Annotated in this window: 44 protein-coding genes, 4 tRNA genes, 1 other RNA gene and 2 pseudogenes (2 of these 51 cut by a window edge); 15 read left to right on the top strand and 36 right to left on the bottom strand. The window is 37.0% G+C overall.

Going from position 1 to position 57671, the window contains the following annotated elements; all coding sequences use genetic code 11:
* Positions 1-657 carry the 5' portion of a 2OG-Fe(II) oxygenase family protein gene (locus B6A32_RS06405; RefSeq protein ID WP_085302102.1) on the bottom strand. The gene continues 36 nt to the left of window position 1, outside the view, so only the first 657 of its 693 coding nucleotides appear in the window; it begins with the start codon at positions 655-657; its stop codon lies off the left edge, out of view.
* 14 nt (positions 658-671) lie between these two features.
* Positions 672-1403: a 2OG-Fe(II) oxygenase gene (locus tag B6A32_RS06400; protein ID WP_085302101.1), complete on the bottom strand. Its 732-nt coding sequence runs from the start codon at positions 1401-1403 to the stop codon at positions 672-674.
* Between the two features lie 131 nt (positions 1404-1534).
* Between B6A32_RS06400 and B6A32_RS06395 the strand changes: the two genes are divergently transcribed.
* The gene (locus B6A32_RS06395; RefSeq protein WP_085302100.1) at positions 1535-3403 is read left to right on the top strand and encodes a tetratricopeptide repeat-containing sulfotransferase family protein; all 1869 of its coding nucleotides are present in this window, start codon (positions 1535-1537) and stop codon (positions 3401-3403) included.
* Here the strand turns inward: B6A32_RS06395 and B6A32_RS06390 are convergent.
* The 4 genes from B6A32_RS06390 to B6A32_RS06375 form a co-directional block, all read right to left on the bottom strand.
* Positions 3388-4560 carry an aspartyl/asparaginyl beta-hydroxylase domain-containing protein gene (locus B6A32_RS06390; protein ID WP_085302099.1) on the bottom strand — a complete coding sequence of 391 codons (1173 nt, stop codon included), beginning with the start codon at positions 4558-4560 and terminating at the stop codon, positions 3388-3390. The two genes, B6A32_RS06395 and B6A32_RS06390, sit on opposite strands and share 16 nt — an antisense overlap.
* Positions 4557-5468 carry a class I SAM-dependent methyltransferase gene (locus tag B6A32_RS06385; protein ID WP_085302098.1) on the bottom strand — a complete coding sequence of 304 codons (912 nt, stop codon included), beginning with the start codon at positions 5466-5468 and terminating at the stop codon, positions 4557-4559. Before B6A32_RS06385 ends, B6A32_RS06390 begins: the two co-directional genes overlap by 4 nt.
* 1 nt (position 5469) lies before the next feature.
* Positions 5470-7305 carry a tetratricopeptide repeat protein gene (locus B6A32_RS06380; RefSeq protein ID WP_085302097.1) on the bottom strand — a complete coding sequence of 612 codons (1836 nt, stop codon included), beginning with the start codon at positions 7303-7305 and terminating at the stop codon, positions 5470-5472.
* A gap of 163 nt (positions 7306-7468) precedes the next feature.
* On the bottom strand, positions 7469-10219 hold the full coding sequence (locus tag B6A32_RS06375) for a TonB-dependent receptor domain-containing protein (RefSeq protein ID WP_233131336.1): 2751 nt from the start codon (positions 10217-10219) through the stop codon (positions 7469-7471).
* 868 nt (positions 10220-11087) lie between these two features.
* On the opposite strand from B6A32_RS06375, the gene B6A32_RS06370 reads away from it, so the two are divergent.
* The 4 genes from B6A32_RS06370 (at position 11088) to B6A32_RS06355 (ending at position 14769) form a co-directional block, all read left to right on the top strand.
* Positions 11088-11867 (top strand): TSUP family transporter, encoded by a 780-nt coding sequence (locus B6A32_RS06370; protein ID WP_085302381.1) that lies wholly within the window; start codon positions 11088-11090, stop codon positions 11865-11867.
* Between the two features lie 11 nt (positions 11868-11878).
* The gene (priC, locus tag B6A32_RS06365; protein WP_085302095.1) at positions 11879-12481 is read left to right on the top strand and encodes a primosomal replication protein PriC; all 603 of its coding nucleotides are present in this window, start codon (positions 11879-11881) and stop codon (positions 12479-12481) included.
* A gap of 119 nt (positions 12482-12600) precedes the next feature.
* Entirely contained in the window at positions 12601-12861 is a 261-nt protein-coding gene (locus B6A32_RS06360; RefSeq protein WP_085302094.1) for a late competence development ComFB family protein, read from the top strand.
* Between the two features lie 78 nt (positions 12862-12939).
* Positions 12940-14769 carry an SLC13 family permease gene (locus B6A32_RS06355; RefSeq protein ID WP_085302092.1) on the top strand — a complete coding sequence of 610 codons (1830 nt, stop codon included), beginning with the start codon at positions 12940-12942 and terminating at the stop codon, positions 14767-14769.
* Between the two features lie 631 nt (positions 14770-15400).
* On the opposite strand, the gene ffs is transcribed toward B6A32_RS06355, so the two are convergent.
* The 12 genes and pseudogenes from ffs to pspA form a co-directional block, all read right to left on the bottom strand.
* An RNA gene (ffs, locus tag B6A32_RS06350) (signal recognition particle sRNA small type) lies at positions 15401-15498 on the bottom strand.
* A gap of 90 nt (positions 15499-15588) precedes the next feature.
* Entirely contained in the window at positions 15589-16182 is a 594-nt protein-coding gene (locus B6A32_RS06345) for a 1-acyl-sn-glycerol-3-phosphate acyltransferase (protein WP_101685917.1), read from the bottom strand.
* Positions 16183-16198: 16 nt separating this feature from the next.
* Positions 16199-17059, bottom strand: a complete 861-nt coding sequence (locus tag B6A32_RS06340) for a DUF3014 domain-containing protein (RefSeq protein ID WP_085302090.1) — start codon at positions 17057-17059, stop codon at positions 16199-16201.
* A gap of 74 nt (positions 17060-17133) precedes the next feature.
* Positions 17134-17775, bottom strand: a complete 642-nt coding sequence (gene maiA, locus B6A32_RS06335) for a maleylacetoacetate isomerase (protein ID WP_085302088.1) — start codon at positions 17773-17775, stop codon at positions 17134-17136.
* Between the two features lie 64 nt (positions 17776-17839).
* Positions 17840-19390, bottom strand: coding sequence for a transcriptional regulator TyrR (tyrR, locus tag B6A32_RS06330; RefSeq protein ID WP_085302086.1), 1551 nt, complete (start codon positions 19388-19390; stop codon positions 17840-17842).
* 111 nt (positions 19391-19501) lie between these two features.
* Positions 19502-19840: a 4a-hydroxytetrahydrobiopterin dehydratase gene (locus tag B6A32_RS06325; protein ID WP_085302084.1), complete on the bottom strand. Its 339-nt coding sequence runs from the start codon at positions 19838-19840 to the stop codon at positions 19502-19504.
* Positions 19841-19849: 9 nt separating this feature from the next.
* A pseudogene (gene phhA / locus B6A32_RS06320) lies at positions 19850-20659 on the bottom strand (phenylalanine 4-monooxygenase); the annotation flags it as partial.
* A gap of 197 nt (positions 20660-20856) precedes the next feature.
* Positions 20857-21870 (bottom strand): YcjF family protein, encoded by a 1014-nt coding sequence (locus tag B6A32_RS06315; RefSeq protein ID WP_085302080.1) that lies wholly within the window; start codon positions 21868-21870, stop codon positions 20857-20859.
* A complete protein-coding gene (locus B6A32_RS06310; RefSeq protein WP_085302078.1) occupies positions 21867-23297 on the bottom strand; it encodes a YcjX family GTP-binding protein in 1431 nt (476 codons plus the stop codon). The genes B6A32_RS06315 and B6A32_RS06310 overlap by 4 nt, the downstream gene beginning before the upstream one ends.
* Before the next feature lie 322 nt (positions 23298-23619).
* Positions 23620-24093: an envelope stress response membrane protein PspC gene (pspC, locus tag B6A32_RS06305; protein WP_085302076.1), complete on the bottom strand. Its 474-nt coding sequence runs from the start codon at positions 24091-24093 to the stop codon at positions 23620-23622.
* Positions 24090-24317, bottom strand: coding sequence for an envelope stress response membrane protein PspB (pspB, locus tag B6A32_RS06300; protein ID WP_085302074.1), 228 nt, complete (start codon positions 24315-24317; stop codon positions 24090-24092). The genes pspC and pspB overlap by 4 nt, the downstream gene beginning before the upstream one ends.
* Before the next feature lie 53 nt (positions 24318-24370).
* Positions 24371-25042: a phage shock protein PspA gene (gene pspA, locus B6A32_RS06295; protein ID WP_085302072.1), complete on the bottom strand. Its 672-nt coding sequence runs from the start codon at positions 25040-25042 to the stop codon at positions 24371-24373.
* A gap of 191 nt (positions 25043-25233) precedes the next feature.
* Here pspA and pspF point away from each other — a divergent pair, with 191 nt between their 5' ends.
* From pspF to B6A32_RS06265, 6 genes are read left to right on the top strand one after another with little or no spacing between them, the layout of a single operon-like run.
* Positions 25234-26337 (top strand): phage shock protein operon transcriptional activator, encoded by a 1104-nt coding sequence (pspF, locus tag B6A32_RS06290; protein ID WP_085302070.1) that lies wholly within the window; start codon positions 25234-25236, stop codon positions 26335-26337.
* Between the two features lie 9 nt (positions 26338-26346).
* A complete protein-coding gene (locus B6A32_RS06285; protein ID WP_085302068.1) occupies positions 26347-27966 on the top strand; it encodes an ABC transporter substrate-binding protein in 1620 nt (539 codons plus the stop codon).
* 1 nt (position 27967) lies between these two features.
* Positions 27968-28999: an ABC transporter permease gene (locus B6A32_RS06280; protein WP_085302066.1), complete on the top strand. Its 1032-nt coding sequence runs from the start codon at positions 27968-27970 to the stop codon at positions 28997-28999.
* Complete coding sequence (locus B6A32_RS06275; RefSeq protein WP_085302064.1) at positions 28986-29879, top strand: ABC transporter permease subunit; 894 nt, start codon at positions 28986-28988, stop codon at positions 29877-29879. Before B6A32_RS06280 ends, B6A32_RS06275 begins: the two co-directional genes overlap by 14 nt.
* Complete coding sequence (locus B6A32_RS06270; RefSeq protein WP_085302062.1) at positions 29879-30871, top strand: peptide ABC transporter ATP-binding protein; 993 nt, start codon at positions 29879-29881, stop codon at positions 30869-30871. Before B6A32_RS06275 ends, B6A32_RS06270 begins: the two co-directional genes overlap by 1 nt.
* The gene (locus tag B6A32_RS06265; RefSeq protein ID WP_085302060.1) at positions 30868-31653 is read left to right on the top strand and encodes an ATP-binding cassette domain-containing protein; all 786 of its coding nucleotides are present in this window, start codon (positions 30868-30870) and stop codon (positions 31651-31653) included. Before B6A32_RS06270 ends, B6A32_RS06265 begins: the two co-directional genes overlap by 4 nt.
* A gap of 230 nt (positions 31654-31883) precedes the next feature.
* On the opposite strand, the gene B6A32_RS06260 is transcribed toward B6A32_RS06265, so the two are convergent.
* On the bottom strand, positions 31884-33974 hold the full coding sequence (locus B6A32_RS06260) for a hypothetical protein (RefSeq protein WP_085302058.1): 2091 nt from the start codon (positions 33972-33974) through the stop codon (positions 31884-31886).
* Between the two features lie 498 nt (positions 33975-34472).
* Here B6A32_RS06260 and B6A32_RS06255 point away from each other — a divergent pair.
* Positions 34473-35795 (top strand): annotated as a pseudogene (locus B6A32_RS06255) (IS4 family transposase).
* Between the two features lie 43 nt (positions 35796-35838).
* On the opposite strand, the gene B6A32_RS06250 reads toward B6A32_RS06255, so the two are convergent.
* The 14 genes from B6A32_RS06250 to B6A32_RS06185 form a co-directional block, all read right to left on the bottom strand.
* Positions 35839-37746, bottom strand: a complete 1908-nt coding sequence (locus B6A32_RS06250) for a SurA N-terminal domain-containing protein (protein WP_085302056.1) — start codon at positions 37744-37746, stop codon at positions 35839-35841.
* A 318-nt stretch (positions 37747-38064) separates the two neighbouring features.
* Positions 38065-38574: a cytochrome c-type biogenesis protein gene (locus B6A32_RS06245; protein WP_085302054.1), complete on the bottom strand. Its 510-nt coding sequence runs from the start codon at positions 38572-38574 to the stop codon at positions 38065-38067.
* Positions 38574-39125: a DsbE family thiol:disulfide interchange protein gene (locus B6A32_RS06240; RefSeq protein ID WP_085302052.1), complete on the bottom strand. Its 552-nt coding sequence runs from the start codon at positions 39123-39125 to the stop codon at positions 38574-38576. Before B6A32_RS06240 ends, B6A32_RS06245 begins: the two co-directional genes overlap by 1 nt.
* Positions 39126-39129: 4 nt before the next feature.
* Positions 39130-41115 (bottom strand): heme lyase CcmF/NrfE family subunit, encoded by a 1986-nt coding sequence (locus B6A32_RS06235; RefSeq protein WP_085302050.1) that lies wholly within the window; start codon positions 41113-41115, stop codon positions 39130-39132.
* A 150-nt stretch (positions 41116-41265) separates the two neighbouring features.
* Positions 41266-42525, bottom strand: coding sequence for a c-type cytochrome biogenesis protein CcmI (ccmI, locus tag B6A32_RS06230; protein ID WP_085302048.1), 1260 nt, complete (start codon positions 42523-42525; stop codon positions 41266-41268).
* 549 nt (positions 42526-43074) lie between these two features.
* A complete protein-coding gene (hupB, locus tag B6A32_RS06225; RefSeq protein ID WP_085302046.1) occupies positions 43075-43350 on the bottom strand; it encodes a nucleoid-associated protein HU-beta in 276 nt (91 codons plus the stop codon).
* 286 nt (positions 43351-43636) lie between these two features.
* Positions 43637-45985, bottom strand: a complete 2349-nt coding sequence (lon, locus tag B6A32_RS06220) for an endopeptidase La (RefSeq protein ID WP_085302044.1) — start codon at positions 45983-45985, stop codon at positions 43637-43639.
* Positions 45986-46136: 151 nt separating this feature from the next.
* Positions 46137-47414: an ATP-dependent protease ATP-binding subunit ClpX gene (clpX, locus tag B6A32_RS06215; protein ID WP_085302042.1), complete on the bottom strand. Its 1278-nt coding sequence runs from the start codon at positions 47412-47414 to the stop codon at positions 46137-46139.
* A gap of 93 nt (positions 47415-47507) precedes the next feature.
* Positions 47508-48107 carry an ATP-dependent Clp endopeptidase proteolytic subunit ClpP gene (gene clpP / locus B6A32_RS06210; RefSeq protein WP_085302379.1) on the bottom strand — a complete coding sequence of 200 codons (600 nt, stop codon included), beginning with the start codon at positions 48105-48107 and terminating at the stop codon, positions 47508-47510.
* Positions 48108-48235: 128 nt separating this feature from the next.
* Entirely contained in the window at positions 48236-49543 is a 1308-nt protein-coding gene (gene tig / locus B6A32_RS06205; RefSeq protein WP_085302041.1) for a trigger factor, read from the bottom strand.
* Positions 49544-49935: 392 nt separating this feature from the next.
* Positions 49936-50012: transfer RNA gene (locus tag B6A32_RS06200), tRNA-Pro, on the bottom strand.
* Between the two features lie 39 nt (positions 50013-50051).
* Positions 50052-50127, bottom strand: a tRNA-His gene (locus tag B6A32_RS06195).
* A 7-nt stretch (positions 50128-50134) separates the two neighbouring features.
* Positions 50135-50211 (bottom strand) — tRNA-Arg (locus B6A32_RS06190).
* 178 nt (positions 50212-50389) lie between these two features.
* Positions 50390-50466: transfer RNA gene (locus B6A32_RS06185), tRNA-Pro, on the bottom strand.
* Positions 50467-50742: 276 nt separating this feature from the next.
* On the opposite strand from B6A32_RS06185, the gene folD reads away from it, so the two are divergent.
* Positions 50743-51597 carry a bifunctional methylenetetrahydrofolate dehydrogenase/methenyltetrahydrofolate cyclohydrolase FolD gene (gene folD, locus B6A32_RS06180; RefSeq protein WP_085302039.1) on the top strand — a complete coding sequence of 285 codons (855 nt, stop codon included), beginning with the start codon at positions 50743-50745 and terminating at the stop codon, positions 51595-51597.
* A gap of 177 nt (positions 51598-51774) precedes the next feature.
* Here folD and cysS read toward each other — a convergent pair whose 3' ends face one another.
* Positions 51775-53157 carry a cysteine--tRNA ligase gene (cysS, locus tag B6A32_RS06175; protein WP_085302037.1) on the bottom strand — a complete coding sequence of 461 codons (1383 nt, stop codon included), beginning with the start codon at positions 53155-53157 and terminating at the stop codon, positions 51775-51777.
* A 223-nt stretch (positions 53158-53380) separates the two neighbouring features.
* Here cysS and B6A32_RS06170 point away from each other — a divergent pair, with 223 nt between their 5' ends.
* Positions 53381-53872: a peptidylprolyl isomerase gene (locus B6A32_RS06170; RefSeq protein ID WP_085302378.1), complete on the top strand. Its 492-nt coding sequence runs from the start codon at positions 53381-53383 to the stop codon at positions 53870-53872.
* A 23-nt stretch (positions 53873-53895) separates the two neighbouring features.
* On the top strand, positions 53896-54663 hold the full coding sequence (gene lpxH, locus B6A32_RS06165) for a UDP-2,3-diacylglucosamine diphosphatase (RefSeq protein WP_085302035.1): 768 nt from the start codon (positions 53896-53898) through the stop codon (positions 54661-54663).
* A gap of 87 nt (positions 54664-54750) precedes the next feature.
* Here the strand turns inward: lpxH and B6A32_RS06160 are convergent, their stop codons facing one another.
* Positions 54751-56628, bottom strand: coding sequence for a DUF885 domain-containing protein (locus B6A32_RS06160; RefSeq protein ID WP_085302033.1), 1878 nt, complete (start codon positions 56626-56628; stop codon positions 54751-54753).
* Positions 56629-57033: 405 nt separating this feature from the next.
* Positions 57034-57671, bottom strand: partial view of a TonB-dependent receptor gene (locus B6A32_RS06155; RefSeq protein ID WP_085302030.1) — the 3' portion only. It continues 1570 nt past the right edge of the window; the window shows 638 of its 2208 coding nt (coding positions 1571-2208); its start codon lies off the right edge, out of view — the gene reads right to left on this strand; it ends in the stop codon at positions 57034-57036.

Here is a 57671-nt window from a genome sequence, read left to right as displayed (position 1 = left end):
TTTCGCAGCAAATTGTGCCACCGAAGTTACTGAATGCACTTTATCAACATCAAATAATGTTAAAGAATTAAGTGCTGGGGACCAAGATCTCATGGGCGTGCCGTCTTTTTCAAAAAACTGTAATAAACCTCCCCAATCAGGATGCCAATTTTCAGTAAAACCTAGAACATAAGCAATGCGCCTGGTTTCACCTGGAATGTTATCTAGATGGCGAGTTAGGAAATCCCCACGGCGATACCTTGTTACTTGTCCATCGGCATATTTTAAATCAGAGAAATTCGTTATTTCCCTAAGTATCTTAAGAGTATCTTCAGTGTTAAGCTGTTGTAGTAGCGTATAAACCTCTTCCAACGAAGTCTGATCTATTTTATGTCTGCCATATAAGAACCCTGCGCCGTTTGATGCCATCCGATGAATATCTTGATAAAGTTGCTTTTGAGTTGTCGCGGGTAATGCCCTTATATCGGCATCACTAACCTCTTGATTCTGGCCATTTAAATAAAAGGCATTATCAAAATTAATTTTAGTCTCTATTGATACTTTTAATGTATCTAGGCTTTGTTGCTCTAAAAAATTGAAGACTCTAACAATACCATTTTCAGAGAACTCGTTTTTTAACTCGGTTATATTTGCGATCTTGTTTATTTTTATTGTCATTTTGTACCTGTAGCTTATAAATTCTTTGGATTCTGACCACTTCTAAGCCAACCAGTAATAGATAACCTTTGTCCTGTTGCAAAAGGTGAAACATAACCCACAAGGTGGTCTACTGGCACTTTAAATATATTAATTTCATTAAACGTAGGCGAGAAGCTTTTTTCAATTTCTGATTTATTGCTTAGTATGTGCAGTGCCCCTCCCCAATCAACAGACCAGTCTTTAGTTAAATTAATAACGAACGCTGCCACTCTATTTTTACCATGAACATCATCATTATGACAATTCAAGAAATGTCCTGCTTTAAATCGAGTGATTTGCGCGTCTAAAAAATTTATTTCAGGTGCATCGAGTATTTCTCTAAAGTAATTTAAAGTAGGCTCACTATTTAAAAATTTAACAATGTCATTAAAAAAGTGCCCTGGCATTAATTTGTCATAGTAAATATCGTAAATGGGAATAGTTTCATAAAAATATTGGAATGCATTTTCCGCTTGTTTATGCACGAGTTTCGTGAGATTTTTTTTATTTTCCTCATCCCAAGCTTCAACGTCTGCACTATTTGAATCTTGATGAAGCCCTTTATTTTTAAATACTAAATTCCATTGTTTTTGATTGGATATTTTTTCATGAATAAAACGGGCAGTTTCATTTGTTAAAGCATGTTCTAACTTGACATAACCATTATTTAAATAATCCTGTCTAATTTTTGCTTTATTACCAGTTTTATTAAAAGACAATTTCATCTTTCACCTCAAGGTTTCACTGCTAAACACTTTTATTAGCGTATAATTTTGCTGTATTATCACATGCATATATTAAATAACCACTATGTGTTCGTCACACTTGTGACTTGCACCTACTAAGCATTACTTTTATGACTTTAAATGAATCGTTAAACATAGCTGAATTAGCCCATCAACAAAAAAACTATGAAGTTGCTGAACAAGCATATTTAAAAGCGATTAGTCAGTATGACAGTAATGACGCAACCTATGGTTTAGCTACATTATATACTCAGACACAACAATATGAACGTGCAATCTCTTTATTTACTAAAGCTTTAGCCAAAGAGCCAAATGCCGTTGACATTACACTGAACTTTGCCATGTGTTTAAACTCAGCAAATAAAGCTGAAGCAGCGTATGAATTAATTAATAATATTAAAGAGATGCTACCAAACGATAGACAAATTATAAATTCATTTGCACATTTAGCGCTTAAAATTAATCAGCCTAAATTATCACTAGAGATAGCAACAAAGTATCAAAATAATACTTCAGTAAAGAGTAGTCCACAAACCGATATGATTATTGCACAAGCTAACATGCAAAGTGAAAACTGGGCTGCAGCTATAGCTATATGGTTAAGGCTCAGTCATACGTTATCTAATCAACAGTCTGTAATTCAAAAAAGTTTATCTATTTGTTACGCAAAATTAAGACAGTACGATAATGCGATTAGTGCTTTTAAAAAGTTTCTTGAACATACACCCGTTATTAGCCTTAATTTATTAAAGTTCGCTGATTTATATTTACTTGCCAGAGATGTTAAGCAAGCGCGACTACAATTAAACAAAGCTATAGCGTTAAGTGATAATAGTTTGACTCGCTATGAAATTGAAATACGCATCTGTCGACTTGAAAATAAAACAGAACTTGCAATAGCTGCTGCAGACAACGCATTAGCATTAAACCCTGAAAGCTATATTGCATGGGGAGCTAAACAAGAAATAGGCGCTCAACATGAAAAAACAGTAGCCTCTCTCTCACATTTGTTAGAGAGCTCAATTGAGAATAATTACCAAAACCAGCAAAACTTATTTATTTTAGCAAAGGCCTATGAAAAGCTTGCTCAATATCCTCTTGCTTTTCGTTGTTTTACTAAAGCAAACACTTTACAAGAAGATATTATTAGTAAGAGTAATTTATCTTATGACCATGATGCTGCTAATAACCATCATAAATTTCTTTCTCAAGTAAGCTCTACTAACTACTCCAAAGATATAACGCAATTACCTCCTAGCAATATTTTCATTGTTGGCATGCCGAGATCTGGTACAACACTGATGGACCGAATTTTATCTCAGCACCCGAGTATTGAAAGTAGTGGCGAAAATGAAGCATTGGCACTATTCATAGAAAATAAGGTTAATGCTCAGAAAAATAATACAGCGATTAATTGGCAAGAGTTCTTCAGCAAAAACAAACAAGATATTCTCAGTTCATACCGCGCTAAAACAGCATTAAACGCAGATATCATTGTCGATAAAATGCCGCATAACTATCGTTATGTTGGGGCTATACTTTCTATTTTCGAGCAAGTTAAAGTTATTCAAATGAGAAGAGCACCTGAAGATCTTGCTTTATCAATTTTCTCGCAACCTTTTGCTCCACACCATAACTATGCCGCTAATTTAAAAAACATTGCTCATGCTATATTCCAAGCAAACAAATTAATGGACTTTTGGCGAGATAGCTTTCCAGGACAAGTTATTGATGTAAATTACAATCAGCTAACAAACGCCCCTCAAGAAGAAGCGCAGCTAATATTTAAATTTTGTAATTTAGACTGGAACGACGATTATCTAAATTTTCACAAAGAGCATGTTAACAGTTTCACTTTCAGTGAATTACAAGTTAGGCAGCCAATTAACACTAATAAGCAAAACTTTTCTCGTCATTACCAGCAAGAGTTAGCAATATTTAGTCAATTTTATCATGAGTTATCTCAAGACAAATGCTGATCACGACTGTCAAGCCATTCACGGCGAGCTTGAAAACTCGCTAAAATAGCTTTTTGTTCTGCCTCTGACAAATCTGGGTGCCATATAGAGAAAATAAGCACCACACGATCTTCATCAGAAGGGTTAATTGCTTCATGAATAAATGAGTCATCGAATATAATAACTTTACCCTTTTGCCAAGCTAGTTTTTCGCCCGCTACCGTTAAGTACCCTCCTTTGGGAACAATAATAGGTAAATGTACTGTTAAACTATGGTTAGATTGCCCAAAATGTGGCTGAATATGTTGCCCTGCCTTTAATAACGAAAAAAACACTTCAAATGGCTGTTCATCAACCTTATACAAAGGGAGTTTATTTAAAACATCGGCTGTCTTTGGCATTAAAGACAACAAATTATCATTAGCTTTACCATCTTTGAAGATATTGAGTGCAGTCCAGTTTTTTGAACCCGCTAACGACTCAAAGCCTTTTGCCTTATAGCTGTCATCCAAATAAGGCACACCGTTACGTTCAATTAAACTCAATAACTCAGAGAACTCGCTAGTAAGTTCATCAAAGCTTTGTTCTAATAATTTGCACCAGTCAACACTATGACTACTATGAATAGGCTTAGCTGTTAACTCTGGTATATAGAAGAGATGTGGGTGTTGATTAGCCGTTAAGTAGTTTATTGCACTATTATGTGTTTGTGGCCATATAGCATTAACTATTCTTTCGCTGTTATCAAAATTCTCTAAACTTTTGGCGTGAAGTGTTGTGAAGTGATTTCTCAGTGCAATATTAGCAGAATGCGACCTAAGCCTTGTTTCATAAGACACATTCTGATTTTGGTGTAACACAGTTAATCTTGCATCGATATTTTCGCCGAGAGAGTAAAGCGCTAAAGCTCGTTCCATTTCCCCGCATTGTTGGAAAAAGTAACCTCCGTATAAATAAGCTTTCATATCTTGCTTATTACTGTTTATACATTGCAAATAAGCCTTTGCCGCATTCTCTTTAAGACCTATTTGTTCTTCAATAACGGCTAAACGATAAAGTTGTTCGGTGTCTTGAGCATTATTAACAATATACGCTCTAAGCAGCTCTAAACCCTGTTGATTTTTCTGACAGCTAAACGCTCGATCTACTTGTTTTAATAAGCTTACTTCAGTACTCATAGCTTATATCCTTTAATTTCCCAACCAATAACACTTTGATTATCGCTTAGTGTAATTGATTTAAATGTCGCCTTTGCCCCCTCATTTTTGAGTGAATTGCACAGCGCTTCTATTTCTATTTGAGTTAAAGATGATGAAATTAATTGTTCTAGCCTAGAGTTTTCAGCGACAATTCTGTTTGTCATATTTTGCAGTGTATTAAGTAAGACTTCAGCATTTTGTTTTTTATTCTGGTTTTTAAGTACTATAAGCTTATCAATGGCAGAAAATATTTGGCCTGTGATTGCGTTGCTTTTAATTAACTCAGGGTTATTTAGCAGCTTTTCACCTGTTTTATTTAATTCTTCTAAGCTTAAATTATTTGATAAAAACAATTCAAAATCATGTAGTAAATTGCTTTCAAAAATTAAGTTAAATTCTTTAACTTTTAATTTTGCAGGACCTACAACTTCGCTATCTGCATGATGCATAATAAATAAGAATCGCCCTGCTTGCTTCAATACTCTTACTAGCTCTGGTATTGATAAACTCAGGTTTGAATACTCTAAACCAAATTGGCTAGTAACTGCATCAAATATGTTTTGCTCAAATGGCAGTTTTTCAATGTTTACATCCGCAACAAATTGAATGTTATCTAGCAAGATGTTGTCATCAACATATTTTGTTGGGTCTATACTTGCTTGGTCTACTGCTGTTACTTTAAGCTGTTTATTAAAACTAATTAAGCGCCTTGCAACACTGCCATTGCCAGTTGCTAAATCTAGTAACTCAAAATTTGGTTTTAGATCTAATGCAAAGTTTTGCCAAATATCAATAAGAATAGTGCTGTCAGTTTCATTGCACGGTGTAATGCAACTTTCTTGATGGTTGTTCTGCCAATATAATGACCATGCATCTGTATCTTGCATATTAGCGCTCTCCCGGTGTTATATCACATGGTGCAGTCAATCTCACTATGTCGTTAGGCCCATTGAATGGAATCGTTCCATGCCAAACATATGAAGGGAATAAAGCGACTAAGCCATTCTTTGGAGTCACCGTTCTAGCTATTTTTTCTCGTTCTTTTAGATTCATCGAACTCTCTCCAAACTTTATCGCACCTGCGTTATCATTTGATTGAGTGAAATTCGAGAACTCTGGCACACTTACATAGAATGATGAACTTATCCAGCCTTTAGGGTGTACATGGTTTACATGATAGCCATTAGGCTTTAGCTTTACAGACCAAGAACCAGCAAAATTAATTTGCTTGGTTTTCCTTGATAAAAGTGGGTGACTGTCATCATCAGGCAATGAAGATATATATTCTAAAGCAACTTCTTCAAATGCATTTTTTAAGTCAACAATGGGTTTAACCGGCTGATAAAAAAGTCTGCCCGGAGTCTGCGTGCCAAATTTTAAGGTTTGCTTTAATGGCGCATGCTGCGTTTGATGCATTGACAATAACGCTGGTCCTAATTCATCTAGAAACATCTCTCTTGAGCTGTAACCTTTAGGAACGGGAATTTCATAGGTCCGTATATGCGTTTGATAATCAATTAACCATTCGTATCTATGATCGCTAGTAAGTCTCCAACATATACTTTTATAAGCGATAAGCAACTGGTTATTAGGCTCTATTTTTTCAGCATAGCTTATATGATGAAGTGCTTTACTGTAATCAATATCAATAATTAATAGCTCAATTAAATCTAGAGCATTAGAGAGCTTGTATTGATTATTCAAAGAGGACTCTATTAGCGATATTGCAAGTTTAAGTTCTCCTTTTGAGGCAACTAACTTCCCCTTTAAATGAAGAAGTTCTGGTGTTTTATCTAGCTTTAGCGCTTCATCTATTACCTTACTTGCTTGTGCTTTATTTCCTGAAGCAAACAGACTTTCTGCATATGAATGACGAAGTGGTAAGTTATTTGGCAAATGATTGATCGCTTGAGTAAAACTTTTTCCAAATTCACTTTTTTTATCGGTTTGCCAGTAAAACTCATTTAATGTTTCATGTATTTCACAGTTATCCGGTGCTTTTCGTAACGCATTCCAATAAGCCTGCTCTGCTTGTAGATAATTACCTAAGTCAAACTGAGTATTAGCTTCATTAAAGTCAATTTCAGCTATATTGGGCGCAATAGCTTTTGCTTGATTAAAACACTTAATAGCCTCAGAGAAATTACCAGTCATACGATAGGCTATACCTAAATTATGTAACGCATTTACATAGCGAGGGTTAATATTCAGCGCTTGTTTATAGTAACTAATAGCAGCAGGAAAGTTTTGTTCTGCTTTACATATATTACCTAATGATGTGTATGCTGAAGCATCACTTTTTGATAGTTTTATAACTTGTAGAAAACTGTTTTTTGCTTCTTTATATCTTTGATTATTTAAATACAATAAACCAAGATTCTTAATTGCATCAATATATTGAGGCTGGAGTTTAATTGCCTTGTTGTAATGAACTTCGGCCAAAGCCCAGCTCAATTTTTGTTTATAAGTATTCGCAATATTGTTATGAACTTGCGGCTGGTTATCATTAATCGCTAATGATTTAGTGAAATAGTTTATTGCTTTTTCAAAGTTACCCTCAGCCTTATAAGCCATAGCCGCCAAATGCAATAGATCAGCATTATCGGTAACAGAAGTTAATAATACTTCTACCTCTTGAAGTACACGTTTGGTTTGACCTTTTTGGAATAAAGAAAAAAGATGTTGAAGTTTAAGGGTTACATCTGAACAGCTAACATTTTGCATATTTTTTAGGATCTATTTTTATAAATGTAATTTAGCAGCGCTTTATCTATATTATTACCATACACCATCTAACGTTAGATTAAAAAAAAAGTGACCAACAAATGTTGGTCACTTTCTAATTTATTAACACTTAATTAAAACTAAAATTAGTTTTAATTAGTGATTAATTGAACGTGTAAGAAGCACTTAAGAACACACGTGGACCAATAACGTCATACGTTTCTGGGAATGTGTTAGCTTGAGATTGTGAATCACCTAAAGCAGTAGGCTCTTCATCAAATACGTTTTTAATACCAAAGTTAACATTCAGATTTTCGTTAACTAAGTAGCTAGCACTTAAATCAACGTAAATCGCTGCGTCAATTTCTGATACAACTAAGTCACTAGCCTTTAAAGTATTATCAACCATTAACTGGTCATCTTCAGTTGAACCAATGTAACGGAATAATGCAGATAACGTTAAGTCACCGTTTGTCCAGTTAACACGAGTGTTTGCTTGGAAATCAGGTTGTGGCGCGCCACATGTATTACCGTAGTAACCAGCACATTCGTATTCAGTTGGTAAACCAACAATTGGTACAAAATCAGACTTTTCTAGGAAAGTTGAACGGAACTGAATATTTAAGTCAGAGCCGCTATCAAACAAACCAAAATCAAGTTCTGCGTTGTAAGTGATGTTAAAATCAACACCAGCTGTTTCAATTGATGCGATGTTAGCATTCAATGATTGAACGATATCAACGTTACCATCTGCACGACGAGTGATATTTTGACAAGTTTCATGTCCTGCATCTTTTACAATGTTATAACAAACATTCAATGTATTGTTTACACCGTATGAAGAAATAGCATCTTCAATTTCAATGCTGAAATAATCAATAGTGAAATCTAAACCTTCAAAAGGTTGAACAACGATACCAACAGTAAATGTGTCAGAACTTTCTTCTTGTAGTTCTGAGTTACCACCAAATGAACCTTCAATTTGTGAGTTAGCTTGTGTGAAAACACCAACTTGATCAGCTGCAACGCCTGAAGAAATACATAATGCATCACTTGTTACGCCAGCTTGGTAACCACCAACTGAACATGGATCACTTGCACCTGGGAAACCATTTGCAGAACCTTGGAACAATTCAGCAACATTTGGAGCACGTACAGCTGATTGGAAACCAATACGTGTGCTAATCCAATCAGTAGGCGCCCAGTTCAACGCTGCTGCGAATGATGAAACTGCACCAATGTTTGAGTAATCTGCATAACGTGCAGCACCCCAAAAGCTCAAGTCTTCAGCAAATTCTTTGCCACTTAAAAGAGGTAGAGAGAATTCAGTGAAAATTTCACTTGAACTGTACTTACCAACAGTTGGTAAACCAGCATTAAAGCCTAATACATCACCTGCAGCTAAGAATTCATCTGGACGGAAAGATGATTCGTCTTGACGCTTCTCGTAACCGAATACGATACCAGCAGACTCTTCAGCACCTGGAAAAGTAAATGGTAATGCACCAGATACTGTAGCCATAAATACTTCTTGTTTAAGTGTAGTAACGTTTGATGCACCAACGTTTACAAAATTAACTGCGGCGTCAGAGATGTTGCCTTCACCAAAAATATTAATTGGTACACAGCCACCTGAAGTATCTGTACATTCAGTAGCAGCATCATTTGTTAGAAGTGCTTGTTTAAAACGTGAAGCTGAAACATCGTTGTTTAACAGGTTAGATTGATCCATTTGTGAACGACTGTAATAAACATCGTAAGACCAATCGTCGTTAATGTAGCCATCAATACCAACTAAAAGACGCATTGCATCACGTGTATCGATAGATTGGCGTGAACCATTTTCTACCATACGGCGACCTACGAACATTTCGTAGTTGCCAGCGGCATTTAAGTCACCACTTGCTAACATAGCTTCTTGAACGTCTGCACCAAAGAATGCACTATTAGGATTTACTTCGATTGTTGTAAATGCTGGTGTAGGCGCTAATTCTTGTGGAACTTCGTTACGAATGAAAGAAAGTTCACTGTAAATACGAGTCTCATCATTAATGTAGAAATGAGAGAAGGCGTTCATTGTTAAACGTTCTTGTGGTAACTGTAAAAAGTTATCAGGTGCATAGTTAAAACGGTCAGCGCCAGTAAAGGTATTACCTGAGCCGTCTTGGTTAAATCGACCTAAGCTTGAACCTGCATTTGGGCCAGAAATAAGTGTTGGACCACCAAATACACGAGTACCAGGAATGCCTGAAGAACCACCAGCAACTAACTCGCCATCGCCTTCAGTTAACGCAACACTTGCAAAGTCACGGTCGCCTTGGAATAAAGATTCACGCTTAGAATAACCAACGTAAAGTACTGCGTTACCACGGTCATCAGCAAAGTTGCCACCCATGGTTAAATCTAAGTTAAATTTCTCAGCATCGCCTTCAGTCGTTACATCGTATAACGTTGAAATTTCAACACCTTCAAAATCATCTTTCATTTTAAAGTTAACAACACCACCGATTGCATCTGAACCGTATACCGCAGAAGCACCACCAGTGATGATTTCAACGTTTTCGATTAAAGAAGCTGGGATCGTGTTTAAATCAACTACGCCTGATTGGTTTGAAGGAACCCAACGACGACCGTTAACCATAACTAACGTACGTGAAGTACCTAAACCACGTAAATCTACTGTTGCTGTACCGTCACCAGGGTTGTTTGAGCTAGGACCAAATGAAGGCAATGTAGAAGGTAACTCAGCAAGTTTTTGCTCGATGTTAAGGTTACCTGAAATTGCGAATTCTTGAGCGCTAATTTCGATGATAGGTGTTACAGCTGTTAATTCTGAACGACGAATACGTGAACCAGTTACCTGGATACGTTCAACACCTTTTTCTTCTGCTGCAGCTTCTTCAGCGAATGCCATAGCACTTGGTGCAGCTAGAACAGTAGTTGTTGCGCCAGCTACAAGAGCTAAACGAACAGCTTTAGTAAGCTTGTTACTTTGATACTTTGATACATTGATATACTCCCTGGACCACTTTCGTGATACTAGTGTTTAATTTCAAGACTATGTTGTCTTGTTGTTGAATTACTAATTCGGTTAATAACCAAATCTTTCAGCTAAGATATTAAACTTAATCTTGTTAATGGGTCAACACAAACAGTTACGTTTTATTTACATAATTCACTTATGGCATTAAAAGGCAGTCAAAAAACGTATGTTAACAATCAAGTAACAAAGTACACAAAATAAGCGATTTCTCATTAAAAATCATATCTTCGATGTATTTAAAGTCGATTACCGCCAATAAAAACACACAAATAAATGAATTTAAAACAACAGCTTATAGGGTCTTTATGTTTTATGGGTTATTGAATGAGCACAAAAAAACAAATAGTTTTTTCAGGTATTTATAAAAAAAACGACAAAAACAACATTTAACCTAATTAACAATAACTTACACACACAAACAACTTACGTAAACAAATTGAAACAGTTTTTGATATTTATTTTCATTTATTTTGTAACCAAGCTCAAATTTGGCAATAAATAGTGATTTTATCTCACCCACAATCCTATTTTAGGGCCTTTCACCGTTTAATTTAAATACACTGTTTGTGAATATTTATCTAAAAATATTTTATACGCTGTTAAATTTCGAATCAGAAGTACACAAAAATAAACTTTGCTTCGCAGAAAAATACTCTCAATTTGAGTTAGAAATCTAGATAAATTCATGATTGCATTGTGGTATAGTTACCCGCAAATTTACTATGCAAAACATTCTATGATCATGGATCCTGCCCTAGACATTAGTTTATGGATAACCTTATGTAGTGTCGGCTTTGTTGCTGGGCTAATTGATGCTATTGCTGGCGGCGGCGGCATGCTTACCGTGCCTACATTATTAACCTCTGGTTTACCACCACACGTTGCACTTGGTACGAATAAACTTGCTGCCTCTTTTGGTTCATTTACAGCATCTTTTACTTTTTATCGAAAAAAACTTTTTAATCCTAAATATTGGCGTCTAGCTATTATCGCCACTGCTATTGGCGCTATCTTAGGTACTGTAATTGTTAATTTTTTATCTGTCGAGTTTCTAGATAAGTACATTCCAGTGCTTGTAGTATTAACCGCTGTATACACTTTATTATCGCGCTCAGTTTCCAGTAAAGTGATAGGCTTACCGATAAAAAATAGAATTATAAAAATTAAACAAGTAATACAAGGGCTTATTTTAGGCTTTTATGATGGCGTTGCTGGACCGGGAACGGGTGCCTTTTGGGTAAGTTCATCAAATGCCTTATATAAAATCGATATTCTACTTAGTTCAGGGTTAGCCCGCTCGACAAATTTTGTCAGTAATTTCTTTAGCTTGTTAACTTTTATTTACCTAGGCCACGTTAACTTTGTATTAGGCCTTTCAATGGGGTTTTTCATCATGCTTGGTGCCTGGGTCGGTGCTAATTGGGCCATTAAATTGGGTAGTAAATTTATACGCCCTACTTTTATTACAGTGGTTATTCTTATGTCGGCTAACTTAGGCTATCAAGCTTGGTTTAGTTAGAAGGGTTAAGTATGCACAATGCGATTAATAAAATTCATGCAATTCTCGATCAGCTTAATGTGCAGGCCAACATTGTTGATCAACAAAATAAGCACTCAAAATCTCATAAAATAATTCAAGAAAATGATATTTTCTCTGAAAAATTATTTCTTACTCACAGTGATCTGTTTCAACCTTATGTTGACGAGGTAAAAAATAAAACTAATGAATTGGCTAGACTTTTAGCTGCAAATAAAAACACGCTTGCGCATACGCGCTTACTTACTATTGAACAGCAAATTTCCGCGTTAAGAAATGCGTTAAATGCAAACAGTACTTTACATAAAGAGCCAGCACAAAGGCTTGTGGCAATAAAATCTAGACGTTATAAAAAAGCAGCTCAGGCTGTAATGCAATCTAGTCATAACCTGCATAAAAAGCTCAATGAAACTGTTGAGTTCGAAAGACGTTTACTCGAAATGATACAAACTCGTGAGAAACAGTTTCATGGGGCCTCTGTAAAAAAATCAAAACAATTAACTGACGAGGTGCTTGCTATTCACCAACGTCTTGGTCGATGCCGACAAGCAATTTCTAAACTTGAACGCGAAATAGCGAGTGCTGAAAAACGTTAAAACATGTTTAACATTTAATCTTTACAATTTAAATTAATGCTCATAAAGAAAAAAAGATTGGTGTTTTCATTACACTAGCATTAGGCTTGAAAATATAACCACCAAAAAAAGTTATTAACATGAACATTCCCGACGATATTCATAATTATTACGAAAAGTTAGTTTCGCAACATTTCTCGGCATTGAAACTAGAAGATAGCTATGATGCTGAATTTTTAGCAGATTTAGTTTGTGTAGTTTTGAATCAACTGCCCACACGCTACATTCGACATGAAGTTGACATGGCTTTTTATTTACCCGCATCTGAACGTTTTGAGATGGAAAACAATGTTAAAGTTGCGGCTTCCAAAGCATTAGCATTCATGAAAGAACATAATTAGTACATGCTAAATTTTGTTATGCCGTTGCTTTCTCGGCTAGCTTTCATAACCTAACATATAAAATAAGTGGTCATAACGTTGAATATTCCTGATATCCCTAACAATCATGCTTTAGCTGTTCTGCTGATAACCGTTTTAGCGCTCTATTTATTCCGTCGTGAAGATATACCGCTAGAAACTTCATCGCTTGCTGTAATAGCCATATTAGCGGTAATGTTTGCCGTTTTTCCATTTTCTGTTGATGGCGTACATTTTGAACCTAGTGCTTTATTTTTTGGTTTTGGGCATGAGGCCTTAGTTACGGTTTGCTCACTGATGATTATTGGCCATGGCATAGTACGCACAGGTGCGTTAGAGCCTATAGGACGATATCTGGCCAAATTGTGGAAAATCAGCCCCGCATTGTCTCTGCTAATTACACTTGTTTTAGCCGGAACATTAAGTGCCTTTATAAATAACACGCCGGTTGTAGTGCTGTTACTGCCTATTTTAATTAGTGTATCTTTGCGTACTAAAACCGACTCGTCCCCGATGTTACTGCCAATGGGTCTTGCTACATTAGTTGGTGGTATGGCAACGACTATTGGCACATCAACTAACTTGTTGGTTGTAAGTATTGCTAAAAATATGGGCGCTGCTGAATTTGGCCTTTTTGACTTTGCACAACCTGCTCTTATTGCCGCTGTTGTTGCCATTGCTTATTTATGGATTATCGCGCCTAAATTACTGCCAAGTCGCTCTCCATCCATGCCTGATACTTCGCCTAGAATTTTCAGTGCCTACCTTAATATAAATGAAGAAAGTACAAGTAATGAAAAAACTATTACTGAAATTATAGCGTTAACAGATGGCCAATTAAAAATAGAAAGCATCCAACGCGGTCCTGAAAATCGTAATATTGTACCTTTGCCAGACACGGTACTCGTTGTTGGCGATAGATTAAAAGTACATGATTATCCCGATAGACTTAAAGAATACGAAACCGTGCTTGGCGCTACCTTATTCTCTGGGCAACATAAAGTTGATGAAGATCATCCATTAAAGGCTGAAAAACAAATTTTAGCTGAAATTGTAATTGTTGCTGGTTCCGGCATTGAGGGTAGAACATTACAAGAAGCCAACTTTATTAATAAACACGCGATCACTGTTGTAGCTTTGCACAGAGCAGGTAAAGCAATGGAGATAGGACGTAACGGTATTGGTAAAACGCGTTTAAAAATTGGTGATGTATTGCTAGTTCAAGGTGAAATAGAGCAAATAGCCGCATTAAAAGAAAAGCCCGGCTTGTTAGTTATTGATGGCGCAGAATCATTACCTCAAACAAGTAAAGCCCCTATAGCTTTAGGTACTTTATTGGCGGTAGTTGTATCGTCAGCACTAGGCATTTTACCCATCGAAATCAGCTCTGTTTGTGGTGTTTTAATACTTTTGTTAACTAAATGTTTAGATTGGCAAGAAGCTTCATCGGCACTTAGCACCCAAGTAATATTAATTGTTGCTGCCTCATTAGCCTTAGGTTCTGCAATGATGATGACCGGTGGAGCAGAATATATTGCACAAGTTTTTGTTGCCGTTTCATATGGATTGCCTCCAGGTGGTGTTTTAGCGTCATTAATGTTGTTACTAGCCATATTAACAAATATTGTTTCTAACAACGCAGCAGCGGTAATAGGCACACCTATTGCCATTTCTGTCGCGAGCCAATTAAACCTTTCCCCTGAACCATTTATTTTAGCGGTTTTATTTGGTGCTAACTTAAGTTATGCAACACCTATGGCTTATAAAACGAATTTACTGGTAATGAATGCAGGAGGATATAAGTTCTCTGACTTTATGCGTATTGGTATTCCATTGATTCTTTTAATGTGGGTAACACTGTCTTTATTATTAAGCTGGATGTATTTATAACGAGGGTTTATTTTTACGGTAAAATAGTTACCGTAATAGATATTGAAGGCAAGCATAATAATTAATTTATCGCTTGCCTTTACGCTCAATTTTTGGCTTTCAAAACCCAATGACTCTTGAGCCTCAGCAGATTCTCGGCCCTAAACATATCGATAACACACACCTGTTTCAATTTTACTAACTCATTGAGCATTTACAACGAGCTAACAACTGAGTTTCCACGTTATGTGCAATCCCTACGACCGCCTATTGTTAAATCATCAGATTTAAATTTGAGTCATGAACGTTAAGATAAAGGGTTTGAATTTAAGTCTTCAGTTACCACTACAGTTTTGTTGAAATAATGCCAGAAATAATGCCAGAATATATGTTTAATCTTATGTCACCTAGCCTTTACATGTAATTAGTAAACTAGCTATGCTTTAAAGTATATATTTTAGATCTTTAATGACACATTGCGATAGTGTTTTTACTACATTTAACGTCGGTTACCTAATTAAGTTAATTGCAAATAAAAAAGGCATTAAATATTAGCTAGTCATGCCTAAAAATGAGGTTTAATAAATATTGCTGAATGGGATAGAGACTATTGCTAAAGAGTATTGCTATGGAGAAAGGAATTGGGTGGCAACCCTAATAGCCAACACTCCGGCACATGAGTCGTCTGCTGCGGTTGCTTCCTTCCGGACCTGGCCGAGTTCACAGAGTATCATTGCGGAGGGACCAAAAGGGTCACCATAGTGGCGCTAAAAAAATCTCTTTAACGCGGCGCGAATTATCGCTAAACAAACGCTTCGTTGCAAGCGCTAGTTGCTAATTTTAAACTGCTTGTGGTTTTTTTGCACAAACACCTAAAAATACTTGCTTAAATTCAATTAATTCTTGAGCTATGTCACCGGTTATTTTTACTGCTGGATGAAATCTCACTTCTTTCTTAGCAAAGTCAAAACTCACCGGCACTACTGGTACATTTGCTTGTTTAGCAATATGTAAAAAACCAGTTCTCCACTCAACTGTTTTACTACGTGTACCTTCCGGCGCTATACCTAGTATGAATTGCTCATTAGATTCAAATTCATTAACGATTTGCCCAACAACACCGTGGCTATGGTTTCGATCAACACCAATCCCACCAATGCTGTTTAATAATGACTTTATCGGCCAACGAAAAATACTGCCTTTTGCCAAAAATGATACTTTAAGATTTAGAGTAAACATTGCAGCAATACCAACAAAAAAATCCCAGTTTGAAGTATGAGGTGCTACCGCAAGAATAAACTTAGGGTGCTGAGGTAACTCGCCACTAATTTGCCAACCACAGCGCAGCATTATTTGACTTGCAAGCTTACTTAACACCCCATAATGTCTTGTTGCAATACATGCTGGTACGGTTGGTAATATTAATTTCTTCATCTGTTGCTTTGCCAACTTAACGTGATCTAGCTAATTTTTCATTAATCTCAAGCATTACTGATTTAATCACAAGTAAGTTTTCCTTGCCTAATCTTAATAATAACTTTTCTGCATCATCTAATGATTCTAATGACTCATCTTTATATTTATACATAACGCTAGGGCGTGATAATTCGAGCTGTTCTTTAGGGATTTCCATATCTAACACCTTAGTTATCGCATTTTGCAGCTTGTCGGTGAAGTCCTCCTCTGGGTAGCCTAGCTCGGCATAAGCCTGGTCAATTAGCGGCTTTAATTCACCATACCATTGCACCAGCATTTCACTGTCCATTGAACGCAGAAGATCAACGTACATGCTAAAACGACGAGTACTAGATTCATCCCATTGCCATTGTGTGCCTTGTTCAGTTTCTTGCTCTAAGGCTGTAAACTTTGTGTTTGGTGTAACTAACGGTGTGTGCTCGTAAGCTAAAGTGCCTTGACTGAAGTTATCAGTAAACACTACAAATCGGCGGATCATATCGTCTGTTACTACCAGTTTTAGTAACTCTTTTCGCCAAGTCAATTCAGGTAACTTTGTACTAAACCAAGTATCGCTTTCATCTAAGGTAGGTAAAATTATTTCTGGCTCAATATCTACCGTATCTTCTTCAGTTGGATCTACAGAGAGCTCAGGCTCAATTATTTCAGGTGGTAATTCTGGCACTTTGATCGGCTCTTCAACCGTTTCGATCACAGCCGTAGTGTTTGCTTCGATAGTATCGCTTTTGTCGGCTGAAATAACATAGTAGTAAATCACGAAGGCGATAATCGCAGCTATAATTATTGCAATAACAGCCCAAGGTGTTTGTTTTTCTTCGGTATGTTGAATTGACATAATAACCCTTGTTTATTGAAAAAGTGAATGAAGAATAATAAGTTTATAACGTTAACAGTTTAATTATATCTGCTTTATTTTTGTGCATCTTCCTGATTTTCAGGAAGTGCCGCAATAAAGGCTGGGTGCTTATTACAATTGTCGACTACTCGACATATATTTGGAAACTTGCTCATATCAAGGTTAAATCGATTGGCATTATATACTTGCGGCACTAAACAAATATCAGCCATTGTAATGTTATCGCCGAAACAATATTGACCAGCATTAAGTTTCAATTGTTTCTCAATAGCAGTAAAACCGATATTCATCCAATGATGGCTCCAAATAAGCTTATCACTTTCTGGCAACGAAAAGCTTTTTACTAAGTATTGTTGTACTCGCAAATTGTTAACGGGATGCATTTCACAGGCTACATCTAAAGCAAGTGCTTTTACTTTTGCTTTAATCACGATATTTTCCGGATAAATAGCAACAGAAGGAAATTTTTCGTCTAGATATTCTATAATAGCAATTGATTGATGCAACTTAATGTCTTCATCAACTAACGTGGGTACTAAATGTGTTGGATTCAAATCGGTGTAAGCATCTTTGTGTTGTTCACCACCGTCTTTTACTAAATGTACTGGAACCGATTCAAATACTAGCCCTTTAAGGTGCATAGCAATTCTAACTCTATATGCGGCAGAAGAACGCCAATAACCATATAATTTCATTTATAATACTCAAGTAGTTTTAAAAAACGCCAATACGTTAATGAACAATATTGGCATATTTACATTATATTTTAACGGTTTTTTTGTTGATATCGTAGTCACGTAATTTATTAGCAATTGCCGTATGACTAAGCCCTAACTTTTTCGCTAACTGTCTTGTGCTTGGGTAAGCTGGATAAAGTTTACGTAATAAGTCAGCTTCAAAATTTTTCACTGCCGCGTCTAGTGTTCCTTCAAAATCTTGCTCAAGATAACCGTGTTCTCGCGTATAGGCAGGCAGCTGTAAATGCGAAGTCATAATAATATTGTTTTCTATTAATGACACGGCTCGTATCAATACATTTTCAAGTTGCCTAACATTACCTGGCCATGGGTAATGCTCAATAAACTCAAGACACTCAGCGTCAAATGAAATATGTGTTTTACCAATACGTTGACCAAATTTAGCCACAAAAAGTTCCGCTAAAGGCACAATATCAGCACGACGTTCACGTAATGATGGAATATTAAGACCTAAAACATTCAAGCGATAATACAGATCTTCTCTAAACTCACCTAGCGATACCATATTAAGTAAATCACGATTTGTTGACCCGATAATGCGCACATTTACTTTAATTTCTTGCTCATCATCAATACGCCTAAAGGTGCCGTCTTGAATAACTCTGAGTACTTTGGTTTGTAATTTAGCCGACATTTCGCCAACTTCATCAAAAAATATAGTGCCGCCATCAGCTGATTCAAATATACCGCGCTTGCTATTAGCTTGACCTGCAGCTCCAGCACCAAATAACTCTGTTTCTGCGGCATCGTCTGGTAATGCTGCACAACTTAAGGTCATAAAAGGTTTATCGGCACGATCACTAGCAGCATGGCAGGCCCGAGCCAATAACTCTTTACCTGTTCCTGTTTCTCCAACAATCAGCATTGAAGAATCAAGTAAGGCCATACGTTTTGCTTCGCGAATTAATTTACGCATTGCACTACTGTTAGTTTGAATGCCATTAAAGTCATTCTCATTAGCCTTTTTAAAAACACTGATTTGCTGACCTAATCTAGCTTCTGATTTTAATATGATAACCGCACCTGCAAGTACATGTTTTTCATCGTCATCAGCAATATGAATTGGGATAATATCAGCTACAAAATCATCGTCTTGGAATTTAACCCTGCGGGTTTGAGCTAACACTTCCTCACCATCAAGCCATCGCGATAAATTAAAACCCTTCAGCCATTGGCCAACATGCTCGCCAATAATATGCTCTAACGATTCACACATTATTTGTGCCGCAATGTTATTTACTACCCGTACTTGTCCTTTATTGTCTACTGAAATAAAAGGATCAGGGAAAGTTTTGACTAATGTTTCAAATTCATTGCGCTCTCGCTCAGATGGCATATAAGGCGTAGTTTTAACATCAATAATACCGTCAATTAAGCGTAACTGAGGCATAAAGCTTTGCAACTCTGAAAACTCTAAATCAGGAATGTTAATGAAAATTTTCCCCGGTCTTTTAACCTCGATACCTCGTAGGTCAATCCCACGTTCAACAAATATCGCTAACACACTTTGCGCAATACCGACTCGGTCATGGCAACCAATTTCTAAACGCATTTATTAACCTCAGCAAACATCAAAATCTAATAGCGCTATTGTAAACTAATTTTTACAACAAAAAAAAGCCCCCTGTCATAGGAGGCTTAATATTATTGTTGTAAGTAAACGTTACAGAAGTTGATCAGTTTTTGCCGCACAAATAAAATCATTCTTGTGCAGCCCTTTAATTGCATGGGTCCACCAGGTAACTTTAACTTTACCCCATTCTAATAAAATGGCTGGGTGATGAAATTCTTGCTCTGCTAATTCAGAAACTTTATTTGCAAAAGCCCACGCTAATTTATAGTTTTTAAACTTATAAACACGTTCAAGCATCATAACGCCATTATTAACTTCAGGAACCCAGTCAGGTATTTGAGATAATAAACTTGCTAATTCGTCGTCGCTAACTTTTGGTGCATCGACCTGACATGCTTCACATTGTTGATTTGATAATTCGCCACTCATAATATTTCCTTAACTTGCTTTTAATTCAAACTTTGCCGGATGTAGACCAATCTTTTTAGCTTGCTCTACTAACGCCATAATGTCTTCTACTTCTAATTTACGTATATCATCTAAGTCGCTAACTTTAGTCAGCATAAAATAAACTGGTTGCATAATATCAATACGATATTGTGTGCGAAGCACATCTAAAACATCGAGAGGTTTTCTTTCTACTGATTTATCATTTAATGCGTATTCAGTTTCACTAGGTGAAGACAAAATTCCCCCACCGTAAACACGTAAACCTTTAGGGGTATCTAATAAACCAAACTCTACTGTAAACCAATAAAGTCGAGCTAAAAATACGCGATCTTCTTTTGAGGCATTTAATCCCATCATGCCATAGGCTTGCGTATAATTTGCAAACGATTCATTGGTTAATAATGGGCAATGACCGTATATTTCATGGAAAATATCAGGCTCTTGTAAATAATCGAACTCTTCTTGCGAGCGAATAAATGTAGCAACCGGGAATTTTCGTTCTGAAAGCAATCTAAAAAATTCACCAAAACCTATCAAAGCGGGTACAGGCTCACAGCTCCACCCTGTGGTTGCTTGTAAAACTTTACTGACCTCTGCTAATTGCGGAATTCTATCAAGCGGTAGGTTGAGTTTAGTTAACCCTTCATTAAACTCGTCACAAGCGGTGTCTTTTACCGTAGAAAGCTGACGCGTTATTAATGCTTGCCATATTTTGTTTTCAGTTGCGGTCCATGCAATATTGCCATGCTCATCTGCAACTTTTGAGACGTATTTAGTTACCTTAGCCATTTTTAACCTTACTTGTTGATATCAAATTTATTATTAATTTTATTTTGATATCTAAACTATTTAGTTGTCACAATAGTAAGGCAACATCTGTAGAAAAAGCACTACTTGCTAAGTGTCTACTTTTCAACCAGAACATTAAATGTGTAAAATTTGTGTTACATGAAAATGTACAAAAACAAAAAACTGCTTTATTTTCAATGGCTAATTTATTTTTTATTCACTAGTGATTGTACTTGGCTAACAACTTGTTGACGTATATGCGCTAATTTAGGTGCATCATCTGAAAAAGGAATTGGTCGACATAAATGCATAGCTTTAAGTCCTAATCTTGCCGTTAACATTCCCGCACCTAACCCTTGTGCCATGCGCGCTGATAGCTTGCCTAATAACTCTACACCTAACAAGTCTGCTCCTAAATCTGCCACTAACTCACTCGCGCCAGCATAGGCCATATTTATAAAAACTTGCTTAATTAACTTTATGCGACTCCAGTAGCCTAATTTAAGCCCGTACAAGGCAGAAATTTTATTAATCATCCGCAAGTTTCGCCATAGCATCAGTAACATATCAATAATAGCAATAGGACTTAATGCGACCAACACCACAGATTCAGAGGAGAATTTTGCAATTTCTTTTAATGCTTTTTGGTCAACCTGAGATAAGATATTTCGCTCGTATAGCTGCATTATTTCTGCATCGCTATATTCTTCAAGGTTCAATTTATGCCATGAACTATGATCGAACTCAGCTAAGTCTCCCGGTAAGCGTTTAGAAATTTTATCACATAACGTTTTTGCATCTAAGTCTGATTCATTATTAACAATTTCTTGCGCATTATTTTTAAGCTTCTGCTGATATTTGAACTGTCTGAGCCCTGCATACTCTCGCCAAGCAGTACGACCACAAACTACTGATAATCCGCCCAAAAGTACGGCATATAAGCTAGCAATAAGTGGTGATTGACTAAAGCCATTAATGAAAAACTGTACCGCCTCAACCCCAACTAAGGTAATAAATACTAATCCAATTGTTCGCCATAACCAGCTTGGTTTTTCTATTTCAGTTGTAACAGTATCTTCTACTTTTTCTATGTGCTCATCACTTACCCAGTCTTCTTCATTAACAACAATTTGCGGGGTATTTTCTTTTATGGCGCTGTCATCAACATCGAGTGTGTCGAACAGTATTTGCTGTTGATATTTTTCTTTATTTTCTATCATTTTAATTTATCTCCAAGCAAAAATTGCAACATTTGATCCATGCGAAGGTGCGGTAAACACTCGTCAATACTCGCCGACTCTATTGGTGCAAAAGCAATATAGTTAAAAGCTTGTTTTTGCCAGTACTCCAGGGTGGGAATGCTTGCAGGAACAGTACCTGGAAATAGTGTGAGCATTTTGTCATTACTCAACTGTCGCCCTTTTATCACTGGAATGTTCTGTCCTTGATATTGGCTTTTCCCTACTTTTGTCGCCTTAATGGAGGCAATAGCTAATGTTTTCATTTTAATGGCATCAAAACTTAACGTTTGTTTGGTTTGAAAAACAAGTTTATTCAGTAATGACACCAAATTTTCATGCTGCTCAGGTGTTACATGATCGGCCTTAGTTGCCGCAAAAAGGAGCCGGTCAATCTTTGGCGAAAATAAGCGCGAGAATAAGCTCGATTGACCATACTGAAAGCTTTCCATGATCATCGCGATAGCATTTTGTAAATCAGCAAAGCTCTCTGGGCCTTTATTAAGTGGCGTTAAACAGTCAGCAAGCACAATTTGGCGGTCAAAATTAACAAAGTGTTCTTTATAAAAACGCCTTACAACACGTTCTTTATATTCAATGTATCTTGCACGTAACATACCGATATAACAGTCGTCTTTAGCATTTTGATATTCATTACTGTCGATTTCATCAAAACCACTAAAAGGAAAGAACTGTAAAATTGGCGCATCTTCAAGCTCGCCTGGAAGAATGAATCGCCCGGGTTGAATAACCGATAAACCAAGTTGATGGCGAAAAAGTAACAGTAAATCAGTGTACTCTTGCGATAATTGCGCTAAAACTGCTTCTTCGACACTGGCGAACGGGTCAAACTCGGCTAATTTATCTAGAAATGCTTTTGCGTGCTCATTTCTAGGCGCTTGCATTAGCAGTGCAGTTGTTTGTTTTGACCACTCTTCAAACGTTTGCGATAACATCGGCAAATCGAGCAACCATTCTCCTGGGTAATCTGTTATATCAATATAGAGTGTTGCTGACTCTGTAGCATACTTTAAGATCGAGTCTTTCGGTTGATAACGTACCGCTAGTCGTAACTCGCTGATACCATTAGTGGGTTTAGGCCATTTTGAAGGTGATTGACACAAAGCAGATAAAGCCCCGTCATATTCAAAGCGGGGAATATGTAAATGTTTTTGAGGTACACGTTTAGCGGCAATATAACGCCCCTGATGAACAACATTAAAAAAACTTAACTGAGAGTTATTCCCCTCATTCAATAACTGATTTACCAAAGAAGTAATGAAAGCAGTTTTACCGCTCCGGCTAAGCCCTGTTACAGCTAGCGTAATATGTTGATCGATAGAACGATTAACAATGTCGCTAGCTTTTTGTTTTAACTTATCTAACTTCGCTTTATTAATAAATGCCATGCTTGGTTACTATCTTTTATGTTTTTCAATATGTTGAAGGGAATAAGAATTACTGATGCACAGTAAAATGACAAGCGATATTTTAAATTGCGTACTTACTTTTAGATATAAATAACAATAATTTTTTTAACCATTGCAGCAATAAATAGTTAAAAAAAGTGACTTGAATAACTTATGTTATAAGTCGATATTATCGCTTATATAAGCTTTACAAAGGTTTTGAACCAGCCTTCTGCTTGTAACTTATATAGTAATAATTCATGCAATATTTTAATAGTTTTCATAATTTAGGTATTAAAAAAAGCGGCTAGGCCGCTTTAATTTATAGCTTATTTATTTCTCGAGAAACGGTAAATTCAGGCGAGGTCACATAACGTTCAATCACTTGTAATTCTAACTCTAAAGTTTGAAACTTTCGTCTAATATCATGAAATGCTTGTTTTGGCGGCTCTCCGGCTTGCCAGATACGAGATTTCACTTTAATCGACTCATTGGTTATGTCATCTTCATCATTAGTATGATGCGAACCGGTTTTATTCTCAGCCTGATATTGGCTCCCTTGTGCAAAATTGCCTTTGTGAGCATGACTAAAATTGGCTGGCTTTTTATCTAGAATAAACCAAGCAGCAATATAAATAACAATAAACCACTCCATGCCAAGCAACACACCTGAAACAACCAATATGCGCACTAACCATGATTCCCAACCAAAGTAATCGGCAATGCCTGCACAAACACCCGCTAATTTTCCTTGGCTCGCATTTCTATATAACTCACCTCGGGGCTTGCTGGTCATAATTTATTTCTCCACTCCGGTGTTTCAGCATCTAAAATAGCTTCAAGAGTTTTAATTCTGTCTGCCATTTTGTCAGCCAGTGTCGATAACTCAGTTAATTGAATATACTCTTCTTCACTGAAACCCTGACTTATTTGGCGTTTACTTCGATAATGTAATATCAACCAAATAGGCGCTACTACAACCATAAATATAATAACTGGGGCGATGATAATCTCATCCACAATAACTCTCCTTTAATGTTGTCTGACGCAGGTAATAAATAGCTATCGTCTAATTATTTTGTTTTAGGCTCTGATTTCATTTTAGCTTTTAATTGCGCTAATTCATCATCAACTTTATCATCTGATGCTAAATCTGCAATTTCATCGGCTAAAGACTTGCTACCCATATCATAAGACTCTACCTGTGCTTCTATATCATCAATTTTACGTTCGTAACGGTCGAAACGACTTAAGGCGTCATTCACACGATCACTATCAATATTCTTTTTAACTTTTAAACGCGAGTGAGCTGTTTTTTCGCGCATAATAATCGCTTTTTGACGAGACTTAGCATCGGCTAGCTTATCTTGAAGCTGTGAAATTTCACTTTGCAACTTAGCAATATGTTCATCTACATGTGATAATTCTTCAGTTAATGCTGCTGCATTTTCAGCACATTTTTTCTTTTCCATTAATGCTGCACGCGCTAAGTCTTCACGATCTTTGCTTAAAGCTAATTCAGCTTTTTCTTGCCATTGCGTAGCATCTGTTTCAAATCGACTTATTTGGCGTGCTAAATCCTTCTTATCTGCTAAAGTTTTTGCTGATGAAGAGCGAACTTCAACTAACGTATCTTCCATTTCTTGTATGATCAAGCGTACCATTTTTGCAGGATCTTCTGCTTTGTCTAATAAGTTGTTAATATTAGAATTAATGATATCCGTAAACCTTGAAAAAACACCCATAATTACTTCCTCATTCAAAAAATTACTTTAATTGTCTTAGCTTTTACTATTCACGTTCTGCGCCAAGTTTTAAAATCAAAGTAACATCTTGATTAATAATACTTTATTAATAATTAAAAAAAGACTTCTATCTAAGCTAGTAATAAAATACACTATTTGTTAGTGAAAAAAACCAATTATTAGGTCAGTAAATGACACGTTTCAAACAACAAGATAATCTCATTGGTCAATCTAACAACTTTTTGGAAGTGCTTGAGCAAATTTCACAAATAGCGCCATTAAGTAAACCCGTGCTAATTATTGGTGAACGTGGCACAGGTAAAGAACTCGTTGCGGCGCGTTTACATTACCTGTCAAAACGTTGGGATCAAAACTATTTGAAACTCAATTGTGCCGCGTTAAATGAAAATTTATTGGAAACGGAATTATTTGGTTATGACAGTGGCGCCTTTACCGGTGCAAGCAAGCGCCATGAGGGCCGCTTTGAACGTGCTGATAACGGCACTTTGTTTCTAGATGAAATAGCTAACACTACCGGATTAATACAAGAGAAGTTATTGCGTGTTGTAGAATATGGCGAGTTTGAACGTGTTGGTGGTTCAAGAACCATTAAAACCAATGCTCGCCTAGTGGCTGCTACAAATGAAGATTTACCTTCAATGGCCGCTGCTGGCGAATTTCGTGCAGATTTACTTGATAGGTTAGCTTTTGATGTTATTACCCTGCCGCCATTACGTGAGCGATTAGACGACATTTTGGTTTTAGCTGAACATTTCGCCATTAATATGGCTCGTGAGCTTGAGTTTGAACTGTTTAGTGGTTTTACAGAAAAAGCCAAACGTGCCTTACTTGAATACCATTGGCCGGGTAATATTCGCGAATTAAAAAATGTAGTAGAGCGCAGTGTTTATCGTTGCAATAATCCTCATTTACCTGTGCATGAATTAATTATTGATCCCTTTGAGTCGCCTTATCGCCCTTCAAAACGTATTAAAACACAAGATAGAATTAAGACGGCTCCTCAAGTAGAAGTAGCAGAAGCATCCACAGAGTCAAAGCCTCAGACTAAAGCCGAAGTAAAGCCATTAGCAATTAATACTGCTTCACTGCAATTTCCACTGTCGTTAAAAGAACTATCACAGAATTATGAAGTTGATTTGATCAAATCTGCTTTGGCTAATTGCCAATATAATCAAAAGAAAACCGCAGATGCCTTAGAATTAACCTATCATCAATTAAGAGGCTATTTAAAAAAATATAATCTACTCGATTCAAGTAGTGCAGACGAAGAATAAAGATTGGCTATGGCTTACTCTACTCAAACATTTTACAATTTTTTCGCATTGTCTTTGCTCGCTTTTCTTGCTGGCTGCGATACAAATGAAACGCTCTCTTTAAGTAAAGAGAGTATTATTTACTGTAGTGAAGGCTCGCCAGAAAGCTTTAACCCTCAAACGGTTTCTTCAGGTACTACAATCGATGCAACCTCGAATCAACTGTATAATCGCCTACTTGAGTTTGACCCTACAGACAATACTATTATTCCGGCAATTGCTAAATCTTGGCATGTAACACGCGATGGTAAAATGATTACCTTTTATCTTCGCAAAGATGTGCAATTTCACCAAACTCGATACTTTACCCCCACACGAGCGCTTAACGCCGATGATGTTATTTTTAGCTTCAGCCGCATGTTGGATGTAAACCATGAATATCATCCAGTTTCGGGTGGTAAATACCCTTTTTTTCAAAATGCGCAATTAGCAGAGTTAATTAGTAGCGTAGAAAAAATTAATGAGCATACTGTGCGCTTTCAATTAACTCGCCCTGACAGCTCTTTTCTGGCGAACATTGGTAGTGATTCTGCGGTTATTTTATCAAAAGAATATGCTGATCAACTTTTACAACTCAATACCATGCAAGAGATAGATATGCTGCCTGTTGGAACAGGGCCATTTAAGTTTAAATGGTATAGTTCTAGCTCATTTATTCGCTATGAAGCGCATGAAAATTATTGGCGAGGCAAATCAAAAATTAAACAATTGGTTTTTGATATTACGCCAAGAGACACCGGTAGACTAACCAAATTGCTAGCTGGCGAGTGTGATATTATCGCCTACCCTATTGCCCACGAAAAAATAAAACAACATGATAATTTAATATTAGAATCTGTTACTGCTTTTAATGTTGGCTACTTAGGTTTTAATACCGCAAAGCCACCATTTAACAACCCGTTAGTGCGTAAAGCATTGTCTTACGCTATTAACAAGCAAGCTATTTTAGACGCGGTTTATACTGGGCAGGCCGAAATAGCTAACGGTATAATACCTAACTCTTCATGGGCTTACGACGAAACGATTTCAAGCCAAGAATATTCAATAAATAAAGCACAAGAGTTATTATCTGAAGCGGGTTATAGCGATGGATTTTCTATGGATTTATGGGCAATGCCGGTACAACGTTCATATAACCCAGACGCTGTGACTATGGCAAAGCTCATTCAGGCAGATTTACAAAAAATAGGCATTGAAGTTGATATAGTATCAGGTTACGAATGGTCAACTTTCTTACGTAAAATTACAGATGGCGAACACCAAAGTGTTCTTTTAGGTTGGTCTGCTGATCACCCTGATCCTGATAACTTTTTTTCACCAATGCTCAGCTGCTCTTCAGCAATAACGGGAAGTAATAGAACATTTTGGTGCAATGAAAAATTTGACAGGCTCATTAAACGCGCTTTACAAACAAACAGTATCAATAAAAGAAAAGTGTTATATTCAAAAGCCCTTGCTTTAATTAATGAAGAAGTGCCGTTAATCCCCATTGCTCACTCAAAACGATTTCAAGCTCGTTCAAATAATATAAATGGCAAACTATTACGTGCTATTGGTGGAATTGATTTTAATGGGGTAACAAAAAACTAGCATGTTGATATTTACCCTACGCCGACTCAGTTTATTTATTTTTACAATTTTGTTGCTTACATTATTGTCTTTCAGTTTAAGTTTTTTGTTTCCTGGCGATCAACTCATTAATTTAACGGGACAATTAAATGCTTCACCAGAACAATTAGCCATTTTAGCTAATGACTACAATCAGCAGTTTGGGCTTTTAAGCCAGTACTTCAGTTATCTTAATCACCTTTTTCATGGTGAAATGGGCTATTCGATGAATAGCCAACTCCCCATCGCTACTGAAGTACTGAATCGTTTGCCCGCCACCATTGAGTTGACCTGCGTTGCGTTACTAGTTGCTATGTTTTTTGGTATTCCTATTGGTTTTTGTGCTGCTATTTATCATCGAAAGTTACCTGATAATTTAATTCTAACTGTTGCTATGCTGGGTTATTCAATCCCCGTTTTTTGGCTAGGAATACTGGCGATATTGGTATTTTCGATTCAGCTAGGTTGGTTACCTTCTGCAGGCCAGATCAGCCTGCTCTTTGAAATTGAACCTGTTACTGGCCTACAACTTATTGACATTTTACTGAGTGACAATGAATATAAATGGCAGGCTTTTCAAGATGCTACCCGACACTTGATATTACCTGTTATTGTAGTTGCGTTAGCACCCGCGACAATTTTTATGCGATTAGCGCGTACAGCAATGTTAGAGGTTTTAGACACTCACTATATCAAAGCAGCTAAAGCAAAAGGTCTGACTTTTAGCCAAATTATTTATCGCCATGCTATGCGTAATGCTTTTATCAAAGTTATTAGAGACGTTGGTTTACAGTTTGCTAATCTTATTACTATTGCTATGGTAACTGAGGTTATTTTTAGCTGGCCTGGCATTGGACGTTGGTTAATAGAAAGTATTTATCAGCGTGACTACACGGCAATTCAAGGTGGTTTAATCGTGCTTTCAACCTTTATTTTTATCGTTCATATAATTATAGATTTTGTTTATGCAGCACTAAACCCCTTAGCTAGGGAGCCTCATCATGGCGCGCGATAAAATATATCAAGAAGAAGAGTTTCCAACGCCATTAATGCAATTGTGGCATAACTTTAAAGAGCCGCCTGTTGTTTTAATTGGTTTTGGCTGTTTTTTGTTTCTGATAGTGCTCGCAGTGTTGGCTAATGTTATTTCCCCTTACTCTTCAGTAGAGAATCACTTAGATCATTTACTTTTACCACCAGCATGGAGTGACGAAGGTAATGTCAGCTTTTTACTCGGTACTGATAACTTAGGCCGTGATATGTTATCGCGGTTGATTCAGGGCACTTCGTTAACTTTTGGTTTAAGTATTATTGTGGTTATTGCTTCACTTGCTATTGGCGTGGTTATTGGCTCGCTATCTGCGTTAACATCGGGTATTAAATCAAGCTTTCTCAATCATTTTCTCGACGTTATATTGTCGATCCCCTCTTTACTGCTAGCTATTATTATTGTCGCAATATTAGGGCCGGGCTTAGAAAACACCTTATGGGCTATTATTATGGTGTTGATCCCGCAGTTTGTGCATATCACCCGAAATGCTGTGCGAGAAGAGTTTGCAAAAGATTATGTATTAGCCTCACGCCTTGACGGTGCAAGTTCATTGCGAATTTTGCGCTACTCAATCTTTCCTAATATTATCGAAAAACTAATCAGCCAAGCAACTCTTGCACAATCGGCCGCTATATTAGACATAGCCGCGCTTGGCTTTTTGGGATTAGGTGCGCCTATTCCTATGCCTGAATGGGGTGCAATGCTAGCAAACGGTATTGATTTATTTTATATCGCACCTTGGACAGTATATTTGCCTGGTTTAGCTATTTTATTTTCGGTTGTTGCCACCAATTTAGTTGGTGAAGGCATGCGCCACGCATTGAAAGTGCGCAAGGAAAACTAATGAATTTAATTGATATACGCAACCTTTCTATTGAGCTTAAAACCGCTTCAAAACCAATATTTGCTGTTGATCGTGTTAACCTCACAATGAAAGAAGGTGAGGTGCGCGGCTTAGTTGGTGAATCTGGCTCTGGAAAGTCGCTACTTGCTCAAGCAATTGTTGGCGTATTGGATGAAAAGTGGCGAGTAGATGCCGATCGCTTTCATTGGCGTGGAAATGACTTAATGCGGTTGTCTCCTGCAGAACGTAAAGCCATTATAACTAAAGACGTTGCCATGATATTTCAAGAGCCTATGGCGTGCTTAGATCCAACAACGTCTATCGGTGAACAATTAGAAGAAGCCGTTGATGCTGAACAACTTACTGGTTTTTTTTGGCAAAAGCGTCAACAACGTAAACAAGCCGCAATTAATTTATTGCATAAAGTTGGTATCAAACAGCATGAAGTATGTGTAAAAAGCTTTCCGCATCAACTCACTGATGCGTTATGTCAGCGAGTAATGATTGCTATGGCGCTTGCAAGGCGCCCTATGCTACTAATTGCTGATGAACCTACAGCTGCAATGGAAAGTACTAACCAAGGGCAAATATTTCGTCTACTGGCGAGCTTAAATCAGCTAAAAAACATGTCGATATTATTAATCAGTCATGACTTAGAAAACGTTACCCATTGGACAAATACTATTACGGTAATGTACAGCGGACAGTTTGTAGAAGCTGGAACAACTGAGCAAATATTTAACCAACCTTATCACCCTTATACTCGTGCCCTTGTTGATAGTAGCCCAAGAGCAAACAGGATGATCCCTAATAAATCTCGGTTAATGACCTTGCCTGGCAGCATCCCTATATTGCAGCATTTACCTATCGGATGTCGCTTAGGTCCTAGATGCCCTAGAGCACAACAGAAGTGTGTTCATGCGCCAAAAATTAAGAATTTCCATAGCCATCAAGTAAGTTGTCACTTTCCACTTAAGGATAGCTATTCGTGAGTACTGTGTTATTACAAGTGAGTAATTTAAGTAAAACCTATAAAGACAAAAATTATTGGTTTAATCGTAAATGTGTGTCGGCTTTAGAGCCTATTTCTTTCGACATAATGCCACATAAAACACTCGCCATAGTTGGAGAGACTGGCTCTGGTAAATCAACCATTGCCAAGTTACTTGTTGGTGCAGAATTACCAACAACAGGCGATATACGCTTAAATGGCCAAACATTAGCCCCAGGGAACTTTAAGCAACGTTGCCAGCATATTAGAATGATATTTCAAGATTCTGGCACAACATTAAACCCGAGCCTGACCATTGAACAACTTCTTGATGAACCTTTGCAGCTCAATACTAAACTCGATGAAGTTGAACGTAATCAACTAATTAGAGAGACACTACAAAAAGTGGGTTTGTTAGCCGATCATATGAGTTTTTATCCGCATATGTTTTCTGGTGGTCAAAAACAACGTATCTCATTAGCTCGCGCTATTATATTAAAACCACAAGTTATTATTCTTGACGAGGCATTAGCGGCGCTCGACCCGTCTTTACGCTCTCAAATGATTAATTTACTGCTCGATTTACAACAGCAGATGGGTTTAGCATTTATTTTAATTTCTCACAATTTAGGTATTGTTAGACACTTTAGTGATGAAATGATGGTAATGTGTGAAGGGGCAGTATTAGAGTTTGGAAAAACCAATGATATTTTGAAGAAGCCAAAACACAAATACACTAAAAAGCTGATTATGAGCCAACGTTTTCAGTTATTAAATCGTTAAAGAGCTTAACAGCGTTTATTTAAACATAGCTTTTACCTTATCAAACTTATATGTTTATTAGCTTTAACTTAATAGCTACGTTGTCGATGTTAAATCAATTAATTTAATTCATTAAGTGTTCAAAATCCCCTTATATTTAATAACTTTAAACAATTAGCAAGGCTTAGTTTTCCTTATAACTTTAGTTGAAAACATACGATTGATTAAAAATTTCAATATATTATATGGCTCTAATACACTTTAAGTCTAAATTGATTTACTTCTATTTCACTTTCTACCATGAACTTGCTACTAAGCTGAACTAACTTCTTATATTCTTCAGGAAAATATTTCTTGATTCTAGCTACCCTGGAATAATGGCTAGGCTCAAACATCTCGACTTCAGAAACAATTAAACTCAAGCTTCTATTAAGTCTTCCATTCTCGTAACTGTCTTCTAATAAAAGATCTAATACGTCTAAACCTAATTCATTCACCTCTGGTATCAAACCAAAGTCTAACAATAGTTGAACTGCCTCTGGAGAGTTTAAAGCAGCAGGTAAAAATAGATCATTTCCAAAGCTATCTTTAATTGAAAAATCGAACCTCTCATTTTTGAGTGACTTCCATTTTTCAAAAGGTAAATGTTTAAATGCTAGCAAGCCAGATGGTGGTGCAAAAGCTACTCTAGCGTTCCAAATAGGTATAATACTTTCAGTGTTTTGCAATAATGAAATCAACAAAGTGTCAGTTTCAACTTTAGTAAGAGGGGTCGATGAGCTGTAATCAAGCGCATCTTGAAACTTCTGCTCTTGTAGCATGGTGATGAAGTCACTGTGACTTTCTTTGCTTACACTATGGCTAGATTCAGTTTCACGCCATAAATTAACAAGAACTGGATCAATATCATGCAACCTTTCAGCAGTATTTCCATCACCTTGTGAAATACGTTTTATCAAATCATAAGTTTCACTGTGGTCTAGAAAACCTTCTTCGGCCAATAACTCTTTTCTAATTGACTCACATGACTTCGATTTATCGTTTAAAGTAGCTTTTCTTAGTGCCATAGATTCGATTGCCTTGGAGACCAATGAGTTATCGGGTAAAACCTGATTAAGATTATAACTGCTATCTACTAGCTCTATTTGATGCAGCGCTTTTTTTAGATCTGGAGTTAGTGCTTTCGAACTTTGAAAACTTCTTCTATTTGGAGCTTTAAAAGAAATGATGGTTTCCTTATCCATTTGATAATGTGAACCATGAGCTTTGTAGCCTTTTTCAATCAAGTAATTAATAGTGTCCAAATATTTGTCTGGGAAACTCTCAGCATTAACATAAGCGTCATCTTTATTTGGCAGGTTCATTATGGCTATATCTAAACCAGTTATTACTCCCTGTTCGTTTGTAGGATGAACGCCATATGTTTCCATTAGTTGAAGAAGCTTTACGTTATGTGTTGAGGCTGCTAAGTCAGCTAAGTTAGTATAAGAATCATAGCGCCCCTGTGCGATTATTGGCATGTCCTCAATGGACACTGCTTGATTGATTAGAAGCTCTAAATATTCAAATGGTAAATTATTCATAACTGCCACAGCAACATCATTAACGTTAAAGTTTCTCAATGATACTGCTTGTTTGAATTCTTCAATATTAAGGTTGCTGCCAGTTAGAACGAATAATATAGACGGTGATAAAACGGGGCTACCATTTATTCCTAGAGGTGATTCTAAGTATGTGTTGAAATTTTCATCGTTTTCAAGCAAAGCGAAAATATCTGACTTACTAACTTCATTGTCTAACTCTAAGCCCATACTTAATCCATTAGACATGTCTTCAAAAGCTTTTAAACTTTGAACTATGATGGGTGTATTTATGACTGAGAAGTTATTAATTACTGATAAACCACTCCAGTCGTTTAAAATATCAACGGAAGTGGTAAAGTTGTATTTTTCTTTCTCTATTTTTGTCTTCGCTTGAAGAAGTAAGTTATCATAACGATTATAAAAAGTTTTATATTGTTTGGAATAACTAAGTAGCTCACGTTCCGTTTTTCCATTTCTCAACTCATGTTCCAGAGCTTGTATTAATATCTGATGTATATTGTTAACTTGCTTGCTGAAATCTAAGCTTCTCTCCTTACATTGAGCATTTGCAATTGTTAATTCCTTAAGCTTTTGTGACGCAAATTCTTTGTTACTAAACTGAAAAACTTCAGTGGGAACATTGTCACTCAAATCGGAAGCAACATCATTAACAATATTGTTTGATTTGGTGCTTTTAGTAGGGTTTATGTATATTATTAAAGCAATTACTATTGCTAAAAGTAAAATTAACTTCTTCATTGTTATTATATTCTTCCATGTTTTTAATATTTATAGCATAACACAGCTAAATTCTACTCTTGTAGACTTCTTCAATCTGCACTTTTAATTAATTAAATTGAGTAAGCTATGAACTTGCAGCAGTCCTTCAAACTTGTAGTTATTTCTGGTTGAAGTTGCTGCTGATATACACTTAACTTCACCAAAGCTAGTGACCGCTTTGGGCAATAAGTGTACATTAAGCACAAAGTTTAGGAAGTTTTTGCAGTTCCTTAATTTTGGTGACGTCTTTTAAAGTTTTCTCACAACTTTGGACGTAAATGTTTCAATCGATTTAACTCTATCTAGCTACAACCGAAAAAGTCCTGAACGAGAATCCTCATTATTCATGAAGATCCACAAATCTTAGAAAACAAAAAAACAGCCAATTGGCTAATGCCGATCAGTTAAGAAATTAATAACTTGCTTAATTTTTTTATGAGATCAAAATCCAGTGATTGATATCACTGGATTTTTATTATGCAACTTTCTACCGCGCTTTCTTTAGTTAATTCAAATAATGTTACAGAGTTTCAAAACCTAGCCGAAATTCTATCCCCTGAAATCATTAACGCTGGGCTTAAAGAGCACGGTATATCTACCATTCGAAAGCGTAAGCTTCCAATGGAGAATATGGTGTGGGCTGTCATAGGTATGGCATTATTTCGTAAATTCCCCATGCGCCAAATGCTTAATCAGCTTGATATTATTTTGCCCAGCGGAGTCCCATATGTTGCCTCAAGTGCGGTTACGCAAGCAAGAAAAAAACTCGGTAGCAAAGTCATCGAGACAGTATTTCAGCAAACTCAGCAACAATGGAACCGAGATGCTCATCATGGCCAATGGTGTGGTTTAAATCTTCTAGGTGTCGATGGTGTTGTTTGGCGAGTCCCCGACACAGATGAAAATAATAAGGAGTTTGCCAAGACAGGCTCCCAACATGGTAAGGCCAGCTACCCTCAAGTACGGATGGTCTGTCAGATGGAGCTCACTAGCCATTTATTAACGAACAGTGTCTTCGATAGTGTTGATGTAAATGAGATGAATCTTGCACTAGGGCTAATTGATAAAACACCGGATAATAGTTTAACGTTGTTCGATCGCGGCTTTTATTCATTAGGTTTATTACATCGCTGGCAAAGTACCGGCAATGCGAGGCATTGGTTAATGCCGCTTAAGAAAAACACGCAATATGAAGTGATAAAAAGCTTTGGGCGCCAAGATAAGTTAATCCAATTAACCACAACACCTCAATCACGAAAAAAATTTCCAACATTACCAAAGACAATGCAAGCGCGACTAATAACAAAAAAAGTGAAAGGAAAAGACCTTCAAATACTAACATCGATGACAGATCCGATGCGTTTCCCTTCAGCTGATATTGTTGATTTATATGCCCACCGATGGGAAATAGAGTTAGGATTTAGAGAAATGAAACAGTCGCTATTGGACAATCGTTTTACTTTATGAAGTAATCAACCGGAGCTTATTAGACAGGAGTTGTGGGGTATATTGTTGGCTTATAATTTAATTCGTTATCAAATGGTATTAATGGCTAAATCGCTTGATGGTATACACCCAAACCAACTGAGTTTTAATGGTGCTTCGATGCACATTATTCACGAGTTAACGCAGTTGTCATTCTGTACGCCAGGTAACATTCCCAGATACACAATGAATATTACAAAGTCAGCTAAGCAATTCGTTTTACCCGGAAGGCGAGAGCGGCAATATCCGAGAATGTTGAAGTGCTCAAAGAATAGGTACCCTGTTAAAAGTAAAAATGCCGCTCACCTTAAGTGAACGGCATTAGCCAATTGGCTGGTTTTTTTAAAAGTACAAACTACTAGTATTGTGTAGCTGGAGCTTGTACTTCTTTACGTATAATTTCTGCATCAACTTTAAGTGACTCTACATAGCTTAAGTATGACGCTTGGGCTAATTGTTGAGTTAACTGTTGTGATAAGTTTGGAGAATCTTTTACTTCGCCTACTTTAACAGCTTGCACTTCAAGTAATGCTAAATCACCATTGCTTAGGTTAACAGTCGTTGCAGAAACCACGTTATCGCTAGGCTTTGGTAACTTAAATGCTTCACGAGCTAAACTGGCATCTAAACCACTACCTACACGTGTAACAGCAGCTTTACTTTCCATTGTAGCGCCAATTGCACTAAGTTGTTCTGTAACATCGGTACCAGCTTTAAATGTAACAAGTAACTCATCAGCAACAGTTTGTGCTTTTTGTGATGCTTTTTGACCAACAAGCACATTTTCAATGTACTCACTAACTTCAGTTAATGGCTTAACACTCGCGTCTTGGTATTCATTTAAACGCATAACTATCGCTAAAGTGTCACTCACTTCAATAATATCTGAGTTTAATTGCTCATTAACAACAATATCTGAAAATGCAGCTTCTACTACTGCGCTTTCATTAAAAGGAGCGATATTAGCGCCACGAGTTAACCAGTCAGAAGTTTGAACTTTAACATTAAGTGCACCAGCAGCATCATCTAAGCTGTCAGGGAATTCAAAACTTAAGCGAGCAACTTCTTGTTGAAGTTCAAAGAATTTATCTTGTGCTTTTTCATTTTTGGCTTTAGCAACTATATCTTCACGTACTTGCTCTAAACTTTGAACGTTTTCAGCTTTCAAGTCTGTAAGTTTAATAATGTGAAAACCAAAATCAGTTCTGATAACATCACTGACACTGCCTACCTCTGTTAAAGCAAATGCGGCTTCATCAAAAGTAGCATCCATAACACCAGCATCAATCCAGTCTAAATCACCGCCGTTTTCACCACTAAATGTATCAGCTGAGTTTTCTTGCGCCAAAGTAGCGAAGTCTTCACCTGCTTTGATTTTAGCAAGAAGTGCTTCAATCTCTGCTCTAGCTTTTCCTTCGTCGTCACCAAACTCTATTAAAATGTGGGCAACTCGGCGTTTTTCTTCGTCACGATATTGGCTAATATTGTTTTCATAGTATGCCTTTACATCAGCATCCGTTAAAACGATTGAACTAGCAATACTGTTAACATCAAGAGTAATGTAATTAACTTTTACTTTCTCTTGATTCTCGAAATATGATTGGTTTTCAAGATAGTAATCGTTGATCTCTTCTTCGCTTAATTCAATACCTTCTTTAAACTGTTCGGCATTAATAGTAGCAAATCGAATATCACGTTCTTGATTCTGTAGTTCTGAAAACATGCTCTCTTGATAAGGTAAGCTAAATTCACTTGCCACTAACGCCTGAGTTAATTGACGACGTGTCATTTCAGTACGAAGGTAATCGCGAAAATCAGAAGATTGGTAAAAACCCGCTTGGTTTATCATTGCTAAGTAACGATTGTTATCAAATACACCGTCAATTTGAAATTCTGGCATGTTACGAATTGTGCTTTTAATTCGCTCATCAGAAACTCGAATGGCGAGTGTTTCTGAGTTTTGGTCAACAAGCTTTTGGTTAATTAAATTATCAACCACACCTTGTCGAAAGTTACTCATGTATGCTGGATCTGCTGATAAGGTTTCAAACATTTCACCAAATTGCTGTGCCATACGATTACGTTGAGCTTGATAAGCTTTATTAAACTCATCTTGTGTAATTTTTTCACCATTAACATCAGCAACTGAAGAGTCAACTGAGTTACTGTAGCTACCTATACCGGCAACGGCGAAGGTTAAAATAATAAAACCAAGAATAATCTTAGCGGTTAATCCTTGAGAGCTTTCTCGAATATTTTCTAACATCTTTATCTCTTTACACGCGGGTATTTTACTTTCCGGGCGACTTTATCTGCGGTATTAAATTACCGCTATTATACATAAAATTAATGAAATCCTGATGAGCGTATAAAAATTAAATTTCTATAGCTAGTCAAGCAGGTGAGTCAATTAACTTTTATGCTTTAAAATCGCGATATGAACGGGCATGTTAGCCCAATAATAATCAAAATGAAACTCTTTTACTCTTGCGTATAGATAACGCTCAAATATCCAACAATTAAGTGTTCACAAGCGCAGTTTTATGGTCTTTGCATTTGTAAATTAAAGATCACTTTTATCAGGTTATTTCTTGTTAAGAATGTCATTTAAGTTTGTTTGTTCTTCTGCTGATAAATCTAGTTCATTGGCTTTTAGCTTGCTACGTTTTCGTAACACGAATACCACGCCTAGAAAAAAGCTAAAAAGAATAACAATAGGACCAAACCATAAAATATAAGTTTGTTCTTTTAACGGTGGGCGATATAAAACAAAATCACCGTAACGATAAACCATAAAATCAATAATTTCTTGATCGCTCTTGCCTTCTTGCAATAAGTTATAAAGGTTTTTTCTTAAATCTACTGCAATTTTAGAATTAGAGTCGGCTAAGTTTTGGTTTTGACATTTAGGACAACGTAACTCTTTAGAGAGTACATGAAACCTCGACTCAGTAACTTCGTCACTAAATTCAAAAGTATCTACTGGACTAGCATTTGCACTGGTTAATCCAAATGCGCTTAGCACTAGGACAACAAATGCTAAACGTAATACTTGCTTTAAGCCCAGAACATTATTAAATACTGAGTTATACATTAAGACTTACCCTGCAACATTTCTGCTTCTATGGTTTCAATTAACGGCAAAAATTCGTTATTCCATACCTGTGTATTAATAGGCCCTGCAAAACGTTTACGTATAATGCCGGTGTGATCAATGACAAAGGTTTCGGGTGCGCCAAATACACCAATATCTAAGCCTAAAGCGCCCTGTTCATCAAAAATTGAAAATACATATGGGTCTTTATACTGTTTTAACCAACGCAAAGCTGCACTGTGATCATCAGTAAAATTAAGTCCATAAAGTTTAATTCGCTTATCTTTAATAATATCGAGTAAGTATGGGTGTTCATATTTACATTGAATACACCACGTTGCCCAAACATTGACTAGTACAATATTACCTTTTAAATCTTCGCGGCCAACCATTTTATCGGTTGCTTTGAGCATAGGTAACTGAAAGTCAGGTAATGGTTTACCTATCATTGCAGATGGCATGGCCTGAGGGTTAAGAAATAAGCCTCGATAAAGCAATACACCTAATAATACAAATAAAATTAAGGGAATAAAACGAATAATACTTTTCACTAATTTATGCCTCTTTTAAAACTTCATTATTAGGTTGATTAATACCTTGTTGCTTTACGGCAACCCGCTTACGGTATCGCTTGCTTAGTATCGCTAAAAAGCCACCAAATGCCATAAAAAATGCACCTAACCAAATCCAAACGATAAAGGGCTTGTAATATAAACGCATTGACCAAGAGTTTTTATCAAGTGGATCGCCCAGTGCTACATATATATCGCGCCATAAAGTGGTATGAATAGCCGCTTCTGTCATGCCAGTACGTTGAACTTTATAGGTGCGTTGCTCTGGCTTCAGCAATGTGACAAATTCATTATCTAATGAAATCTTAACTTGTCCCTGAATTGCACTGTAGTTAGGGCCAAGTATATTTTTAGTGCCACCAAACTCTATGGTGTAACCTGATAAATTGGTACTTTCGCCAGGTGCCATTTTAACGTTAATTTCTTTTTCATAGGTTGACACCATAGTGACACCTATTACTGTGATAGCTATACCTGCATGTGCAACAGCCATACCGATATGATTAAGCGGAACAGCTGAGAACTTTAAGCTGCCATCAGCTTGTTTCGCGTTATTAAACACATCTTTTAATACCGCTAAAACAATCCAACAACCCAAGGTCATACCGATAAACGCACTGATACTAAATTCACCTGCGAATATAAATGGCCATGCTGCGCCAAAAATAACACTCACCACTGAGATAGCATTTAAGTGTTTAGAAAGCTCCCCTTTGCGAGCTTTTTTCCAGCGAATAAGTGGACCTATCCCCATAAACAGGAAAAGTGCGATCATCATAGGAACAAATACCGCATTAAAATAAGGGGCCCCAACTGAAATTTTCCCTAATCCCATGGCATCTATAATCAGTGGATACAACGTGCCTAATAAAATAGTGATTGTTGCTGTTATTAATATTGATATAGCGACCAATATGGTATTTTCACGAGAGTAAAAAGTGAAACGGCTTGGGGTACTCACTTTTGCCGATCTAAATGCATAAAGTGTTAATGAACCGCCGACAGCTACTGCAAGTAATATCAGTAAATAAAGGCCGCGACCAGGATCTACAGCAAATGAATGCACTGAAGTAATCACACCTGATCGTACTAAAAAAGCGCCGAGTAAATTTAAACTAAAGGTCAATATTGCCAGCAAGAGTGTCCAATGCTTAAAGGTATTTCGTTGTTCTGTAACCGCTAATGCATGAATAAGTGCGGTACCCGCAAGCCATGGCATAAATGAAACATTTTCCACTGGATCCCAAAACCACCAACCACCCCAGCCAAGTTCGTAATATGCCCACCAACTTCCTAATGCGATACCGATAGAGAGAAAAGACCAAGCAGCAACTGTCCATGGACGAGACCAGCGAGCCCATGCTGCATCCATTTTACCAGCCATTAACGCCGCAATTGCAAAAGCAAAAGCTACAGAAAAACCCACGTAACCCATATATAAAAATGGCGGGTGAATAATTAAACCAATATCTTGCAACAATGGGTTTAGATCTTGGCCTTCCATTGGAGAGTTAGGTAATAAACGCTCAAAAGGATTAGAAGTTAACAGGGTGAAGAAAATAAAGCCTACCGCAATCATACCCATAATGGCTAAAACACGTGCAACAAATTCTTTTTCCAACTGCTTACTATGAATACTCACCGCAAATGTCCATACGGTTAGCGCAAATATCCATAACAACATTGAACCTTCATGTCCGCCCCAAACGGCACTTATTTTGAAATAGTAAGGTAATAAACTATTCGAGTGATTGGCAATATACTTAACAGAAAAGTCATCAACCGTAAAACTGTAGGCTAACAATACAATACTAATGCCAACAAACAAGAATAAGCCAAAACTTAATGGTTTGGCACTATTAATAAGTTGTTGATTATTTTGAGCTACACCAATAAGTGGCACTATGCTTAAACATAATGCAAAAGCTAACCCAATAATAAGTGCGAAATGGCCGAGCTCTGGGATCATGATAATTCCTGTAAATCAATGTTAAACATTATGGTCATTAGTTTAGCTGATTATAACTAGTGAAAACTAGCGCCTAATCAGCTCATATCTAGCTATAAAATAGCGGTAAAGCTAAACTAATATTTTTACCGCAGCACTTTACAAATTTCGTTATGGTACTTGTATTGAAATTTCCATGGCTATTGGAGATTTTTTCATGGTGTCTACATTCAATACTTCTGCTTTAAAGTCGCCAGACTTAATGCCAACACTACCTTGCATAGAAACCACCGCGTAAATATTAACTTTATTAACACTGCTTAAACGCATTTGTGGTGTCATTGCTTGCGAGTCATCAAGCACGATAGATATAGGTAAATCACTGGTTTTTAATTTCACTGCTGCCAGTGGCATGCGCGGGCCATTGGCGGCAATAGCATATATAAAGACAACTTTATCTTCATCATTTTGTAATTTTTCTTGTAGACTTTGCGCTAATGAAACGTCAACGGTTAGCTGCGGTAAACTTGTATCTGAGCTTTTATTATGTTCAACACCAGCAGATTCTTCATTACTCAAACGCAGTTGGTTTTTAGCTTCTGCAACCGCCTCAGCTAAAGCGTCAGTGCTAATGCCGGGTCTATCGCTATTTAATACAACTTCCCAGTACTTAACGGCGTTGGCAAAATCTCGATTACTGAAACTGTTCATACCTAACAAAATATTGGTCGCAGGATCTAATGCGTCTAATGCTAATGCTTGGTCAATGACTTGCTGAATATCAGCATTAATTTGCTGATTGTTTTTATAATACATGGCTTGAGCTTTCGGGCCCAATAATTCGGCGTGTATACCTACTTGTGCTATAACTTTATCAAATGCGGCAATCGCATTGTCAAACTCACCAATAGAGATATATGCTTGGCCTAGGCTAAACCAGGCTTCTGCATTCTCTGGTTCGTCAATTACAACTTGTTCAAGCTGTTGTAAACGAAAAGCCATCATTTGTTCAGGCGTTATCTGCTTGTTTTCCTCGTTCATGGCACTAGTTGTTGGTGAGTTTAATAAGGGGTATGCACCTAGCTTCATATAACTAAAAAAACTAAAACTCATCAAAGCTATTGCAATACCTAGTGGCCAAATCCATGTTGTTGCTTTCGTATCTCTGACCGATTCAGAACTGCTAGCATCTTGTAATAGTGTTTTATCTAATTCTGCTTTTAATTGCACAAAACTATCTTGCTCGATACTACCTTCAGCTAGATCAGTTTCAAGTTGTGCTAGGTGTTCATGATAAAGCGTAACATTGGTTTCTTGACGAATATTAATATTTTCTGCACCAAGCGTATCTTTAGATGAAGAAAAAATACGCCAGACAATAAGTAATGCAATCACTATCAATGATAAAATTGCCAGCCAGAATGTAGTCATATTTTTTAATTTATACCTATGTTAAAGCTATCGTTTATTTCGTTTGATATAAACGTTGTAGAAACCATAATTAACGTAAATCAATAAATACCCACGTTATATACATACCTTTTAATCGCGTCGTAGAGTAACAATTATCAGCGATTATTAATAGCTATTCCGACGGAGAAAAATGCATATTCATCGTAATAAAGGCCATCGCCTTTAGTCATTAAGTTAAAGTGTAATAAAGTGACGCGAGTATTAACTGGCACAAAAAACATTCAATGTTAACGTTATTCAATATTAAGTTTTTTTACAGAACAACTTGCAAACGTTGCGAGTTAATAGAAGAGAAAATATCATACTAAATTCAGGTAAACTGTAATAAAAGTGTACTCGTTTTTCTTACTATATTTAAAACAAGTAAGAAAACTCTTTCACAGGAGGGATGAGCTTGGCGATACATTATTTTATGATATTGGTACAGAGTATAATAACTTATACGCCAGATACAATTAAGCCGCTTTAAAAGCGGCTTAATAAGCAATCAATAGCAAAAGCTAGTGATTAGCCATTACATGCATCTTTAAGTGCTTTACCAGCTTTAAAAGATGGAATTTTAGCTGCTGCGATTTCAATAGTCGCACCAGTTTGTGGGTTACGGCCTGTACGTGCTGCACGGTCGCGTACTGAAAAAGTACCAAAACCTACAAGAGCAACTTGATCGCCGCCCTTTAATTCTTCTGTAACTGCTTCGATAAATGAATCTAATGCACGACCAGCCGCAGCTTTAGAAATGTCAGCGCCAGCAGCAATTTTCTCGATAAGTTGAGATTTATTCACAGTGTATTCCCCTTCAATTGTTATTTTTCAGCGCTATCTTTGTTTAGCGTCCTGCAGAAGCCTTATAGTTTGCTTCTTTTTGAACATCAAGCACCGAGTTAAAGAAAACTAAAAATATTGATAATTATTTTTATCTCTACTATGCCCCCTATACGTAGGGGCTCTAGCGTTATCAGCGTCATTAACTTACCATAGTTTCAGCGTTTGAAAAGCGTTAATTGCATTTTTTTCAACTTTTTTGCTAATTTTTTAACTTTTTTAACAAAAACAGCTGTTTTTTAGCCATTTATTTTTCTAACTGCCACTTTTCAACCGGATGTTCTAAAGCAATTTTTAACACTTCGTCTATCCATTTAACAGGGTAAATAGCTAAATCAGCCTTCACATTGTCAGGTATTTCTTTCAAATCTCGCTCATTATCTTTTGGAATAACAACCGTTTTTATACCACCACGATTTGCAGCAAGTAGCTTTTCTTTTAAACCACCAATGGCTAAAACTTCACCACGTAGAGTTATTTCGCCTGTCATTGCTACATCCGCTTTTACAGGATTACCTGTTAGGCTTGAAACTAATGCCGTACACATTCCAATACCGGCACTTGGACCATCTTTAGGTGTTGCCCCTTCAGGCACATGTACATGAATATCACGTTTTTCATAAAAATCGTAATTAATACGTAACTTTTCGGTACGGCTTCGCACAACGGTCATGGCTGCTTGAATAGATTCTTGCATAACGTCACCCAACGAGCCGGTATAACTTAGCTTACCTTTACCTGGCACAGAGGCCGTTTCAATGGTAAGCAGCTCGCCACCCACTTGAGTCCATGCAAGACCAGTAACTAAGCCTACGCGATTTTCATCATCAGCTTTGCCATAATCAAAACGTTGTACGCCTAAGAATTCAGATAAATTGTCTTGGCTAATCGTTACTTTTTTAACTTTCTTGTCTAAAAGTATAGATTTAACGGCTTTTCGACATAACTTAGAAATATCGCGCTCTAAAGCACGCACACCCGCTTCTCGAGTGTAATAACGAATAATGCCAATAATCGCACTGTCTTCAATTTCAATTTCAGTATTCTTTAAACCATTACGTTCTATTTGTTTATTTAACAAATGATTTTTAGCGATGTTAAGTTTTTCATCTTCGGTGTAACCCGATAAACGAATAACCTCCATGCGGTCAAGTAAAGGCCCAGGAATATCCATACTGTTTGACGTAGCAACGAACATCACGTCAGAAAGATCGTAATCTACTTCTAAGTAGTGATCATTAAAGCTACTGTTTTGCTCTGGGTCTAGTACTTCTAGAAGTGCTGATGCAGGATCACCACGCATATCAGAAGCCATTTTATCTATTTCATCGAGTAAAAATAACGGGTTTTTCACACCAACTTTGGCAATTTTTTGAATTAGTTTACCTGGTAAAGACCCAATATAGGTTCTTCTGTGACCACGTATTTCAGCTTCATCGCGAACACCACCCAATGCCATACGAACATATTTACGTCCGGTTGATTTAGCAATAGATTGCCCTAACGAGGTTTTACCTACACCAGGAGGCCCTACTAAACATAATATTGGCCCTTTTAACTGGCTTACACGTTGCTGAACGGCCAAATACTCAAGTATCCGCTCTTTAACTTTATCTAGCCCGTAATGATCTTTGTCTAACACTTCTTGTGCTAATTTAAGGTTACGCTTTAATTTACTGCGTTTTTTCCAAGGTACGCTGATCATCCAATCGATGTAACTTCGCACAACAGTTGCTTCCGCAGACATTGGCGACATCATTTTCAATTTCTTTAATTCTGTTAAGGTTTTCTCTTTAGCTTCTTTAGGCATTTGAGCTGCTTCAATCTGCTTTTCGATTTGCTCAACTTCGTTCGAGCCCTCTTCATCATCACCCAGCTCTTTTTGAATCGCTTTCATTTGCTCATTCAAATAATATTCGCGCTGGCTTTTTTCCATTTGTTTTTTAACACGAGTGCGTATTTTTTTCTCAACTTGCAATAAGTCAATCTCACCTTCCATTAAGGCCATTAAAAATTCAAGGCGCTCTGAAACATGAGTAATTTCTAACACTTTTTGTTTATCAACTAACTTAAGCGGCATGTGCGCAGCCATGGTATCAGCTAGCTGTTCAGCATCATCAATACCCGATACCGAAGTTAATACCTCAGGAGGTATTTTCTTATTTAACTTAACGTAGCCTTCGAACTGAGAAATAGCCGAGCGTATTAACACCTCAGTACTATCGTCAGGAGCGCCTTCTACATGGAGGAAATCAGCGTTAGCTGTAAAGTATTCCGCGGTTTCTACATACTCAGTTATTTGAGCACGACGCACGCCTTCAACTAATACTTTAACCGTACCGTCAGGTAATTTAAGCATTTGTAAAATGGTAGCAATGGTGCCGGTTGTATATAAATCGTCTTGTGTTGGGTCGTCAACTGCGGCATCTTTTTGTGCTACAAGGAAAATTTGCTTATCATTTTCATTAGCAATATCAAGACAACGGATAGATTTTTCGCGACCAACAAACAATGGGATAACCATTTGCGGATAGACAACGACATCACGTAAGGCTAATACGGGAATTTCAACTACGCCAGATAACTCTTTAGTCATTGGTTACTCTCTCGGTAAATAATATGATGTTATTTTTAAAGATATGTATTTGTATATGGGGTGTTTGTAAATACTTTCAACTGATGAATAAAAAAAAGTGGCGTTACCCATGCTGGATAACGCCACTTTTAATCATTAAATAGCTTAGCTGTTATTCTGAAGACGCTTTATCTTGTTGCGTTTCATAAATAATAATCGGCTTAGATTCACCTTTAATAACGGTTTCATCAACAACAACTTTAGTGGCATTGTCCATTGAAGGTATTTCATACATGGTTTCAAGTAAAACCCCTTCAACAATAGAACGTAAACCTCGAGCACCTGTTTTACGTACCATGGCTTTATGTGCAATTGCAGTTAAAGCGTCTTCTCTAAATTCAAGCTCAACATTCTCCATATCAAAGAGTGCTTTAAATTGCTTAGTTAAAGCATTTTTAGGCTCTTGCAATATTTGGATCAGTGCGCTTTCATCAAGTTCAGTTAGTGTAGCTACTACCGGTAAGCGTCCAATAAACTCTGGAATTAAACCATATTTAACTAGATCTTCAGGTTCTACATCTTGAAAACGTTCTGTTAACGATTTCTCTTGGTCTTTGCCACGTACTGTAGCACCAAAACCAATTCCCGTACCGGTATGACAGCGTTGTTCAACAACTTTATCAAGGCCAGCAAAAGCACCGCCACAGATAAATAAGATTTTAGAGGTATCAACCTGTAAAAACTCTTGTTGTGGATGCTTACGACCCCCTTGTGGAGGAACAGAAGCAATAGTACCTTCAATAAGCTTTAATAAAGCTTGCTGAACACCTTCACCTGATACATCACGGGTAATAGATGGGTTGTCTGATTTACGTGAAATTTTATCAATTTCATCAATGTAAACTATACCGCGCTGTGCTTTCTCAACGTCGTAGTCACATTTTTGTAATAGCTTCTGAATAATGTTTTCAACATCTTCACCCACATAACCGGCTTCGGTTAATGTTGTAGCATCAGCCATAGTAAACGGCACATCAAGTAAGCGCGCTAAGGTTTGCGCTAATAATGTTTTACCACTACCTGTAGGACCAATTAACAAAATATTACTTTTGCTAAGCTCTACACCATTATGTGAGTCACCGTTCCGTAAACGTTTATAATGATTATAAACCGCTACAGCGAGTACTTTTTTAGCGTGTTCTTGCCCGATAACATAATCATCAAGGCTTTCACGAATTTCTTTTGGCGTTGGTAAGCTTTCTTTATCTTGCTTAGGCGCAATCTCTTTAATTTCTTCACGAATAATGTCGTTACATAACTCAACACATTCATCACAAACAAAGACAGAAGGACCTGCAATTAACTTACGTACTTCATGCTGGCTTTTACCACAAAACGAGCAATAAAGTAGCTTACCGTCATCACCGTCACCTGTTTTCATATCGGTCATACGGTACCTCTAATATTAAAATTTTTTACAAACTATGACTAAACAGTATTTCATAAATCGTGTAAATAACAACACGGATAATTTAGAAGACCGTTACTTATCGATTCTTTGTTCTAATATGGCATCAACTAAGCCATATTCAACTGCACTTTCTGCACTTAAGAAGTTATCACGGTCTGTATCGCCTGATACTTTCTCAAGTGATTGGCCTGTATGCTCAGCCATTAAACGGTTAAGCTTGCCTTTTATGTATAAAATTTCTTTTGCATGTATTTCAAAATCAGACGCTTGACCTTGGAAACCACCAAGAGGTTGATGGATCATCACGCGAGCATTAGGTAAGCAGTAACGTTTACCTTTTTCACCACCAGAAAGTAAAAATGCCCCCATACTTGCCGCTTGACCAATACATACTGTGCTAATGTTTGGCTTGATGAATTTCATGGTGTCGTAAATCGCCATACCAGCAGTTACAGAACCACCTGGAGAATTGATATATAAATAAATATCTTTATCTGGGCTTTCTGACTCTAAAAATAGCATTTGCGCAACAATTAAGTTCGCCATGTGGTCTTCAACTTGACCGCAAAGAAAAATAACACGCTCTTTTAATAGTCTTGAATATATATCGTAAGAGCGCTCGCCTTTGGCGGTTTGCTCAACAACCATAGGTACTAACGCACTTTCGGTCATGCTCGTTAAATCGTGAGAATTATTGTGAGAAGTAAACAACTAACTTTCCTTTTTTATAAAAAAATGGCTCATATGTCCCCATACAAGCCATTTAAGCGATTGCTCAGCAAAATGTCAATCTAAAAGGTCTATTTACCTTCAGGATTCATGATATCTTTGAAACTGGCTTTTTTGTTTTTAACTTTAGCGCTACCAAGTAAAAACTCAACAGCTTGCTCTTCTAATGCAACATTTTGCATTTGTTGAGCAAGTTCTTTGTTAGTTTTGTAGTACTCAATAACTTCAGCTGGGTCTTCATAAGCTGATGCAGCTGATTCAATTAACTCAGTTACTTTAGCTTCGTCAACTTTTAATTCGTTAACTTTGATCACTTCACCTAACAATAAACCTGTTTTAACACGTTTCTTTGCTTGTTCTTCAAACATTTCTGCAGGAAGTTCAGGTAAGTTGTTTGGATCCATTTGGTCAGCAAAACGTTGCATTGCTTGCTTACGCAAAACATCAACTTCTTGTGCGATTAACGCAGCAGGAATTTCTAATTCGCTAACTTCAAGTAAACCTTCGATTACTTGCTCTTTAACTTTAGCTTTAACCGCTTGATTAAGTTCGCGTGTCATGTTTTTGCTTACTTCTTCACGAAGTGCAGCAACACCACCTTCTTCAACACCGAAAAGTTTCGCAAATTCGTCATCTACTTCTGGCAATACTGGGCCTTCAGTTTTATGAACAACGATATCGAACTCTGCATCTTTACCTTTAAGCTTTTCAGCATGGTAATCATCAGGGAAAGTTACAGTAATGGTTTTTTCTTCACCAGCTTTCATGCCAATGATATCTTTCTCAAAACCAGGGATCATACGACCTGCGCCTAGCTCAAGGTCAAAAGCTTCAGCTTTGCCACCTTCAAACTCTTCACCGTCTACACGACCTGTGAAATCGATTGTTAGCTTATCGCCTTTCTTAGATTTACGTTTGTTTTCTTTCCACGTTTTATGTTGGTTCTGTAACGTTTCAAACATTTCGTCAAGATCAGCATCGGTAACGTCAACATCTGGACGCTCTACCGCTATTTTGTCTAAATCTTTTAAAGCTACTTCTGGGTAAACTTCAAATGTTGCTTCAAACTCTAACGCTTTACCATCTTCATTGCTTTTTGCAACGAACGATGGACGACCTGCTGGGTTTAATTTCTCAGCTACAATCGCATCAACAAAGTTACGTTGCATTAATTCACCAGCAACTTCTTGACGAACAGACTGGCCGTAACGCTTTTGAATTACTGACGCAGGAACTTTACCTGGACGGAAACCATTTATACGCTGTGTTTTACCGATATGGCGAAGACGGTTTTTAACTTCAACATCTACTGTTTCGGCAGGAACTGAAATCGTTAAACGACGCTCCAAACCTTGTGTAGTCTCAACTGAAACTTGCATTTAATTACCTCAAAAAACTTAGCGTATGCACGCTTTCTATAACGCATCTAAATATAGTCAACACAACTTAATAAAAAATTATGCTTTCAGCTTGTTTAGCTTATGTAAACAGAGCCCGGAAAACCCGAATAAAGATGTTCAGATTAAAATAATGACGCGAAATTATAGCGGTGCTTTAAACAAGAGTCGAGCTTAGAACGCAAATAAATCAAAATTTAATGCTATATAAATGATAAATATGACTAAAAAGCTAGAATGAATATATTTATTTGATAAATAGAGGTTAATGATGAGGTTTAAAACTTGTACTTATAATTTATTTCTTAACCCGAAGTTGTACCTATTGGGCTGAAATTATAGTGTAACTAAGATGATAAATATAAAATAAGAAGTGGTCGGTGATGCAAGATTCGAACTTGCGACCCCTTGGACCCAAACCAAGTGCGCTACCAAGCTGCGCTAATCACCGATATACTTTTTTACTTCTTCTATAATGCATACAGAAAGATGGGGTGGCTAAAGGGACTTGAACCCTCGACAACCGGAATCACAATCCGGGGCTCTACCAACTGAGCTATAGCCACCACTGTATGGCACGCCCTGTAGGATTTGAACCTACGACCCACGCCTTAGAAGGGCGTTGCTCTATCCAGCTGAGCTAAGGGCGCACATTGCCTACAGATGCAGAACAAATTTCATTATATAAAATTTATCCTTTTCTCACAATAAATGTAAGAAGCAGTTTTGATGTTAAATTTAATCTTGCGATTTAACTTAAATATCTAAACCAGTTACTTATTTTTATATTACTTATATTTAAAAATAAACAAAGTAATTAAAAAAAAGTGGTCGGTGATGCAAGATTCGAACTTGCGACCCCTTGGACCCAAACCAAGTGCGCTACCAAGCTGCGCTAATCACCGACATTTGTTAAAAACACTTGCGTTCTCAACGGGTGCGGATATTACCTAGTTGCCCGTTGCGCGTCAAACACTTTTTTTAAATAAATGTGCGTTCGCTCACTTTTACAGCAGCTTGGTTAAAATACCACTAATATTGAGCAATAAAATAAAAAACGTCCTTTGCTAACGCTATTTATTCAAAAAGCCAATATTTCTCCGAACTATGCATTTATTTTCTACAAATAGTCTTGCTAGTATGCGAAAATAGCGATGTTTATTAGCCTATTGTGAAGAATTATGACTGCAGCTCTTATTGACGGTAAGTTGATCGCTCAACAACTACGCCATTCTGTTAAAGATAAAGTTCAAAAACGTATAGAAAACGGCTTACGCGCTCCAGGATTAGCCGTAATTTTAGTAGGTTCAGATCCTGCATCTCAAGTTTATGTTGGTAGTAAAAGAAAAGCTTGTGAAGAAGTTGGCTTTGTTTCTCGCTCGTATGATTTACCACCTAGCACAAGCCAAGATGAACTTTTCAATCTAATCGATGAATTAAATAACGATAATGCTATTGATGGCATTCTTGTTCAGCTACCTTTACCTGCTGGTTTAGATGCAAATCTTATTATTGAACATATTAACCCATTAAAAGATGTCGATGGCTTTCACCCGAATAATGTTGGTAAGTTGGCATTACGTCAACCAGGTCTGCGCCCTTGTACACCTAAAGGCATCATGACCTTAATTGCTTCAACAGGAATAGACCCACACGGATTAGAAGCTGTTGTTGTAGGCGCATCTAATATTGTTGGTCGCCCAATGACACTTGAGCTACTACTCGCAGGTTGCACCGTAACCACTACGCATAGATTCACCAAAAACTTAGAAGCTAAAATTCGAAATGCCGATCTGCTAGTGGTTGCTGTTGGTAAGCCTGAGTTTATCCCTGGCGAATGGATTAAAAGTGGTGCTATTGTTATTGATGTAGGTATTAACCGTTTAGAAAGCGGAAAATTAGTTGGCGACGTAGGTTTTGAAAAGGCTAAAGATAGCGCGGCTTATATCACTCCTGTTCCGGGCGGTGTAGGCCCAATGACAGTTGCGAGTTTAATTGAAAATACCCTTATTGCTTGTGAAGAATTTCACCACTAAATATAACGACATCATAAAAGCTTCTGTTAAAGTTAAATATTGAAGCTGTAGCTGATAACAAAACAGCCTGCAATTGCAGGCTGTTTTTAGTTTTAACATAGTATTTTATTGTTTAACTTAACATTACTTAGCTATTCAGATTACTAGCTCAAGCTAACAAACATTAAGACAGATAAATTACGCCTTGCGCCAGGTTGTACCGCCAGCACCATCTTCTAAAATAATATTTAATGCCGCTAATTTATCTCGGGCGTCATCTGCCATTGCCCAGTCTTTATTTGCGCGAGCATCATTGCGTTGCTTTATTAACGCTTCAATTTCTGCCGTTTCATCGCTGTTAGAATCACCACCTTGGAAGAAATCTTCTGGTGAGTTTTGTGCAACACCTAAAACTTCGCCAAGTGAAACTAAAATATAAGCAAGCTTAGACGCTTCTGCTTTATCCGTTGCTTTAAGGCGATTAATTTCTTTCGCTAGCTCAAATAATACCGGCATAGCTTCAGGGCAATTAAAATCATCATTCATCGCTTTCTCAAAGCGTTGCACGTATTCATTACCTTTTAGCTCTACTTTTACCGGTGTTAGATCACGCAAAGCCGTATAAATTCGCTCTAAACTGGCACGAGCCTGGGTTAAATTATCTTGCGAGTAATTTAATTGGCTGCGGTAATGGCTAGAAGTTAAAAAGAACCTAACGCTTTCAGCGTCGTATTCATCAAGCACGCTGCGTAAGGTAAAAAAGTTATTTAACGATTTAGACATTTTTTCTTTGTTAATTTGCACCATACCGCCATGCATCCAATAATTAACATAAGGTGTGTCGTGTGCACAGCAAGATTGTGCAATTTCATTTTCATGGTGAGGAAACTGTAAGTCTGAGCCGCCGCCATGAATATCAAAATGCTCACCTAAATGCTTTAAGTTCATCGCAGAACATTCAATATGCCAGCCAGGACGACCTTTACCCCAAGGTGATTCCCAGCTAGGTTCATCAGGCTTAGCCATTTTCCAAAGTACAAAATCTAACGGGCTACGTTTAGCCTCATCAACATCTACGCGAGATCCAGTCTGCAACATATCCAAATTTTGCAAACTTAATTTGCCATAATCTTTGTAAGTGCTAACTTCAAACATAACATCACCGTTGCTGGCAACATAAGCATGCTTGCGTTCGATTAAACGTTCAACCAAAGCGATAATTTCATCCATATGCCCTGTTACTGTTGGTGCAATATCTGGGCGCATAATATTAAGATCATCAAAGTCTTGATACATTTGCTCGGTCATACGCAAGGTTAACGCTTCACAGCTTTCACCATTTTCTTTTGCACGTTGAATTATTTTATCGTCTACATCAGTAATATTACGAACATGTGTTAGGTCGTAACCTAAGTATGTAAAGTAACGAGCGATAATATCGAAAGCAACATAGGTTCTGGCGTGGCCAATATGGCAACGGTCATAAATAGTAATACCGCAAACGTATAAACCTACCTTGTTGGAAGTGATCGGCTTAAAAACTTCTTTTTTCCTGCTTAAGGTATTATAAATTTGCAACATAACGACTGTTTTTCCTATGTAATATCAATACTTGATTAAATTCTGTTACTCCCAGAGTGGGAATTATCGCAATTGTACCCCAAGTATTGCAATGAATCATTAGCTTGGCGGTATTTGCTGTAATATTTAGCGATTAATTTTCAAGACATTTTGCCAAGAAATGTTTCTTTTATTAAGTTACAATTTACCTCATTACATTTCCTTTATATTTATGAGTAAAAAAATGATCACATTTAAAACAACTTTAGGCGACATTAAAATTGAATTAGATTTTGATAACGCACCTGTTACTGCAAAAAACTTTCAACAATATGCTGAAGATGGCTTTTATAACGGCACTATTTTTCACCGTGTAATTAAAGGTTTTATGGCGCAAGGCGGTGGTTTTGCATCAGGTATGGACGAAAAAAATAGTCGTGAGTCTATTAAAAATGAAGCAAACAATGGTTTAGCCAATGCTCGTGGTACTTTAGCTATGGCGCGTACACAAGAGCCGCACTCAGCTTCAGCACAATTTTTTATTAACTTAGCTGATAACGACTTCCTAAACTTCAAAAGCGAAGACGTTCAAGGCTGGGGTTACTGTGTATTTGGTAAAGTCGTTGAAGGCATGGACATCGTTGATAAAATGACTTTAGTTGATACTGGTCGTATGGGTTTCCATGACGATGTGCCAAAAGAAGAAATACTTATTGAAGAAACAATCGTAGCTTAACGCTCGGTTAATACGTAAAAAGTATGAGTGAGACTTCTCATTTACATGATAAATCAGCGGTAACGTATTTTATTGCTGATTTACATTTAGCGCAAAACAGGCCTGATATTACGGCCTGTTTTTTGTCTTTTTTGAAAAATGAAGCCCCAAAAGCACAAGTACTATATATTTTAGGCGACTTATTCGAATATTGGATAGGTGACGATGATGATAGCTCTTTTATTTTACAAATTGCTCAAGCGATAAAAGCGTTATCAGTGCTTGGCTGTAAAATTTATTTTATTCATGGAAATCGCGACTTTTTATTAGGTAAGCGCTTTGCTAAACAAGCTAATATGACGTTGTTGCCTGAAGTAACTCTGATTGATTTATATGGCTCCCCTGTCGTTATAATGCATGGCGATAGCCTTTGTACACGTGATACTGGTTATCAAGCTTTCCGTAAAAAGTCTCGAAGCTGGTGGTGGCAAGCCATGATAAAAAGCTTACCTTTGTTTGTTCGACGAAAAATTGCAGATAATTATCGTGAACAAAGCGCTTCTGCTACGGCAATGAAGTCGCAAGATATTATGGATGTTACTGAAAGTGAAGTTATTCTTTGTTTAGAACAATATCAAAGTCAAACATTAATTCATGGTCATACCCACAGACCTGCGGTGCATGATGTAATAGCTAATAACCAGCATGCTCAAAGAATTGTACTTGGCGATTGGTACGAACAAGGAGCTTGGTTAAAAGTAACGCCTGAATCTATGGAGTTATTAGATAAACCTTTTGAAATCGTTAAATAAATTTTTTTTAACGATGACTTAAAATAAAAAAGCCCAGACTTTCATCTTGGGCTCTCTTCAAATTAAACACTTCAGCGTTTTGTATAATTACTTAGACATTTGACTATCGACCCAGTCATTCACTCTACGTTCTAAAATAGCCAATGGCATAGCACCGCCACCTAGTACAGTATCGTGAAAACCTCGAATGTCGAAACGCTCGCCAAGCTTTTGCTTTGCATTTTCACGTAACGCTATTATTTTCAACATGCCTATTTTATAAGACGTTGCTTGGCCCGGTAATACTAAGTATCGACGCACTTCAGAAACAATGGCTTCTTCAGCAATGGGCGTTTTCTCTTTAAAGTAAGCAATTGCTTGCTCTTCAGTCCAACCTTTTGTGTGTAAGCCGGTGTCTACCACTAAACGAACTGCACGCCACATTTCGTTAACCAAGCGGCCAAAATCAGAAAAGTCATCTTGATAGGCGCCCATTTCTTTTGCTAACAATTCAGCATATAAGCCCCAACCTTCGCTGTATGCAGTAAAGTTAGCTTGCGTACGAAACTGTGGTATTGAAGTTAGCTCCTGGGCAATCGAGATTTGCATATGATGACCTGGGTTACCTTCGTGATAAGCAACGCCTTCCATTTCATTTTTCGGCATGGCCGTCATATCTGAAAGGTGAGCGTAATAAACCCCTGAACGACTTCCGTCTGCTGTGCCAGGACTATAATGTTGTGCTGCGCCATCTTGCTCTCTGAATGCTTCAACCCGCTTAACGGTTAATGCTGCTTTGGGTAAAATACCGAAATATTCTGGCAATTTTCCGTTAATAAAGTCTAAATACGTTTCAGTGTCAGTAATATAGCCCTGACGACCCGCATCCGTATTAGGGTAAAAGAACTGTTCATCGGTTTTAATAAAATTAAAAAATGCAGATAAATCACCTTCGAAACCCACACGATTTTTAATGGCGATCATTTCTTGAGTAATGCGATCAACTTCTTTAAGACCAATATCGTGGATAGCATTAGCAGATAATTCAGTTGTTGTAGATACGCCTATCATATAGTCATAAAACGCTTGACCATTTTTTTGTGTTGAAACGCCTGTAGGATTACTCGCTGTATTTACTATATCTTTTTCAAACCAGGTAATTAATGCTTGGTAGCTAGGTAAGAAATAATTTTCGAGTTGTGCTTTTGCATCATTTTTTAATGATAACGCTTGCTCTGCTGTTATTTTGTCAGCATCAACTAAGGCTGATACTTTTCGCTGTACGTCTTGCCAAAGGGGTGAAGCACTCGCTCCTTCAGCATTTGAGAATGGTATACCTCTGATCAAGTTTTTTGATTGTTCTATAACACCTTCGTAGGCAAATTTAGGCGGTCGAGTGCCGGCTGCAGCATTTTCTTGAGCTCTTACCAATAATTGACCAATAGCAACACTAACACCTTTAATTCGCTTGATATAAGCTTGCATATCGCTAAAGTCATCTACGCGATGAAAGTTAATTAGAAACTCTGCAGCAAATGATTGAATGCCATTAAATTGTGTAAAAATATAACCGTTATTAGTGAATTCTTGTCCAGCTTGAGCTTGTGTATTCTGATAAATCCAAATGTCGTAAGATATTTTAGCTTCAGCTGTCAGCTTGTTATAATCGAAATTCGATTTAAGCTCTTCCACACTTGCCGCTTGCCGAGCTAACTGCTTTTTCTCGAACGCTACTGACATATCATTAATTTGGTCGTATTTTTCTTTACGTCCCAAAAATGTCAGCATCATTGGGCTACTTTGTAGTTGCTCTTCATACTTAGTAGCAAACCACTGATTAAGCCTTGCAGATTCACTTAATTTATTTTGTGTAACACTTTGAGTAGTCTCAATTTTAGAGGGTTCTTGAGTGGTTTGTGTTGAACTATGTGGCTGGCAGGCAGATAAGCATGCTACAGCACCTACCAATGCAATCATATTGCGCATTAGTTATTCTCCTTGTTATTTAAATTTCAGTGTTATAGAAAAACGTGTTTGTATATTATCGAGTTATAATATGAAATAAAACCTAATCTAGCTAAGTACTTATACCAATTGATATAAACAATCGATCATGTAAAAGCGGTTTAAATATCCAGTATCTACGTTGCTTTCAATCCCAATAGCCTGCTATTGGTCAATCAAGCGCCTTGCTACTGAAAGTTTATCCTCGTTTAAAATTGACCGATTCATTAAGTCAATTGGTATTATATAATGATGAAATTTAGCCTCTTACTATTATTAACAATATATAAAAAAGCCCAACGAATTACGCTCGTTGGGCTGGTAATGTAGATCATTTGCTGTTTTTTAACATTTAATAATCATACATATAGTTCATATATAAGATTTTTAAAAAGCTGTTTTAAATCTCAAGCCAAACTCACTCGCGTCGTTGCTCATGATTTGTAATATATAATCACCGGTATTTAAACGTGCATTGTCATAACGTTTGTCAAAAATATTATGTCCGTATAAAGCAACGCTCCAATCACCTTCAGCAGGTGTAAAGTTAATATTAAAGTTAACTAATGCACGACTTTCAATTTCAGTTAAACGACCAGGATCAGAGCTTGGTTCGCCGTACATTTCATCACGGAATGAATAGTCAATTCTTGTTGATATATTCGCGCCACTTTCCAAAGTAAAGTCATACATAGGGCTAATTGAAGCCGTAATTTTTGGTGTGAGTGGTGCAACAGGTTTTACACCATCTTGCTCATCAACATCAACATCTATGTAACCTAAGCTAGTATGAAGTTTAAAGTTTTCAGTGAAATAAGCAGTACTTTCCCATTCAATACCACGCGATGTTTGCTTAACCACTAAGTTACTGGTATCGAATCCGGCTTCAGAAGTTGTACTTACTTGATATGGTAAATCATCATAATTAGTATTAAATACAGCGATACTCATACTAAATTCGTCAGTAACCATACCTTTTAAGCCAACTTCGTAGTTAACCGCGGTAATATTTTCAGAGGCAACAA

It is taken from the genome of Colwellia polaris, assembly GCF_002104515.1.
In the GTDB taxonomy this organism is placed as follows: Bacteria; Pseudomonadota; Gammaproteobacteria; order Enterobacterales; family Alteromonadaceae; genus Cognaticolwellia; species Cognaticolwellia polaris.
This window is presented reverse-complemented; position numbering and strand designations above follow the sequence as displayed.

What these genes read in the sequence shown, in the direction of transcription:
- B6A32_RS06325 (WP_085302084.1), bottom strand. Translation starts at nt 19,840, where the DNA reads ATGAGTGGCGAATTATCAAATCAACAATGTGAAGCATGTCAGGTCGAT.
- B6A32_RS06170 (WP_085302378.1), top strand. Translation starts at nt 53,381, where the DNA reads ATGATCACATTTAAAACAACTTTAGGCGACATTAAAATTGAATTAGAT.
- B6A32_RS06250 (WP_085302056.1), bottom strand. Translation starts at nt 37,746, where the DNA reads ATGTTAGAAAATATTCGAGAAAGCTCTCAAGGATTAACCGCTAAGATT.
- tyrR (WP_085302086.1), bottom strand. Translation starts at nt 19,390, where the DNA reads ATGCGTTTAGAAATTGGTTGCCATGACCGAGTCGGTATTGCGCAAAGT.
- B6A32_RS06260 (WP_085302058.1), bottom strand. Translation starts at nt 33,974, where the DNA reads ATGAAGAAGTTAATTTTACTTTTAGCAATAGTAATTGCTTTAATAATA.
- clpP (WP_085302379.1), bottom strand. Translation starts at nt 48,107, where the DNA reads ATGACCGAAAGTGCGTTAGTACCTATGGTTGTTGAGCAAACCGCCAAA.
- B6A32_RS06345 (WP_101685917.1), bottom strand. Translation starts at nt 16,182, where the DNA reads ATGAAGAAATTAATATTACCAACCGTACCAGCATGTATTGCAACAAGA.
- B6A32_RS06275 (WP_085302064.1), top strand. Translation starts at nt 28,986, where the DNA reads ATGGCGCGCGATAAAATATATCAAGAAGAAGAGTTTCCAACGCCATTA.
- pspA (WP_085302072.1), bottom strand. Translation starts at nt 25,042, where the DNA reads ATGGGTGTTTTTTCAAGGTTTACGGATATCATTAATTCTAATATTAAC.
- B6A32_RS06340 (WP_085302090.1), bottom strand. Translation starts at nt 17,059, where the DNA reads ATGTCAATTCAACATACCGAAGAAAAACAAACACCTTGGGCTGTTATT.
- B6A32_RS06245 (WP_085302054.1), bottom strand. Translation starts at nt 38,574, where the DNA reads ATGTATAACTCAGTATTTAATAATGTTCTGGGCTTAAAGCAAGTATTA.
- priC (WP_085302095.1), top strand. Translation starts at nt 11,879, where the DNA reads ATGCACAATGCGATTAATAAAATTCATGCAATTCTCGATCAGCTTAAT.
- pspF (WP_085302070.1), top strand. Translation starts at nt 25,234, where the DNA reads ATGACACGTTTCAAACAACAAGATAATCTCATTGGTCAATCTAACAAC.
- B6A32_RS06315 (WP_085302080.1), bottom strand. Translation starts at nt 21,870, where the DNA reads ATGATAGAAAATAAAGAAAAATATCAACAGCAAATACTGTTCGACACA.
- lon (WP_085302044.1), bottom strand. Translation starts at nt 45,985, where the DNA reads ATGACTAAAGAGTTATCTGGCGTAGTTGAAATTCCCGTATTAGCCTTA.
- B6A32_RS06160 (WP_085302033.1), bottom strand. Translation starts at nt 56,628, where the DNA reads ATGCGCAATATGATTGCATTGGTAGGTGCTGTAGCATGCTTATCTGCC.
- cysS (WP_085302037.1), bottom strand. Translation starts at nt 53,157, where the DNA reads ATGTTGCAAATTTATAATACCTTAAGCAGGAAAAAAGAAGTTTTTAAG.
- tig (WP_085302041.1), bottom strand. Translation starts at nt 49,543, where the DNA reads ATGCAAGTTTCAGTTGAGACTACACAAGGTTTGGAGCGTCGTTTAACG.
- pspC (WP_085302076.1), bottom strand. Translation starts at nt 24,093, where the DNA reads ATGACCAGCAAGCCCCGAGGTGAGTTATATAGAAATGCGAGCCAAGGA.
- lpxH (WP_085302035.1), top strand. Translation starts at nt 53,896, where the DNA reads ATGAGTGAGACTTCTCATTTACATGATAAATCAGCGGTAACGTATTTT.
- B6A32_RS06390 (WP_085302099.1), bottom strand. Translation starts at nt 4,560, where the DNA reads ATGAGTACTGAAGTAAGCTTATTAAAACAAGTAGATCGAGCGTTTAGC.
- B6A32_RS06270 (WP_085302062.1), top strand. Translation starts at nt 29,879, where the DNA reads ATGAATTTAATTGATATACGCAACCTTTCTATTGAGCTTAAAACCGCT.
- folD (WP_085302039.1), top strand. Translation starts at nt 50,743, where the DNA reads ATGACTGCAGCTCTTATTGACGGTAAGTTGATCGCTCAACAACTACGC.
- B6A32_RS06400 (WP_085302101.1), bottom strand. Translation starts at nt 1,403, where the DNA reads ATGAAATTGTCTTTTAATAAAACTGGTAATAAAGCAAAAATTAGACAG.
- maiA (WP_085302088.1), bottom strand. Translation starts at nt 17,775, where the DNA reads ATGAAATTATATGGTTATTGGCGTTCTTCTGCCGCATATAGAGTTAGA.
- B6A32_RS06235 (WP_085302050.1), bottom strand. Translation starts at nt 41,115, where the DNA reads ATGATCCCAGAGCTCGGCCATTTCGCACTTATTATTGGGTTAGCTTTT.
- B6A32_RS06310 (WP_085302078.1), bottom strand. Translation starts at nt 23,297, where the DNA reads ATGGCATTTATTAATAAAGCGAAGTTAGATAAGTTAAAACAAAAAGCT.
- B6A32_RS06380 (WP_085302097.1), bottom strand. Translation starts at nt 7,305, where the DNA reads ATGCAAAATGTTAGCTGTTCAGATGTAACCCTTAAACTTCAACATCTT.
- B6A32_RS06285 (WP_085302068.1), top strand. Translation starts at nt 26,347, where the DNA reads ATGGCTTACTCTACTCAAACATTTTACAATTTTTTCGCATTGTCTTTG.
- B6A32_RS06360 (WP_085302094.1), top strand. Translation starts at nt 12,601, where the DNA reads ATGAACATTCCCGACGATATTCATAATTATTACGAAAAGTTAGTTTCG.
- B6A32_RS06375 (WP_233131336.1), bottom strand. Translation starts at nt 10,219, where the DNA reads ATGGCATTCGCTGAAGAAGCTGCAGCAGAAGAAAAAGGTGTTGAACGT.
- B6A32_RS06395 (WP_085302100.1), top strand. Translation starts at nt 1,535, where the DNA reads ATGACTTTAAATGAATCGTTAAACATAGCTGAATTAGCCCATCAACAA.
- B6A32_RS06280 (WP_085302066.1), top strand. Translation starts at nt 27,968, where the DNA reads ATGTTGATATTTACCCTACGCCGACTCAGTTTATTTATTTTTACAATT.
- ccmI (WP_085302048.1), bottom strand. Translation starts at nt 42,525, where the DNA reads ATGACTACATTCTGGCTGGCAATTTTATCATTGATAGTGATTGCATTA.
- clpX (WP_085302042.1), bottom strand. Translation starts at nt 47,414, where the DNA reads ATGACCGATATGAAAACAGGTGACGGTGATGACGGTAAGCTACTTTAT.
- B6A32_RS06385 (WP_085302098.1), bottom strand. Translation starts at nt 5,468, where the DNA reads ATGCAAGATACAGATGCATGGTCATTATATTGGCAGAACAACCATCAA.